Here is a 57,671-nt window from a genome sequence, read left to right on the forward strand (position 1 = left end):
GCATCGTGCCCGTCACGGAGGGGATTCCTCCCTGGACGGACTCGTTCTTTTCGCTGCTGATGGTGCTCGTCATCTTCCCGGTGACGTTCCACCAGTCACGCCTGTACGGCACCAACCGTTCCCGGACGAATACGGGCGAGGTGTTCGAGGTATTCAAGTCCACCATCACCGCGGCGCTCATCCTCGTGGCGGTGACGTACTTCGTGCGCGAGCGCTACTCGCGCCTCACGCTGGCCATCTTCATCGTCTATGCGTTCGCGCTGGTGACATGCAGCCGGCTGGTGACGCGCTATCTGGTGAGTGAAATCCGGCGCCGGGGCCACAACCTCAAGTCCATCCTCGTCATCGGAGCGGGGGACCTGGGGCAGCGGGTCATCGAGACGGTGGAGCACCACCGCGAGCTGGGCTTCCGGGTGATGGGCGTGCTGACGCTGCACCCGGAGAAGGTGGGCCAGTACGTGAATGACGTGCGCGTCATCGGGCTCGTGGACCAGGTGAACGAGGTGCTGGATTCGCACCCGGTGGACCAGGTCATCCTCGCGCTGCCGCTGGAGGGCCACGCCCACGTCAAGGCGCTGATGGACAAGCTGGCCCTGCGCACCGTGGACGTGCGCGTGGTGCCGGACCTGTACCAGTACATCACCCTCTATGGTGGCCTGGAGGAGTTCGGCGGGTTGCCCATCATCCGTCTCCAAGGCGACCCGATGGAGGGCTGGAGCCGGGTGGCCAAGCGGGCCTTCGACATCCTCTTCTCGTTGCTGGCCATCCTCATCACCGCGCCGCTCATGGCCGCCACCGCGCTGGCGGTGCGGCTCACCAGCCGTGGGCCCATGCTCTACCGCCAGGAGCGCATGGGCATGGATGGGCGCACCTTCCCCATACTCAAGTTCCGCACCATGTGCATCGACGCCGAGCACAGCGGCGCGATGATGGCCTGCCCGGACGACCCGCGGCGCACGGTGATTGGCACGTTCCTGCGGAAGTACTCCCTGGATGAGCTCCCTCAGTTTTTCAACGTCCTGCGCGGCGACATGAGCCTGGTGGGTCCGCGCCCGGAGCGCCCTGTCTTCATCGAGGAGTTCAAGCGGCAGATTCCGCGCTACCACCTGCGGCACAAGGTGAAGGCGGGCATCACCGGCTGGGCGCAAATCAACGGCCTGCGCGGCCAGACGTGCATCGAGAAGCGCATCGAGTACGACCTGTACTACATCGAGAACTGGTCGCTGCTGATGGACCTGAAGATTCTCGTGCGCACGGCGCTGGGCGGCTTCCTGTCGAAGAACGCCTACTGACGCCGCGAGCCCGGGCGGTGGCGCTCGCCACGGCCCGGGCCCGGGGGCTCAACGCTGCTGCGTGGTGACTACTGGATGCTCCACACCACGGTGCCGGTGCAGCTCCCGCTGGAGTAGCAGCCCGCGCGAATCTGCAGGGTGGTGGCCGTGGACGAGGTGTACGTCAGGCTGGAGCCACGGCCGCCGCACGCGTCGTCGTTGACCGCCGCCTGCGTGGCGCCGTTGAAGAGGCGCAGGTAGGTGTCGCCCGTGAAGGTCGCGCCCGTCACGCCGCAGGTGGCCACGGTGATGCTCTTGCCCGCGGCGATGGCGACGTCGCTGTTGGTGGTGTTCTGCTGCGCGCTGTTGGTGTTGCTGGCGCTGAAGTTGAAGCTCCCGCTGGTGGGGCTGCCGGAGCCGCCGGAGATTTCCCACACGACGCGGCCGGTGCAGCTCCCGGTGGAGTAGCAGCCGGCGCGAACCTCGTGGTTGCCGGCGGTGGTGGCGGTGAAGGTGATGCTGGAGCCACGGCCGCCGCAGGAGTCGTCGTTGGTGGCCACCTCGGTGCCGGCGGGGTTGCGCAGGCGCAGCCACGTGTCACCGGTGAACTGCGTCCCCGTGAGGCCACACGTCGCGACGGTGAGCGTCTGGCCCGCGGTCAGCGGGATGACGTGGTTGGTGGTGTTCTGCTGCGCGCTGTTGGTGTTGCTGGCGCTGTAGTCGAACGAGTTCTCCGGCGGCGGGGGCGGCGGCGGAGGAGGAGGCGGCGGCTCACCGTTGCCGCCGGGGTTGGGGCAGTCGGCGGCGGGCAGCGCGCACTGGGGCAGGCTGGTGCCCAGGTGGCTGATGACCGCTTCGATGGGCACGCCGCGGTTGGGGCAGTTGGCGCAGTGGTGCAGGGCCACCACCAGGTTGTCCGAATGGCCGATGACGGGCGAGCCGGAGGAGCCGCCCTGCGTGTCCGCGTAGTAGCCGATGTCGTTGGGGCCACCGGATTGGCAGGAGGCCTCGTTGCGGCTGTAGATCTCCGCGAAGCCGGACTCGTCCCGGGCATGCGTGGAGTGCACGGCGATCTTCTTGCCGTGGCCAGCCGGGTGCTGCGGCAGATAGATGCGCTCGTTCACCACGGCGCCGGACGAGCGCAGCTGGAGGTAGCCGTAGGTGTTCACCGGGTTCTGGGACAACTGGATGAGCGCGTAGTCACGCGGCGCGTCCACCTTCACCAGCGTGCCGCCCGGGATGACGTTGCCCGGACAGCCGAACCAGCTCGCGCAGTTCGTCGAACAGCTCGCGCCTTCCGCCATGAACTCGTACTGGGTGTTCTGCGCTTCGCTCGCCGTACCGACGCAGTGCTGGTTGGTCATCAGGTGGCCCTGGCTGCCCACGAGCCAGCCCGTGCACGCACCGGAGCCGTTGATGAGCAGGCGCGCCACTGGACGAGCGCGGCCGTAGAGGGTGGGGTCGCTGGAGGCATAGCAGGGCGCCCACTGCGTGTCGTCCGGGCCGCACAGCGCCTTGTCGTTCGACACGCCCATCTCCTCGTTGGTGTAGCCCCGGGCATACCGGTCGATGGAGTAGCCGTGCTTGTTGAGGATGCCGCGGCGGTTGACTCCGTCGCGGCTGTGCAGCTCGATGATGGCCGTCTCACCGGCAATGTGGATGGCCCAGAAGCCACTGCGCGCACCCGGGTGCGAGTTGTCGTAGCGCCACGACCGGGAGTTGTCCGGCGAGCGCACCACGACGAAGTCGCCATCCTCCAGGTCGAGCCGCTCGAAGTGAGGCGCGATGTACGCCGCGCCAGCGTGGGTGATGACGTCCGTGTGGATGGGGCCGTCGGAGGCGCGAATCTGCGTGGTGGCGTAGGGGTGGGTCGTCTCGAAGCGACGGAAGACGTCCTCGCCCACCTTCGTGAGCCGCTGTGACGAAGAGGAAACTTCTTCCTGCTGGCAGACCTCATCGGAGGCCAGCGCCGCCGGCGCCCCCGTGACCAGCGCCGTGACAAGACATGCGAGTCGGATGCGTTTCATCGATTCTCCTCGGAGTGAAGCCTTGGCGGGTTTGACTGCACTCCCAGTTATATCCCGAGAAACTGGCAATTCCGTGTGATTGCCATGGGTTCTGTGGCTGGAACGGTGTGGTTGGAGATTTTCCGCTTCACGGTGAGTATTGGTTTTCCGTTGCGGCGAGGGGTTTGGAGCCGGGCCTTGGTTTCACTCGGCGCAGGTGCCTGTGGCGCCGGTCGTGCGGCCTGGCTGGCATGCAGCGGCCATGCGGTGGGAGGGGCGTCTCAGTCGCTGAGAAGGCGTCTAGAATCGGCCGGACATGGCCGAAAAGCTCGGAGCGATCCTGGTCCGCAAGGGCCTCATCACGCAGGCGCAGCTCGACGAAGCCCTCCGGGCCCAGCTCATCTACGGTGGAAGGTTGGGCTCCAACCTTGTCGAGCTGGACATCCTCGACATCGACACCCTGGCCATGGTGCTGGGGGAGATGTGCCGCTACCCGGTGGCGCAGGAAGCGGACTTCGTGGCGGCACCGGACGCGGTGCTGCAACTGCTTCCCGCGGCGATGGCGGAGAAGCACCAGGCCTTCCCGCTGGAGCAGGAAGGCCGGCGGCTGAAGGTGGCCATGGCCAGCCCGCTGGAAATCGAGCACGCGGATGCGCTGGGGTTCATCACCGGTCTGCGCATCGTTCCGTACGTCACGCCGGAGCTGCGGCTGTTCCAGTTCCAGGAGCTTCGCTACGGCATCAAGCGCGAGACGCGTTTCATCCAGATGGCCTCGACGAAGCGTCCGAATCGGACCGCGGCCGTGACGCTCCCTTCGATGCCCGCCGCGCTGAGCATGACGCCTCCGCCTCCCGCGCCCGTGAGAGCGGAGCCCGAGGCGGAAGGGATGTTCGGTGGGCTCGCGCCCGGGCAGTACTTGAGCGGCGATGACCCGGACACGGAGCCCGAGGATTCCGGCTCGGGCCGGTGGGCGCCGGCCGTGTCGGGGAGCTCGCATCCGTTGGACCCGCTGCCGTCGTCCGCGCCTCCGGTGGCGAGGATTGATTTCGGGGAGGACGGCGGGATGCGGGCGGTGACGCCCGAGGTGCCCGTGCCTCCGACGCTGACGCCAGTGGGGGGCGGAGCGCGGCCTGCCTCGCCGCCGCGACTCACGCCGACGGAGACGCCGCGTGCCGTCGCGCCGCCTCCGTTCGCGCTGGAGCAGGCGCCCGCGGAGGAGATTGACCTCCTGGAGGAAGGGGAGGTGCTGGAGGAGGGCGAGGTCGTCGAGGACGTGGCGGCTGTGCCCGAGGACTTCGATGGGGGTGTTCCCGCGCCAGGCGTTGCTGTGGCCTCGGCCATGCCGGTGGCTCCGCAGGGGGGCGGTGGAGGGACGCAGCCGCCTGGGTTGGCGTCGCGGCAGGGTGTGCCGACTCGGCCTCCGTTTCCTCCGATGGGCGCCGCTTCTTCTTCGCCCGGGGCGTCGGCTCAGGGGGCTTCGGGGGCGGGCGAGGGGATGGGTGTTCCTCCTGGGATGCTCTCGCGGCCATCGGCGCATCCGGGCGCTCCGGTGCCTCCGGGGATGGTGGGGGCTCGGCCTCCGTCGTCTCCTGGGCTTCAGGCGGTGGCGGGACCGCCGGGCATGGTGGGCGCGCCGTCTGGGCCGGGGGCGTCGATGCCGCAGCAGGGGGCCGGGGTTCGGTCGCCCTCCGCGACGGGACTGCCTGCGGTGCATGGCGCGCCGGGCGTGGGGACTGCTGGCCCGCAGGTTCCTCCGGGGATGCTGGGCGCATCGCCGTCGTCCGCGCCCGGAGGGATGGCTGTTCCACCAGGGATGATGGCGGTACGTCCGCCGTCCGCGACGGGACTGCCCGCGGTTCCTGGGCCACACGGTCGGGTGCCGCCAGGCATGGCGGGCGCACGGCCTCCGTCCATGACGGGTGTACCGGCAGTGCCGGGGCCTCATGGGCCGGTGCCTCCGGGGACGATGGGCGCACCGCCTCCGGCGACGGTTGGGGCGGGGGCCCCGGTGCCTCCAGGAGTGATGGGGAATCGGCCTCCGTCCGCGACGGGACTGCCTGCGGTGTCGGGACCTCCTGGCATGGCGGGTGGCGCGTCCGGTCCTGCTGGGCCAGTTCCTCCCGGGATGATGGGACATCGCCCGAAGTCCGCGACGGGCTTGCCCTCAGTACCGGGGCCTCATGGGCCGGTGCCTCCGGGAACGATGGGCGCACGGCCTCCTCCCTCGCCCGGGCCACAAGGGCCGGTCCCTCCCGGGATGATGGGCCATCGTCCGCCGTCCGCGACGGGCCTGCCCGCGGTGCCGGGGCCTCATGGACCGGTGTCTCCGGGAATGGTGGGAGCACGCCCCTCATCGTCGGGCCTGCCTGCGATGCCCGGGCCTCATGGGGGGCCGGTGCCGCCGGGAATGATGGGAGCACGGCCTTCGCCCTCGCCCGGATTGCCAGGGTCGCATCGGCCGGTGCCTGCGGGGATGGGAGCACGGCCGCCACCTGCGCCGGGCCTGCCTGTGCCTCACGGGTCGGTACCTCCGGGGATGATGGGCGCGCGACCGCCGTCGTCGCCGGGACTGCCTGCAGTGCGGGGGGCTCGCGGGGCGATGCCACCGGGAATGACGGGCGCGCCGCCTTCGTCCGTGCACAGGGGGCCCCAAGCTCCCGGGCCTCACGGGACGATGCCACCGGGAATGACGGGTGCATCGCCTGCGACTGCGCACAGGGGGCCCCAGGCTCCTGGGTCTCACGGGGCGATGCCACCGGGGATGACGGGCGCACTGCCTGCGGCTGCGCACGCGGGGCCCCAGGCTCCTGGGCTTCACGGGGCGATGCCACCGGGGATGGCGGGCGCACTGCCTGCGTCCGTGCACGGGGGGCCCGATGCCCCCGTGCCTCCCGGGGCGGTGCCACCGGGAATGACGGGCGCTCCGCCTGCGACTGCGCACGCGGGGCCCCATGCTTCTGGGCCTCACGGGGCGATGCCGCCGGGAATGACGGGCGCACCGCCTGCGGCTGCTCACGGGGTGCCCGATGCCCCCGTGCCTCCCGGAGCACTGCCTCCGGAGATGACTGCTGGGGCTCGGGCCGTCGCCGGGCCGGGGATGCCCCGGCCTCATTCGCCTCACGGACAGACGCCTCCGGGCACATTGCCCGTACCTACGGCCGCAGGTGGCGCGCCTGTGGCCGTGCAGGGTGCGCCCACGCCGGGAATGGCGCGGGGCCCGTCGAGCGGACCGCCCGCGCAGGAGTCCCCGACGCCGCCTTCAGGCGTGGTCGCTGCGCATCCAGCGGGCATGCCGTCGCAGCTCCCCACGGGGATGACGCCTCCCGGAGCGATGTCGCCTCCCGCGTCACTGGGGGATGCACAGCCCGTGGACGCGGACATGCCAGTCCCTGGCAATGCCGCTGCGGAAGCTCCAAGGACCGATGCGCCAGCCGAGACTCCTCCAGCGGAAGCTCGCGCTGCCCCGTCCTCGGCTGCCGCGGATGGAACGGAACCTCCGTTCCACTTCGAGCATGACCTGGGGGCTTCGGTGCCGAGCGGTGTTCCCTCGGCGCCGGACTTCGATTCAAGCCGGATGCCGGTTCCTCCCGGAATGTCACCCGCGGTTCATCGTGGGCACGGCGTCTCGCCTGCTCCCTTCGCGACTGAAGGACGAGAGTCCCCCGACGAGCGCGGCGCGGTGCCTCAACGGGTTGGCATCCCTGCTGAGGTGCCGGCTCAAGAGCACGTGCCGTCTGCTGTCGACGCGAGTGGGGCTCCCGAGCAGGCGTTGCCCACGGACTCTGACGTGGTGTTCGACGTCGAAGCCGTTGCCGTCACGGCTCCCGACATCGTGTCGGCGACCCCTGTCGCGACCGAAGGTGCGTCGTCGGTGGACGCGGAGGTGCCTCCCGAAACGCCAGACCGCACGGATGCCACGGTCGTCGTTGAGCCGGTCCTTGCCACCGACGCCGCAGTTGGGTCGCAGGCAGTAGACGAAGCCGCTGGGGTGACGGCAGTGGGCGCCGGTGCGGCATCGGGTGGCGTCGCAAGCGAAGCCGTTGGAGTGACGGCAGCGGACGTCCGTGTGGAATCGCGTGAGGAGCCGTCGGCCAGCCCCATTCACGACGAACCGAACGCAGATGTTGAGGCATCGGCCGCAGGCGCGGCTACCGCTGAGTCGGAAGCAGCCCGTGTGGCAAGTCCGGACGTTGAAGCTGGAGCCGCCTCCGCTGTGTTGGACGCGGCCAATGTCGCCACCTCAAGCGTTGATGACCTGGCGGCGGGGGCATCTTCCTCCGCGCAGGATGTTGCTGGTGATGCGAATGCGGCCTTGGCTGAATCGGCGGCCGGTGCCGTTTTGGCACAGCCGGACGACTCCGTGGGGCCAGATGCGAACGTTGATGCATCGACCGCAAGCGTCGTTACTGCCCAGCCGAATGACTCCGGCGTGGCAAGCGCGAGCGTTGATACTCCCGCCGCAACCACCGAGGCCAACTCGACCTCGGATGCACATGCTGCCGCAGCTGCCGCGCCGGATGTCTCCGGTGGTTCGAGTGGCATTCGTTCGGTTGACGCCGAGCCGCATGCTGCCGGTGTGAACGATGCGGCGCCCGAAGCGTCCGCCCTTGGCGAGTCGTCGACGGCATTGGGGCCTCAGAGAGCCGTGGAAACGGCAGCTGCGGCGCTCGACCGTGAGCACGCTCCGTCGCCCACGAATCTGGCCCTGGGACACGCAGCAAGCCAGGCCGCGACGGTCTCGTCTGACACGGAGATTGCTGCCGACGCTGTCCTCGCGTCGTCCACGAAGGTGGAAGGTTCAGCGGTTCCTTTGCCGGGCGTTGACGCTCGTCCGGCCGCAGAAGTGGCGTCGACCGCCGAGCTGACGGATGTGTCAGCTCCAGGGCCAGATGCTGGGACCTCACAGCACGCGACCGCCTCTACAGCTGAGTCGCCGAACGCTGACGCTTTGAGCGTGGCGGGCTCGACGTCGCCCGATGGTGTCGCGTCCGCGGATTCGATTCCCGAACCGGAAGGGACTGAGCAACCTCCCCGTGTGGAAGCTCCGCCGGAGGCCCCGCAGGCCCACTCCGGTCCAGTCCTCGCGGGAGAATGCGCGGAGGCCGCGTCGTCGTTGGCTTCCACGACGCCCGCCGAAGCGCAGCGTCCAGCCGAGCCCGTCATCGGGGCCGATGCCGTTGGTCATTCCACGGCGCCATCCGCTGCAACCGAAACCGCTGCGGCGCACTCGGAGCTCACGAGCGATTCATCCTCACCGGCTACGCAGGAGCCAGTCGCGGTCAACCCGTCTGCGGAGACGACGCCGACTGCCACCGGAGACGCCCCAACCGCCGTAACACCGAGCGATGCGCCTGACGGCTTCGCGGAGGCGGCTGCGGCAACCACAGAGACCGAGCCAACTCCGTCCATCGAGTCTGCTCCCGGCGCCATGCCGTCCACGGACGAACGGGCCGCGCTGCCCTTCGGCGAGGTGACGCAGCCATTCGGCCTCAAGTTGGACCTGGCGGCCATCGCCAGCGAGTCCGACCCGACGGCGGAGGATGCTTCAGCAGGCCAGCACGCGGATGCGCCAACGCAGGACACCCCGACGCCGCGCAAGGCACGCGGCTTCGTCGTCGCGGAGCATGGCGAGCTGCTCACGACCCCTGCTGCCCCCGTGGCCAGCCTCGACGCCCCGGAGCCCGCCGCGCATGGCGGCGCTCCCGCGCCCTCTGTCGAGACACCCGAATTCACGACTCGACCCGTCGCCCCCTCGCCCCGGGCGCCCATTGAACTGGATGACCTGTCCGGTGCATCCGACGAGCCGATGCAGCTCGCCTCGACGTGGGAGTTCGTGGGCTGGCAGGGCGGCGATGACACGGGCCCCATTGGCCACGTCCCGGAGACGACCTGGGCGGACCGGGGTGTGGACCTCGACGGCCCGGCCCTATCGCCCGCGGCGACCGAAGTGCCTCTGGCCTCGGCGTGGGACTTCATCCAGCAGCCCTGGCAGCCCACGGCGGCGGAGCCTTCGGACGTCATCACCACGCTCCTGGCCGCGGCGGCCAGCGCGGCCACGGAAGGGCCCATGGGTGGCCCTTCCGTGACGGCGGAGCACGTGTTGTCGGCGCTCGACGTCGTGAATACCCAGGGGGTGCTCGGCAGGGTGGTGCTGGCGTACTGCGCGGGCCGCTTCCAGCGCGCCTTCCTCCTGGGCGAAAGCCTCGGCCTCGCGCGGGTGGGGCATGCCTGGGGCCCGGGCAGCGACAGCGCGGCGGTCGCCCAACTCAAGGTCGACCTCGAAGCACCGTCCCTGCTGCACACCGCGATGACGTCCGCGGGTGCCAGCGTCTTCGCCGCACCAGCCTGTCCCCAGGACGAGGCCATCTTCGCCGCGCTGGGCGGGGAGGGCGCTTCGCACCTGGCCGTCATCGCCATCCGGAGCCGGGGCCAGGCGGTGGCGTTCATCATCGCGGACCACGGCGCGGAGCCCATCGCCGCGCCCGCGCTCGATGAACTCACCCTCGTCGCGCAGAAGGCCTCCGAGGCCTTCTCCCGTCTCCCCACCCGGAGCGCCTGAGCGCGAGCCGGAGGAGGGGAGACAAAAGAAGGGCTCCGGAGCCAGGTGCTCCGGAGCCCGCTTCACTTCAAGAACGGCGCGTCGCGCTCAACTGCAGCCGCTGGTCGCGCCGCAGTTGCTGCATTTGTAGCAGGCACCGCTGCGCACCATGATGGCGCCGCAGGTGTGGCACGGCGGAGCATCCGCCTGATTCAGCCAGGTGGACCGCTTGGAGGCGTTGGCGTCGGACCGCTGCACCGAAGCCGTCTGCGCGGGCAGGGCTTCCCGCTTCGGCTGCACGTCCACCCGGTCCAGCACCGCGTCCTCTTCCTCGCTCGGCAGGAACTTCAGCTCCAGCCAGCGGAAGATGTAGTCGGTGATGGACTTGGCGATGGGGATGTCCGGGTTGCCGGTGAAGCCGCTGGGCTCGAATCGGGTGTGGCTGAGCTTGTCGACCAGCACCTTCAACGGCACGCCGTACTGGAGCGCCAGCGACACGCTGGTGGCGAAGCTGTCCATCAGCCCGCTCACCACCGAGCCTTCCTTCGCCATGACGATGAACAGCTCGCCCGGCAGGCCGTCCTCGTACATGCCCACCGTCAGGTAGCCCTCGTGGCCGCCGATGGAGAACTTGTGCGTGATGGAGCGGCGCTCGTCCGGCAGGCGCCGGCGGACCGCGCGGGGCTCCGGCTGGATGGCGGGGACGGGCTCGGGGGCCATGGGAGCCTTGGCGGCGCGCGTGTCCTTCACCGTCTCCTTCGACGTGTTCAGCGGCTGCGTCCGCTTGCACCCGTCGCGGTACACGGCGATGGCCTTGAGGCCGCGCTTCCACGCCTCCATGTACGCCTTCTCGATGTCCTCCACCGTCGCGTCCGACGGCATGTTCACCGTCTTGGAGATGGCACCGGAGAGGAACGGCTGGCAGGCCTCCATCATCTGGATGTGGCCCATCCAGTGGATGCTGCGCTCGCCCTGGGCCGGCTTGAAGGCGCAGTCGAACACCGGGAGGTGCTCGGGCTTCAGGTGCGGCGCGCCCTCGATGGTGTCCTGCTTATCCAGGTAGCTGATGATGTCCTGGGACTGCGTCTGCGGGTAACCCAGCTTCTCCAGCGCCAGCGGCACCGTCTGGTTGACGATCTTCAGCATGCCGCCGCCCACCAGCTTCTTGTACTTGATGAGCGCGATGTCCGGCTCGATGCCGGTGGTGTCGCAGTCCATCATGAAGCCAATGGTCCCCGTGGGGGCCAGCACCGTCACCTGGCTGTTGCGGAAGCCGTGCTCCTCACCCAGCGCGAGCGCGCGGTCCCACGCGTCCTTCTGCGCGGCGAACAGGCCCTGGCTCACACCCTCCGGGGCGATGTGGTACGCGGCCTTGCGGTGCTTGCGGATGACGCCCAGCATCGGCTCCGCGTTCTTCGCGTAGCCAGCGAAGGGGCCCTGCTTCTCCGCCAGGCGGGCGCTCATCGCGTAGGCCTCGCCGCACATCAGCGAGGTAATCGCGCCCGCGTAGTTGCGGCCCGCGGGCGAGTCATACGGCAGGCCGGACGCCATCAGCAGCGCGCCCAGGTTGGCGTAGCCCAGGCCCAGCGGCCGGTAGTCGTGGCTGTTCTTCTCGATGCGCTCGGTGGGGTAGCGCGAGTTGCCGACGATGATCTCCTGCGCCATCAGCAGGATGTCGACCGCGTGGCGGAACGCCGTCACGTCGAAGTCGCCGTCGATGGTGCGGAAGTGCATCAGGTTCAGGGACGCCAGGTTGCAGGCCGAGTCGTCCAGGAACATGTACTCCGAGCACGGATTGGACGCGTTGATGCGCGCCGTCGTCGAACACGTGTGCCAGCTGTTCACCGTGGTGTCGAACTGCATGCCCGGGTCGCCGCACAGGTGCGCGGCCTCGGAGATCTCCCGGAACAGCTCACGCGCCTGGTAGGTGTCCAGCGGCTGGCCATCGCGCACCGACCGCGTCGTCCAGGTGGCGTCATCCACCACCGCCTTCATGAAATCGTCGGTGACGCGTACCGAATTGTTCGAGTTCTGGAAGAACACCGACGAGTACGCCTCGCCGTTGAAGGACGGGTCGTAGCCGGCCTCGATGAGCGCCCAGGCCTTCTTCTCCTCGCTCGACTTGCAGCGGATGAACTCGAGGATGTCCGGGTGCTCGGCGTTGAGGATGACCATCTTCGCCGCGCGGCGCGTCTTGCCGCCGCTCTTGATGACACCGGCGAAGGCGTCGAAGCCGCGCATGAACGACACCGGGCCGGAAGCGGTGCCACCGCCCGCCAGCAGCTCCTTGCTGCCGCGGATGGTGGACAGGTTGCTGCCCGTGCCGCTGCCGTACTTGAAGAGCATCCCCTCCGTGCGCGCCAGCGTGAGGATGGAGTCCATGTTGTCCTCCACGCTGTTGATGAAACACGCGGAGCACTGGGGCTGCGCCTCCACGCCAACGTTGAACCACACGGGCGAGTTGAAGGACGCCTTCTGGCGCAGCAGCAGATGGGTCAGCTCCGCGTGGAAGGCCTCGCGGTCCACGTCCCGCGTGAAGTAGCCACCTTCCACACCCCACTGGGTGAGGGTGTCCACCACACGCGCCACCAGCTTGCGCACGCTCGTCTCACGCTCCGGCGTGCCCGGCGTGCCGCGGAAGTACTTCGACGCCACGACGTTCGTCGCCAGCATCGACCAGGACTTCGGCACCTCGATGTTCTTCTGCTCGAAGACGGCCTTGCCATCCTCGCCGGTGATGCTGGCGCTGCGGTATTCCCACGCCAGCTCATCCGCGGGATCCACGCCCGGTGTCGTGAAGAAGCGCTCCACCGTCAAGCCCGTCGCCGCCACGCGCGCCTTGCGCCCGCCGCGCCGCTCCTTCCCGTTCACCGTGGACTTCGAGCTCAGCTCTTTATCCATGTCGCCACCCTCCGCGAGTTCACTGTGAGTTCTGATGCAAAATTTGCAAAACGCTAACGTCGCGAGATCCCGATGGATCTGATGGATCAGCCCGACGTGAAACGCGGGTGACATCAGAGCGGATTCGCGACGACGAAGCAGGGGCGCGCCCGGCCCCTCGGCTGTTCTTGGGAGATGCCCGCCAGACTGCCGGACGAGGCCATGGATAGACGCCTGTAGCACCTCCGTCAAAGATTCTATCGATACAACAAATGGTGTCCGTCAAAGTCATGCCCACCACGAATTGTGTACAGCCGTGAAGTGGGCGTCCGGTGTCTGCCTGCCTGCCCTGCTGCTACTGCGTTCAGCGCGGGCGCCCGATCTAGAGGGCTGCGCCTGCCCTGGCAACACATGCTTTGCAGTGCCTGAATCCAGATGGCGAGCCATGTATTGTCACTTCGAGCCAAGCGAGCGTGATCACTGGGAGACGTTTGCTGTGAGTCTGTGCACGACTCGGGTGGGTGCAACCGTGCTGATCCGCCCGGGGGGGTGGATCAGCCCCGCCGGCGGTCCGTTGGTGAACGCGGCCATCGATTTTGGCCCGGACGCGCGTTAGGAGGCGGACATGGCTCCTCCCTACCAGCGCCACGTCTTCGTCTGTACCAACCGCCGCCCGGACGGAAATCCCAAGGGGTGTTGCGCCTCCAAGGGAGCGGAGGAGGTCCGCGCCGCCTTCAAGGCGGAGCTCGACAAGCGGGGCCTCAAGGGGCGCATGCGCGCCAACGCGGCGGGATGCCTGGACACGTGCAGCTTCGGTGTCGCCGTCGTCGTCTACCCGGAAGGCACCTGGTATGGCGGCGTCAAGGTGGAGGACGTGAAGGACATCGTCGAGCAGCACCTGATGGAAGGCCGCCCCGTGGAGCGGCTGCTGATGCCCTTCTCCCGCAAGGCCGCCACTTCGGGCTAAAGCGAGCTTCCCGGTATTAACCCGAAATAGTCGACGCCTGCCTCTGTCTGCGTGAACCCGCAGACGAGCCGCGTGGAACCCTTGTCGAGAAGCCCGGAGCAGGCCTGCACCGGGCTTGGGCTCGGCATGTGTCCAGCGCGGCGAGGAGCACATGCATGCGTCGCAGTTGGTGGGCCTCTGGCCTGATCGCCACCGCCTTGTCCGTGGCTGGCTGTGATTCCGAAGTGCCGTCGTCTCACGGCCGGGACATGACGGCGTTCCAGGATGCGGCCCTGGCCGCGGAGTGGGTCGTGGGCGTCGCGTACTCCGTGGGAACGCGCGTCACCTATCAAGGGCGCCTCTATGAGTGTCGCCAGCCGCACACGTCCCAGGCGGACTGGACGCCGGTGGCGGTGGCCGCGCTGTGGTTGGACCTGGGGCCCGCGGGTGGTGGTGAGCCGGACGCGGGCAGCGGCGGAACGGACGCGGGCACGGGCGGGGACGTCACGGCGCCCACCGTGGGCTTGAGTGCCAGTGCCTCGCGCATCAGCGCGGCGGGGCCGCTGAGCCTGACGGCCACGGCGACCGACGACGTGGGCGTGACGCGGGTGGAGATTCTGGAGAACGGTGCCGTCGTCGCCACCGGCTCGCAGTTCAGCCGGGCCTTCAGCGGTTGGGAGCAGAACGGCACATATGTCTACGCGGTGCGCGCTTACGACGCCGCGGGCAACGTGGGGACCACCACTCACACCGTCGTCGTGGAGATTCCAGGTGGGCCGCCGCCAGGAGGGAAGCGCATCGTCGGCTACTTCACCGCGTGGGGCATCTACGCGCGGAACTACCACGTGTCCAACGTGCAGCCGTCCAAGCTCACGCACATCAACTACGCGTTCTCCAACATCTCCGGGGACGGACGCTGCATCCTCGGCGACCCGTTCGCGGACATCGACAAGAGCGGCGGCTGGCAGGGAGAGTGGGACCCTGGTCAGCTGCGCGGCAACTTCCGCGCGTTCAAGGAGATGAAGCGGCAGAACCCGCACCTGAAGCTGCTCATCTCCGTGGGCGGCTGGTCCTGGTCCACGCACTTCTCCACCGTGGCGTCCTCGCCTGCCTCGCGCGCGGCCTTCGTGAAGTCCTGTGTGGACCTCTACATCCGTGGCCAGTACCCCGGTGTGGACCCCGTCAACGGCGAGGGCGTGTTCGACGGCATCGACATCGACTGGGAGTACCCAGTCGGCGGCGGCCTGCCAGGCAACAGCAACAGCCCCGCTGACAAGCAGAACTACACGCTGCTGATGCAGGAGTTCCGCAGCCAGCTCAACGCCGTCACCACGCAGACGGGCAAGCCGTACCTGCTCACCATCGCCACGGGCGCGTCGCCGGACCTGCTGGAGAACAAGCAGGAGACGAAGAAGCTGTCCGACGTGCTCGATTGGATCAACGTGATGTCCTACGACTACCACGGGGCCTTCGAGAGCACGGTGAACTTCCACTCGGCGCTCCATCGCGTCACGGGTGACCCGGGCGCGGCCACGGGCTTCTACACGGATGGCTCGGTGTCGAAGATGCTGGCGCTGGGCGTGCCGCCCGCGAAGATTGTCGTCGGCGTGCCTTTCTACGGCCGGGGTTGGGGCAGCGTGCCCAACGTGAACAATGGCCTGTTCCAGAGCGGCGTGCCCACGCGCGGCACCTGGGATGACGGCTCGTCGGGCCTGACGGGTGTGTTCGACTTCAAGGACATCAAAGCCAACTACGAGCGCCCCGGTTCCGGTTACACGAAGTTCTTCCACCCGGAGGCGAAGGAGGCCTACGTCTACAACCCTGCCACGGGCATCTGGATTGGGTATGACGACGTGCAGAGCATCAACGCCAAGGCAGACTACATCCTGAACAAGAACCTGGGCGGCGCGATGTTCTGGGAGTTGAGCGGTGATGACGGCTCGCTGCTCGATGCGCTGGCACGGAAGCTGCGCTGACCCGGGTTGAGCCTTTGACAGGCATTGTCAGCGTGTCGTGAAGCCATACGCCGGGGGACTTCTGTTCCCCGGCGTCATGGCGTTAGGGTTTGCCGCATGTCCTTCGCGGCAGCCGTCCTGCTGGTGGCGCTCTCCAGCTCTTCCGTGGCCGCCGAGCCGTGGACCGCCGTCGTCCGGGTGGCGTCCGACGAGGACACCGCCTTGCTCGTGCGAGTGCGGGGACAGAGCAGCGATCTGCCCGTGCGTTTCGAGGTCTCGTCCGGAGCGCCGCTCGGAGAATTTCGCGAGGGCCCGTGGCTCGCGGCGGAACGGCTGGCCGGGCGCCACCAGGCCCGCGCTGTCCTCTGGTTCGTGCGAGAGGGCAGCGAGGTTCGCGTCCAGGTGGCCGAGTTCGACAGTCGGCGTCTGTTCTCCCGGGCCGCGCGGATGGGGCCGTCGCCAGGCTCCCTGGAATGGTCCACGGGGGCGGAGGCGCTGGCGCTGGCTGCTCGCTCCGCACTGCGCGCGGTGGAGGCCGGCGCGCCGCTGGGTGACGTGGTGGAGCTGGCGCTGCCGCGACATGCGTCGAACGGCGAGGGGACTGACGCCGTCGTGGGGCATCGCATCGAGGATGCGGCCTCCAGTGCTGGGGCCGCGCTGAGGACGCCCTCGTCCGAGGGAGCCGACGTTGCGCTCGCGGAGGAAGAGGGCTCGGCTTCCGCGCGGGAAGGCGTGACCTCACCTGGCGAGGGCCCGCGGCTGGCTTCTGCAGAGGAGCACCCAGCGCGCCAGACGTGGCTCACGTTGGGGGGCCATGCCGCGCTGGATGGGTACACGCGCACGGGCCATCAGGGGGTGGTGGTGGGCGTGGGATTGCAGCCAGGCCGGTGGCGGCTGCGAGCGCAAGTCCTGGCCAGTGTGCCGACCCGGCTTCGCGATGCCCGGACGGAGTTGACGCTGGGGCAGCATGCGGCGTCGGTGTGGGCGGGGCTGCCCTGGGCGGCGGCGGAGCGACTGGACGTGGAGGCGGGGCTGGGCGCGGGCGCGGTGGTCTTCACCCGCCGGACGCAAGCGCTGGCGGAGGAGGTGGAGGCTGCCCCTCCGGGCACGATGGTGGCCCTGCTCATGGGCCCCGAGCTCCGTGCCCGCTGGAGGATGGGGGCGCGTGTCGCCTTGGAGGCGAGCATGGCCGCGGAGTTCCTCCTGGGACGGCCCGAGCTTCGCTATGCCATCGACGGAAACTTCGTGTCACGCGGTGCGGGTTGGGCCGTCCGCCCCCGGCTGGGGTTGGCGGTGGTGGTTTTTCTGTGAGCGCCGATGACCCGATTGGCCCGGTGCCGTCCTCCATGGCGGCAATGAGGAGCTCGGGCTCACACGCAGCGGACCCACGTCGTGCGGCGGAAGACCCTCGCATCCACGCAGCCATCCAAGGCGAGCGAGAGGCAACCGGCGCTTTGTTGATGGAGCTGCTCCCCCGGGTTCGCAACCTCGTGCGCTACCTGGTGCGCGGGGATGTGGACGTGGAGGACATTGCCCAGGAGGCACTCATCGCCCTGGTGCGGGGGCTGCCGTCGTACCGCGCTGAAGGCCGCTTCCAGTCCTGGGCGGACCGGGTGGTGGCGCGGACGACGTTCGCATGGCTGAAGCGCTCCCGAGGCCGGGATGCCCAGCACGCGGATGCGCCGGTAGAGCTGGTCGCGGTTCCCTCCGAGGATGCCCTGCCGGACGAGTATGTTCATCGCCGTCACATGGTGACACTCCTGGATCGGCTTTCGAATGAGCAGCGGCATGCGCTGGTGTTGCATCACGTGCTGGAGTTGAGCGTGCCGGAGATTTCGACGGAGCTGGGCATTCCCTTCGAGACGGTGCGCAGCCGGCTCCGCTTGGGGCGGACGGCGCTGCGCTCGCTGGCGACCGCGGAGGGAGATGGAGGGGAGGAGCGGGGATGAGTGACTGCAGGGAAGAGGGGGATGACGCCCTGAACGCGCTGGTCCTGCGGTTGGACGAAGGCGCGGGGCCGGCCCGACGCATCTCCCGGGAACGGTCGGCGCGGATGGTGCTGACCGCGTTGGAGGCAGGCGCGTTGGTGGCGCCGCCCGCGCCTCGGCCACGCGGCAAGCGGCCTCCCGTGTGGTTGATGGCGGGAGTGCTCCTCGCCGCGGGTGCCGCCGCAGCCGCGGTCTGGAGCTTCACACGTCCGAGCCGGGCGTCGACGTCGCAGGTGGAATCGGCTCCGCTCACGGGGCCCCTGCGGTTGGGCACGGAGTCACGACGGAGCGGCAGCGGAGCGATTGACGCGGCCCCCTCGCGGTTGGATGCCGTGCCAGACGAGGCTCCTCCCGAAACGCCGGTGGTGCCTGCCGCGTCCATCGCTGAAGCCGAGGGAGTGGCCGAGCCGGTGCGTCCGCGCGCGCCACCGGCCTCCGTGAAGTCGGCTGCGCCGGAAGACATCTTGCTCAAGGCCAATGGGCTCCGTTCCGAGGGGCGGTGGAAGGAGGCCGAGGCGCTCTACCTACGGGTCATTCGCGCCGAGCCATCATCGCTCGCGTCATACGTCGCGCGCGTCGCCTCGGGCTCGCTTCGACTGGAGCACCTGGGGGACGCGCGAGGCGCCCTGCGTCAGTTCAAGGCGGCGCTACGCATCCAGCCGCATGGCGTGCTCGACCAGGAAGCGCAGCACGGCATCGCCGAAGCGCACCGTGTGCTCGGCAACCGGGACGCGGAGCGCAGCGCGCTGGAATCGTTCCTCTCCACCCATCCGGATTCACCGCTCGTGCCGTCGGCTCGCGCGCGCGTTCGGGAACTCACCGCGCCATGAACAGGCGATGGACGTTGGCGGTGCTACTGGCGGCGTCGATGGGAAGCTGCACCCGTGGGGACCTGGTGGCCACCGTCCAGTCGCCGGACGCAGGGCACGCGGGCTCCTCGTCGGATGCCGGTGGGCCCGATGGCGGCGAGCCGGCTGCCGACTGGGAGGCGTACTGCGCGGGGCGCGGGCCTCCCATCGTCGTGGGTGATGCCGAGACTGATTCGCAGGTGTGCAGTGGACGTCTGGCGGAGCGAACCTTTCGTCACGCGCTGTGCACCTGCGAGGGGCTTGCCCTGGGCGCGTCCCTCGAAACAGATGCCTTTCACGGCACCTCGGAGAGGTATCAGCCAGGAGGCGCGGGGGGCGATGTCGGGGTGAATGGCGCGCTGTCGGCCAATGACGCGGTGTCGGTGGGCGGCTCGCTGAGGATTGGCGGTGCGGGAGGCGCCCAGCTCGGGCAGACGTTCCGCGTGGGGGAGGCGTTGCACTGCGGTGGTCCGCTGACCGGCAACCCAGTCTCGGCCACCGTCGTGGGAGACGCCCGCATTCGCGGTGATGTCGCGTTGCCCGCCCTCCGCGTCGGTGGCGTGCTCATGGTTCCAGCGGGCCACGTACTGGGGCCGGTGGACGCGGCCGAGGTCCGCCGCGAGCCCGTGGACCCCGTCATTCCTTGTGCGTGTGATGCGGCGTCGCAGGTGGACGTCTCCGGCCTCATCGCCCGGCACGTGCTTGACAATGACAACGCGGCCATCGGCCTCGACGCCACGGCGATGGAGGACATCGAAGGCGAACGCGCGCTGGAGCTGCCGTGTGGCCGCTTCCACCTGACGCGCATCACTGGCACCGGCCGCGCCACGCTCACGATTCGCGCGCGCACGGCGCTCTTCGTCGAGGACGTCGTCGACCTGGGCGAAGGACTGTCCGTAGACGTTCAGGCGCCCGGAGCGCTGGACTTGTTCCTCGGGGGCGCTGTCGCGGTGGCGGGACCGCTCACGTTGGGGGCCACCGCTACGCCTTCTCGCGTGCGCGTGTACGTCGCGGGCTCGAATGTGCTGGCGCTGTCCGCAGGCAGCATCCTCGCGGGCAATCTCTATGCGCCCCACGCCGTACTCAGCCTGAGCGGGGGCGCCGAGGTCTTCGGTTCCGTGTTCGTCCGTCAAGTCGAGGCTTCCGGACCGCTCCGACTGCACTACGACGCGGACATCCGCGATGCGGGCGCCGAGTGCACAGGCGATTGAGGTGCACGCCACCGGCCCGGCGTATCCGTGCCAGACCTCCGTCGTTTGTGCGAAGGCCCTGAGCCCCGGAGTCCGGCGTCGCGAGCGCAGGGGCGGCGGCTCGATGAGCCTGTCCACCGCCATATCCGGCCTGGGCCCCACGGGGGGCTGGTGACGTGCGTGTAGGTCCCCAGCTTTGCGCGGCCGTTCGCGAAGGGGAGGCTGCACATGAAGCGGGAAGTGAAGGCCGGCATCGCCGGGCTGGTGTTCGGGTCCATGCTGGTCGGCTGCGGGGTGGCGCCGGAACAAGAAGAACTGGGCGGAGTGGAGGACGCGACGACGGAGGCGCCAGCGAGCGCCGAGGCCGGGCTCGATGAACACCGTGGCTACTGGACACCCGCCGCGGTGGCGCGTTACGGCCCCGCGGTCGCGTACGGCGACGGCAAGTACTTCGCCGTCTGGACCGACGTGCGGACCGGCGGCATCTACGGGACCCGAGTGAAACCCGACGGCACCGTGCTCGACCCCGCGGGCATCCGCATCAACATCGGCGACGAGAATGGATTGCGGCCGGCCATCGCTTTCAACGGGAAGTACTTCTTCGTCGTCTGGGAGACCCGCGATGGTGTCGACGGCGTGCGCGTGAAGCCGGATGGCACCGTGGTGGGCCCGGTGTTCCGCGCCATCCAGACGGGCGAGTCCTTCGGTCCGGTGCGAGTCGCCTGCTCTCCGAAAATCTGCCTGGTGACGTACACCATTTCCGGTGACTTCTCGGTCATCTACTTCACGCGGGTGACGAAGGATGGCGTCGTCCTCGATACGGACGACCGCACGCTCAGCGCCTTCCCCAACTTCGCATATGACGCGTCGTCGACCTGGAACAACAAAACGAAGGAGTTCCTGGTCGTCTGGTCCGACGAGCACGGCGAGGGCCCGGAGAACGCGGACATCTACGGCAACAGGGTGAAGGAAGACGGCACCATCCTCGACGGCAACGGCTTCCCCATCTCCCAGGCGGAGGGCGCCCAGTCGTCGCCCGATGTGGAGTGGACGCACAAGAACTACCAGGTGGTCTGGTCCGATGACCGGATTGGAAACCCGGACATCTACGGCACGCGCGTGAGCAAGACAGGCATGGTGAAGGACCCCGAAGGCATCCCCATCTCCACCGCCGCAGGCGCGCAGACCGTTCCGCGCATCGCCCACCACAACAACAAGTCCCTGGTCGTTTGGGACGACACGCGGTACGGCCCGCACAGCGTCTGGGGTGCGCGGTGGGACGAGGATGGGGATGTGTGGGACCCCTCGGGCTTCCCCATCTCCAGCGAGGGTCTGGCCCAGCAGTACCTGCCGGACGTTGCCTACGGGGCTGACAAGTTCTTCACCGTCTACGCCGCCCAGGCCGTCTACGACCCCTCCGAGCCGCACTTCATCCTGGGCACGCGGGTGACGCATCAGGCGGAGGTGAAGGACGTGCCCGCCTTGCCGCTCACGCGCCAGCGCTGAGCCGTTGAGGGAGAGGGCCTCGCCGCGTGCGAGGCGGCGTTCCCAGAGGCAAGGGCCGGCGCATGCACGCCGGTCCGGGCCGTGCGCGCGGGCTCAGGGCTTCAGGCCGAGCTCGCGGTTCTCCAACGACGTCAGCCGGGCGGAGTCGTACACGCCGCGGAAGGCGGGGTTGGAGGTGCGCTCCCCGAAGCGCATGGGGTCGATGGCAGGGGCGGTGGCTCAATGCGCCTGTCCTCCACCGTATCCGGCCTGCGCCCCACGGGTGGCTGGTGAGGCGCTCGGAGCCCCCCACTCTTGCGCCGGAGTTCGCGAAGGGGAGGCTGCACATGAAGCGGGAAGTGAAGGCCGGCATCGCCGGGCTGCTGTTCGGGTCCATGCTGGTCGGCTGCGGGGTGGCGCCGGAGCAGGAAGCGCAGAACGAAGTGGAGGCGATGACGGCGGAGGCGACATCGAGCGCCGAGGCCGGGCTCGATGAACACCGTGGCTCCTCGACGCCCGCCGCGGTGGCGCGTTACGGCCCCGCGGTCGCGTACGGTGACGGCAAGTACTTCGCCGTCTGGACCGACGTGCGGACCGGCGGCATCTACGGCACCCGGGTGAAGCCCGACGGCACCGTGCTCGACCCCACGGGCATCCGCATCAACATCGGTGACGAGAATGGGGTACGGCCCGCCATCGCCTTCAATGGGAAGTACTTCTTCGTCGTCTGGGAGACCCGCGATGGTGTCGACGGGGTGCGGGTGAAGCCGGACGGCACCGTGGTGGGGCCGGTGTTCCGCGCCATCCAGACGGACGAGTCCTTCGGCCCGGTGCGTGTGGCCTGCTCTCCGAAAATTTGCCTGGTGACGTACACCATCTCCGGTGACGACGAGACGGTCATCTTCTTCACGCGGGTGACGAAGGATGGCGTCGTCCTCGATACGGACGACCGCACGCTCAGCGCCTTCCCCAACTTCGCATATGACGCGTCGTCGACCTGGAACAACAAGACGAAGGAGTTCCTGGTCGTCTGGTCCGACGAGCACGGCGAGGGCCCGGAGAACGCGGACATCTACGGCAACAGGGTGAAGGAGGACGGCACCATCCTCGACGGCACCGGCTTCCCCATCTCGCAGGCGGAGGGCGCGCAGTCGACGCCTGACGTGGAGTGGACGCACAAGAACTACCAGGTGGTCTGGTCCGATGACCGGAATGGGAACCCAGACATCTACGGCACGCGTGTCAGCGGGCATGGCACGGTGAAGGACCCCGACGGCATCCCCATCTCCACCGCCGCAGGCGCGCAGACCGAACCGCGCATCGCCCACCACAACAACAAGTCCCTGGTCGTCTGGGACGACACCCGCAACGGCCCGCACAGCGTCTGGGGGGCGCGGTGGGGTGAGAACGGGGACGTGTGGGACCCCTCGGGCTTCCCCATCTCCAGCGAGGGTCTGGCCCAGCAGTACCTGCCGGACGTCGCCTACGGGGCTGACAAGTTCTTCACCGCCTACGCCGCCCAGGCCGTCTATGAACCCTCCGAGCCGCATTACATCGTGGGCACGCGGGTGACGCACCAGGCGCAGGTGAAGGACGTGCCCGCCTTGCCGCTCACTCGCCTGCGCTGAGCCGTTGAGGGAGAGGGCCTCGCTGCGTGCGAGGGGGCGTTCCTTGAGGCCCGGGCCGGCGCATGCACGCCGGGCCGGGCCTTGCGCGTGGGCTCAGGGGTTCGGGTCGAGCTCGCGGTTCTCCAGCGACGTCAGCCGGGCGGAGTCGTACACGCTGCGGAGGGCGGGGTTGGAGATGCGCTCCCCGAAGCGCATGGGGTCGATGGCAGGGGCGGTGACTCATTGAGCCTGTCCACCGCCTTATCCGGCCTGCGCCCCACGGGTGGCTGGTGATGTGCGTGTAGGTCCCCAGCTTTGCGTTGTTGTTCGCGAAGGGGAGGCTGCACATGAGGCGGGAAGTGAAGGCCGGCATTGCCGGGCTGGTGTTCGGGTCCATGCTGGTCGGCTGCGGGGTGGCGCCGGAACAAGAAGAGCTGGGCGGCGTGGAGGACGCGACGGCGGAGGCGGAGGCAGAGGCGCCAATGAGCGCCGAGACCGGGCTCGAGGAGAGCGGGGGCTACGTCCATCCCGCCCCGTTGGCGCGCTTCTGGCCAGCGGTTGCGTACGGTGGGGGCAAGTTCCTCACGGTCTGGACCGACGTGCGGACCGGCGGCATCTTCGGCACCCGGGTGAAGCCCGACGGCACCGTGCTCGACCCGACGGACATTCGCATCAACATCGGAGACGTCGAAGGATTCCGGCCCGGCATCGGTTTCAACGGGACGCACTTCTTCGTCGTCTGGGAGAGCGTGGATGGTATCGACGCTGTGCGCGTGAAGCCGGACGGCACCGTGGTGGGCCCGGTATTCAACGTCAAACAATCGGGCGAAACCGTCGGTCCGGCGCGAGTCGCCTGCTCCCCGAAAATCTGCCTGGTGACGTACACCGTCTCCGGTGACTTCTCGAACATCTTCTTCACGCGGGTGACGAAGGATGGCGTCGTCCTCGATACGGCTGACGAGTCGCTCAGCGCCTCCGACACCTTCGCGAATGACGCGTCGCCGACCTGGAACAACAAGACGAAGGAGTTCCTGGTCGTCTGGTCTGACGAACACGGCGAGGGCCCGGAGAACGCGGACATCTACGGCAACAGGGTGAAGGAGGACGGCACCATCCTCGACGGTGATGGCTTCCCCATCTCCCAGGCGGAGGGCGCCCAGACGACGCCTGACGTGGAGTGGACGCACAAGAACTACCAGGTGGTCTGGACCGATGACCGGAATGGGAACCCGGACATCTTCGGCGCGCGTGTGAGCAAGACGGGTTTGGTGAAGGACCCCGACGGCATCCCCATCTCCACCGCAGAGGGCGCGCAGGCCGAGCCGCGTCTTGCCCACCACAACGACAAGTCCCTGGTCGTCTGGGACGACAGGCGCGACGGTCCGCACGCCGTCTGGGGGGCACGGTGGGGCGAGAACGGGGACGTGTGGGACCCCTCGGGCTTCCCTATCTCCTCCGGGGACCAGCCACAGGAGTACCTGCCGGATGTCGCCTACGGGGGTGGCAAGTTCTTCGTTGTCTACTCGGGCCAGGAGACGTTCGATCCCCTCGAACCGCACTTCATCCTGGGCACGCGGGTGACGCACCAGGCGCAGGTGAAGGACGTGCCCGCCATTCCGCTCACGCGCCAGCACTGAGTCGTTGAGGGAGAGGCCGCTTCGCTGGCCGGCCACCACGCGGACTGCTGCTGAGGGTCCGCGTGCCTTGAGGTGCATCACCGCGTGCGAGGCGGCGTTCCCAGAAGAAAGGGCCGGCGCATGCACGCCGGCCCGAGCCCTGCGCGCGGGCTCAGTTGTTCAGGCCGAGCTCGCGGTTCTCCAGCGACGTCAGCCGGGCGGAGTCGTACACGCTGCGGAGGGCGGGGTTGGAGATGCTCTCCCCGAAGAGCTGGTGGAATGGAATGGCGTCCTGCGGATCATCCGGATTCTTCTTGAGCGCCTCCGTCACCCAGTTCTGGATCTGGTCGATGGTGAGGTTCTGCAGCTGGCCGAGCCCCGGGATGCTCGAGGTGGGGAGCAAGTCCTTGAGCTTGAAGATCAGCCCGGCCATTCCCTCGACGGCCTCGTTGCGCTTGTTCAGCTCCTCGACGGAGAGGAGGAAGCCTCCCTCGATGGCGCCAACGAGGCTGCCCATGGACCGTGCCAGGCGCTGCGCATCCTGCGACGGCGGATTGGCGTGTGCCTCCGCCTCCAACTGCGCCTGCATGTCACCCAGCTTCGAGGTGATGAACGAGTGGAACGCCTCCTGGCCCTCGAAGGACGGCTCGGTGAAGAGCGTCCGGGTGAAGAACTCGGACAGCTTGCCCGCGCCCGCGCTTCCAATGGAGCCCGAGGCGTCGCTCGCCGCGGCGAGAATCGCGTCCGCGTGCTGCGTGAAGAAGCGCGCCGCCGCCGCGCGGGATTCGGGGTTGTCTCCCAGGTGCCCGATGCTGTCCATGAACAGCTTGATGGACTCCGGCGTGGCGGGCTGGATGGCGCTGGCCGCGTCCAGCAGCTTTCCAAGCGCCTCCGTGCCGCCGCCGATGATGGGGTCGTTGATGTTCTTGAGGACGTGGCCCAGGGCGTCCGGGTTGTTCTTCAGGAACTCCTGAAGCTTGTCCGGCGGCAGGCCCGCCAGGGCCGTGGCGATGGCCACGGCGCGCGCCGGGTCCGCCGAGTTGCTGGCCGTCATGATTTCCAGCTCGCGCTGCGCGTAGGCGGTGATGAGCTCCGGGTTGCCCGTGCCGGCGATGATCTTCGCCAGCGTCTCGTGCGTCTCACCGCTTAAGGAGCCCGCGCCATGGGAACCGACGGCCGCCGTCAGTTCGTCGAGCGTGACGGCGCCCGACCGGTAGGCCGCGTCGAGGGCGGCCGAGAGCACCGGCAATTCCTCTTCGCTGGCCTTGTCGAGCAGCTGTCCCGCCGCGGGCCCGTATCGTTGGAAGAAGCGATCCATGAAGGCCGCTTGCTGCGCCGGGTCGGGATGGGCCTTCAGCCAGTTCGTGAGATACGACGGGTCCTGCCGGTTGGTGGCGTCCACCTGCGCCTGCTCCGCAGACGCCTCCTGCTCGGGCGTCAGTGCCTGGGCCGTCACCGCGTTCGTGTTGAGGGCCGCCACGGTGTTTCCGAAGGCAACCTGCGCGCGTCCACGCGGAGCGGCACCCTGGAAGGCATCCGCGTTGCGCTGCGTCTGGTATTTGACTGAGGACGTCGTCGCCGTGGGCGTACGGGCCTGGGTCGGCTCCGCGTCCTTCTGGAGATTCGAGCCGAGCTTCGAGGGAGCGCGCCGGTCGATTCGGGGGGACATACACACACCTTTCTCGGGAACGACATGAATGTCGGAGGCACCGGGATTGTCGGCCGTGACGCGAGCATGTTGCGTCAGGCGTTGTGACCTCCCGGTGCCTTCACTCCGAAACTGGATGCGTCGCGTCACCCGGTAGCTTCAGGGAATGCGCTCCCACGCGTCCTGCCAGTTCAAGCCCGTGCCCGGCGCGTAATGCAGCGCGGAGCCCTTGCACCAGCCGGAGTAGGGGAAGGGCTTGCAGCGATAGCGCAGTCCGTCGGTACCCCGCACCACGGTGCCCGCGGCATAGCCCTCAATCCCAGACGGGTAGACAGGCTCGCCACCGCCACCGGGCGGCGGCTTCATGATGTCGACCTGGAAGGTGTAGCCCGTCTCACGTGCATAGACGCGGTTGCCCAGCGCGTCCTGCACGGGATTCACGCGGCCCGCTGCGTCGAGCACGCCGACCTGGACGCGGCTGGACGCGCCGTTCACCCGCTGCGCCAGCGCATGAATCCACTGGGCCGCCGGCGTGGCCGTGGCCAGGGGATGCACATGGGATTCGGCGTCAGCGCCTTGCGCGTCGAACACGCGCAGCGTCACCGAGCTCCCCGCGGGCAGGTCTTCACGCGCCTGCACCTGGCCCAGCTCCTTCCACGACGAGGGCGGCGGCGGGGTGTTGCTGAACTTCACGTCGGTGCAGGCGTAGAAGGCCTCCGGGCTGTCCGAGCGCTGCCAGATGCCGTAGATGACATGCGCGCCCGTCTTCCCTTGAGGGAAGGGGCAGTTGAGCCGGTAGCGGTTGTTCTGGGCGGAGACGTGGGTGATGGAGCAGAAGGGATTCGCTTCCAGGTCCGACCACTTGAGCGGGAGCGCCGGGTTGTAGCCCTCGCGCGTGACGTAGAGGCGGAAGTAGCCGGTGGCGTGCACGGCGGTCGCGTGGAAGACGAACTCGAAGCGGCCCTGGGTGTCCGGAGTGATGAGCGTGGAGGGCCAGTCCGTGCGCGCGAGGTCCAGGCCCCGGTGGCTTTCATTCGCGGCGCTGCAGAGCTTGCCGTCTGGAATGATGTCGCGGTGCCTGTCGTTGGCGTTGCCCTGCCGCACGCCATTCCAGTCGTAGAGCGCCTGCGTGCCACCGGCCTGGATGAGCGCCTTGCACGCGTCGGACTTCGGCGTCTCCGGCCCTTCCTTGAAGCAGCTGTAGACGCGGCTGAGGGGTACTTCCATGGAGCCGTGCGCCAGGGCCACGCTGGCGCACAACATGGAGACAACGGCGAGCGACGCGCCGAGACACCGCTGCACTGCTGAGGTCATCCCTTCCTCCTGTGGTGTCAGGAGGGAGGGCGCGGCCCCTGAAATCGGGTCAACGGCCTAGAAGGCCTTCCACGCCATCAGGAGCTTGGAGGCGACTTCCGAGGTGATGAGGGGCAACACGCCGCCCCCGCCGACGATGTTGACGATTTCCGACATGGACCCGCGGCACACACCGCCCCACGCGGGCTGCCGCGCCAGGCCCACGGAGGCATAGGCGGAGTAGTCCACGAAGAAGGACGTGGGCAGCACGGTGCCGTTGGGCTCGCAGAGCAGGTGCTCCTCGGGCGGCGAGTCCACCACCTCCTGCACCACGAAGCCTCCGCCGGCCGTGTCCTCCGCCGTGCGCGCGCACAGCTCCGCCCACGTCATCGGCGCGCCATAGGCCGCCTGCACCCGCTCCGTGTAGGGGACGGTGCCCGCGGAGCGGCCCAGGAAGACGGCTCGGCCGCCATAGTCCCAGGCCCGCTTCAGCACGAAGCGCGCCGGCGTCGCGGCGACCAGGGCCACCAGGTCCTCCACGCGTTCGCCGTCGGGGCCCTGCGTCGGGCCGGGCTGGAACGTTCGCGTCCACGGCACGGACGCACGCACCGCCTCCAGCTCCTCGCCCGTGAGTCGCGCGGCTTCGGCCAGTGCGGGCTCGGCCAGGGCCTGCGACAGGCGGGCGAAGGTCAGCTTCACCTCCACCTGCGAGGCGGGGGGATTGAGGAACACCGCCTTCTTGCCGGGCACGGTGCCCAGGAAGTCCTCGACCCAGGGGGAGGGGGACTCCTCCAGGCGCCGGACGAAGAGGTGCCGGTACACCAGGTCGTACTTCTTGCCGTGGGCCACGAAGGCGTCATCACCGGACACCTCGTCCGGATGGACCAGGTCCGCGTCCGCGCCGAACTCGCGGAAGCGTTCGCACAGCCAGCGCAGCTCCGTGATTTGGGCGTCGTTGCGGCGGCACAGCAGGGCCACCGTGTCTGGCATCCGGCCGTTGCGCTCGGCCGCGTAGCCGTCCAGCAGCGCCCGGTACAACGCCAGCGCGTTGCTGCCGTTGAGCGACAGCAGGGCGTGCAGGGACTTCTCCGGATAGCGGAAGTAGCGGCCGACCACCTCGATGAAGGTGCGGGCCGCGATGTCGGAGTACCCCTGCATGGCGGGGATGGTGGCGTTGACCTCCAACGCCCACGGCGTGCCGCCCGCGACGAAGTAGTCCACTCGCGTGGTGGCCAGCCGGGTGGACTGGCGCCAGGTGCGCTCGGCGAGCACGCGCTCGAGAGGGGAGAGGGCGCCCAGCAGGGCCTCCGCGTCCGCGCCCTGGAGCTGCGCCTGCGCCATCTTCACCGTGGCGGAGGACAGGCGGGCGGACAGCTCCGAGCGGCGGCGAATCTCCGCGGCGTCCAGCACCACGGGCGTGGCGGTGATGGGGATGGGGTGGGTGGTCCCGTCCGGTCGCGTGACGGCGAGGCCCCGCTGGTAGGCGATTCGCGCCAGGTCGGGCGCGATGTGGCGTGCCTGGCTCCGGAGCGCGTCGATGAACTCTTGCACGAAGTCGTGACCTCGATGTTACGCCCGGGCGTCTTCCGGGCGGCGCGCACCCTACGCCTGGACGGGTCCACCGGTCCACGGGCCTGGTGCCTTCCGTCGGAGCAGGACACTCCCCCGGTGGCGTTTTGTCGCCCGCCGGGCCTGGGACCGGCCGCTCCGGGGCATACCCGGGAAGCGGCGCTGGAAAGGGGTCTTGGTTGCTTTTGTTTCTGGGTTGCTGTTGTTCGTTCGCCGGAGGTGCTGTTTCCTGGTGCGTGTTGCGTGAGACAGTCTGACTTGCGCGAACGGCCTGTCTGGCTTACAACCGTAGACGCCGTTCGACCGGGAATGCCCTGACGTGAGTCGCTCCACCTTTCACCAGCCCGTGAGTTCCGTCCGGTCGCGCCGTCTGGCGCTGCCGTTCGCGCTCGTGTGCGTGCTGGCGTACATGGGGAGCGTGATGCACTTCGCCCTGGTCCAGCACGCCACGTGCCTGGAGCATGGTGAGGTGATGCACGTGGAGGCCGGTGCCTCCCACGGCGCCGGTCACGTCGAGGCGTCCTTCGACGATGTGCGGCTCGCCTCCAAGAGCGCGAAGGCGGACTCCCACGGCTCCGACGCCCACTGTGTCCACGCCTTCTTCCGGCGGGAGGCTCCGCCTCCGCAGCAGGACACGCCGTCCCTCCTGGTCGCGCCCGCTCGCTCCGAGCCCGCGCTGGCGGTGTTCCGCTTCCACGCGGAGCCCGTCGCCCGTCTGCACCTGGCTCCCAAGGCGTCTCCGCCGCGCGCGTGAGGCCCGGGAGTTTGCTCGCTCAGGCGGCCTGTCGCGCCGTGTGAGGTGGCCCGTCCGCTAAAGCCAGACAGACTCCGTCCGCTCCGTGCGGACTGTGAGTCATTGCGGCTTTGCGCCCACGCTGGCTGAGTTGTCTCACGGCGCCCGTGTTTCGTGCTCCGCGCACGCCCCTTCCATTCCCACGCACCCGTGGCGGCCCCTCCATGTCCTGGCGGTGTCCGTTGCTGGCGCGCGGGCGTGGCACACCCGCAGTCCAATCCCGTGGAGTCGCACCATGACGAAGAAGCTCCTTGCCGCGTTCCTGCTGTCCACCGCGCTCGTCTCCGCCGGCTGCGGCGACGACCATCCCGAAGAAGAGGGCGTCGACGCCGAGGCGTGCGAGCACCTCCAGGAGGGGCCCGCCACCGCCGTCATCGCCAACATGGGGACCAACAACCCGCCCCCCGAGATTCGCGCTGACCACCGCCGCTACGACATCACCCTGATGAACGGCTCGGATGGGAATCAGGGCATGGTGGCCTTCGCCGCGAACGAGGCCGCCGACTACGTCATCTACACCAACGCGGACGTGCCCCTTTCCATCACCACCGCCAGCGGTGAGGTGGTGGAAATCGAGGAGAGCACCAGCAGCTCCAAGGGTTGCACCGACATCAAGGGCCGCCACGTCGTGCCGCTCACGGTGGGCACGCACTACCTGACCTTCGGCCCCACGTCCGCGGCGACTGTCGGCGTCCTCATCGAGGAGTCGCACGGCGACCACGGCCACGAGCACTGACGTTGTCCCCGGGCCCCTGGCCCGTTCACCCGGGGGCCGGTGCTCCACCCGTGCCGGCCCCTCGTTCCCCGAAGAGAGAAGACCATGGGTTCCTTCCAGCAGTTCCTGACGGACAAGAACATCCCCTCCGAGAAGCTCCTCCGCCTGTCGCGCCAGCTCGAGTCCTACGGCTCCGAGGGCCGCACCCTCCTGAAGAAGCGGAGCGCCCGTCGCCGTGACAAGGACGCGCAGGGAAAGAGCTACGAGTCGCTGTCCATCGGCAAGCCGAAGAGTGGCCGGGGCGTCAGCGCCCAGCAGCTCCAGGCCGCGCTGGGAGACCTGCCACTGACGGCCAGCGTGCGCGGGAAGCTGGTGCGCGCCGTCAACGCGGTGCTGGGCAAGCAGGGCGGAAGCCCGGTGGACGCGCCCGCGCTCTTCGGCGCCAGCCCCGTGCGCCGCGGCGCCACGGCGAAGAAGTCCGCGAGCTGAGAGGAGCGCGCGCCCATGTCCGGCCATGCCATGTCCACCGTGCTTCCCTGTGAGCTGCGACGCGATGGAGACCGGCTGTTCGACGTCTCCATGTGGTGCCTCGGGCGGGATGTCCTCTGCCCGGAGGGGAACCTCCTCGTTCGACGAGGGCTCGTGCGTCACGCGCGCCCCGAAGGCGCGGAGGGGCAGAGTCCCTACACGGTGGGCCTTCCGGATGGTGGGCGCCTGACGCTGTGGGGCTTCGGCGCGCTGTGTGAGTGCGGCGAAGCCATCTTCGTCCCTCGGGCGGGCTTCGCGCCCGTCCTGCTGGAGGAGGTGCCGGGCCGTCTGCCGTTTCGCGCGGAGGAGCTGGGTCCGGCGCGCTCGCCGACCACGGGGCACGAGCGGCGGGCGCTGCGCGCGGGGCTCGCCTCGCTGGCGGGGTGGCTGGCCGAGCACGAGGATTGGATTTCCTCCGAGATGGGGCCGTCCTGGCGCCGTGAGTGCTTCGGGGCACGCCGCAAAGCGGCGCCTGTCGCGGCGGACGGACTGGCCTTGGCGTGGCGGCGCTTCGCCTCCCGCGTTCGTTCCCTGGATTCTGGATTCAATGTCTGCACCGCCCCGGTCGCCGGGGCTTGAGGAGGCCATCATGTTGGCGCGACTGCTCCGAGCCGATGAACCTTCCGTCCATGCCCGCGCGCCGTGGGAGGATGTCGCGGATGACGCGCTCCCCACGCCGCTCCTGCGCGAGGGACTGGGTAACGCACATCTGGGCGTCACCACCGCCAGGCCCCAGGCCCAGGCGTGGTTCGACCAGGGCCTGCGGCTGTTGCACCTGGGGTGGGGCGGGGAAGCCCGCCGCGCCTTCGCGCAGGCCACGCGCGAGGATTCGTCGCTGGCCATGGCCTGGTGGGGGCTCGCCCTCACGCGAGGCTCCGGTGCCCGCTTCGCCGCCGCCCGCGCGGAGGCCATGGGCCGTGCGCTGGCCCTGAGCGAGGGCACGACGGACCGCGAGCAGCGCTACATCGTCGCGGGCAGTCTGCTGGCGGAGAAGGGGCCGGCCCATGGGCGCCACGCCTTCGTGCGTGACATGGAGTGCCTCATCGACCGCTATCCCGAGGACGGCGACGCGCGGCTGCTGCTCGCGGGCTTTCTCCTGGACGGCTACGAGCCGGATGGCAGGCCCGGGCAGGGGCAGCCGTATGCGCAGGCCCTGCTGCGCGAGCTGCTGCGCTCACACCCGGACCACGCGGGCGTCCACCATGCATGGGTGCAGGCCATGCTGAACAGCGGCCGGCCCGAGGCTGCCCGTGACAGTGCTCACCGCCTGGTGACGCTGGCGCCTCGTGCCAGCCCCGCGCTGCTCTCCGCGGGGCGCCTGCTTCAGCGGGTCGGGCTGGTGGCGGAGGCCCGGCGCGTGCTGGAGGCCACGGTGGCCGCGGACGATGCGTACCTGTCCGAGGAAGGACTGCGCACCGCCGACGCGCCGAGTGCCGAGGCGGCCATGCGGCTGCTCAGCCAGGGCTGCGCCGAAGCGGGCCAGTACGGCGAGTCCCAGGCGTGGGCCCGTCGCCTGCGGCAGCGGGTGGAAGGGGCTGGCGGCGACGATCAGGCGCTGCTGTTCGCCGCCGCCACGATGGTGTCCGCGCACCTGCGCTTCGGCTTCTGGCGTGCGGCGGCGGACGTGCCCATGGAGCTGTCTGATACGGCCAGCCCGGCGGAGCGGGCGCTGCGGGACGGGATTCGTCAGTACACGAGAGGACTCAGCCTGCTCGAGGCCGCGCGGCTGGGCGAGGTGGAGCGGGTATGCAATTCACTGGATGCGCAACATGCGCTCCTGGCGGAGGCTCGCCGCTCGGAGGACCTGTCCCTGTGTCCACGAGATGTGGCGCGGGTGGTGGAGGTGGCCGCTCATGAGCTGCGTGGCGCACTGGAGGCCCGCAGGGGCGAGGTGGGCCGCGCCGAGGCCACGCTGACGCGTGCGTGGCGGCTGGAGCGGCGGCTTCGGGCAGCAGGGCCCGCGGCCTTCTCCCGGCCCGCGCGCGAGGCGCTGGTCCGGTTGCGTCTGCGCACGGAGCGCGAGGACAAGGCGGTGGGGCTGGCGAAGACGCTGGTGGCGGAGCGGCCTGGGTGCGGGCACTTGCGACTGCTGTCCGCGGAGTCCCAGGTGGCGCTCGGCGCTTGGAGCAGCGCGGTGGAGGACTTCGCCGCGTTCCTCGACTGCTGGCGTGACGCGGACCCGCATCAGCCGGAGCTTCGCCGCGCTCGGGCCTTCATCGCCGGGCGGGGGCGCCTGCTGCGGCTCGTGCGCCCGCCGGAGCTCCTCGCCCTGCGGGAGACCGGGGCCCCGGCCCTCGCGGCGCAGGGGACGGTGTCCTGCTGAGCGGTGCCCGAGTGGCACGGGGGCTGCCGCCTGTTCACGGTCCATCAGGCGCCCATCAAACGTGCGCCCCACCTTCGGGGCTCATTGCCCGCGCGTCGCGGGTTGACTGTCACCCGCTGGAAGTCCTCGCCGTGCGGGCGTCCACCGGCCGCGCTGGCGGCTCCCGCCGCTTGACGGAGCCTCGCCGTTCGCGCGAGGAGGGGGCATGCCCACCTTCCGCCTCAAGCAGGACCAGGCCGCGTTGCTCGTCGTGGACATCCAGGAGCGACTGTGCGCCGCCATGGACCGGGACGCGCTGGACCGGATGCTCAGCCGCACCACCGCCGCCATCGAGGGCGCTCGCGCGCTGGGGCTCCCCATCCTCCTCACCGAGCAGTACCCCCAGGGCCTGGGGCCCACGCATTCGCTGCTGCGGATGCGGGTGCTGAAGGACGTCAAGGCGGTGGAGAAGCTGGAGTTCAGCGCCGCCGTGCCAGACGTGCTGGCCTCGCTCGGCGGGCGCACGCAGGTGCTGGTGGCGGGCATGGAGACGCACATCTGCGTCTTCCAGACGGTGCGCGACCTGGCCGAACGCGGCCTGTCCCCGTTCCTGCTCACGGACGCCGTGCTGTCCCGCGCGCAGGAGGACCGGCAGGTGGGCCTCCAGTTGTGCCGTGACGCGGGCGCGCACGTCGTCACGGTGGAGGCCGCGCTGTTCGACCTGCTCGGGCGCGCCGGCACGCCCGAGTTCAAGCAGGTCTCCGCAGCGGTCCGCTGACCCTCAGCGCGCCTTCTGTACCGCGTGGACGAGCATCCGGAGGACGGTCGCCACGGCCACCATGGCCGCGGCGAACACCGTCTGCGAGCCGCCCACGGGGAAGTCGTAGAAGAACGCGAAAAGATAGCCACCCACGCCCGCGATGGCGCCGAAGAGCGTGGCGACGAAGAAGGTCCACGGTAGCCGCAGCTCCAACATCAGCGCGGCGATGGCGGACAGCGTGGAGAAGGCGAACACCGGCAGCGCGCCCAGCGCCCGGGCGCACACGCCCACCATGACGCCGATGCTGACCATCAGCACGCCGTCCAGCAGGCGCACCGGCAGCCCCTGCACCAGCGCTCCCGTCCGGTCGAAGCTGGCGAAGGTGATGCCCCGGTACCACCACAGGTGGATGAACATGACGCCACCGCCAGCGATGGCCACCGTGTAGAGCTGCTCGGGCGTCACCAGCACCGCCGTGCCGAAGAGGATGCCCTGGATGTCGTGCGCCTCTTGCGCGATGCGGTCTCCCACGAGCACCGCGGCGCCGCCCGCCAGCGCATACGCCAGGCCCAGCAGGCTCTCCCGTGTGAGGCGCAGCTTCGCTGGCTCCGTCATCAGCAACAGGGTGGCCAACAGCGCCAGGGTGGTGGCCCCCAGCACGGGCTCCACGTGCGTGCCCAGGTGGATGGCCGCGTAGAAGGCCAGCGCCACGCCCAGGCCCGCGGATTGGGCCACCGCGGCGCTGACGAACACCATGCGCCGCAGCACCACATACACGCTCAGGAAGCCCAGCACGCCGCCCGCGATGAGCGCGCACAGCAGCGGGTCCCTGAACAAATCGAACGCCAGGTGGAACTGCTCCCACTTGGACGGTTCAGCGAGCGTCGTTTCCACGGTGAGGTCCCAGGGGCGCGCGTTGGCAGTACTCGTCGCCGTACTGGCGGCGGAAGGCGGGGTGACAGAAGACGGTGCGGGCATCGCCCATGACGAAGGCGGACGTCTCGCGGTCCACGAAGACGAGCACGTCCGCGTGCTCGGCGGCGACCTCCAGGTCGTGGCACACCACCACCACGCCCAGGCCCCGCTCACGCGACAGCGTGCACAGTCGCTGCATCGTTTCGTGCTCGGCGACGGCGTCCATGGCGGCGGTGGGCTCGTCCAGGAGCACCAGGTCCGCCTCGGTGGCCACCAGCCGCGCCAGCAGCGTGCGCTGCTTCTGGCCCTCGGACAGCTCGCGGTAGGGCCGCGAGGCGAAGGCCTTCGCGCCGGCCGTCTCCAGCGCGCTCTGCACGGCCTGCCGGTCCGCCTTCCGGGCGAAGGGCCACAGGAAGCTCCAGCCGCGCAGGCGCCCCCACGCCGTCAGCTCGCCCGCGCGCAGTGGCAGCAGCGAGTCGATGGCGGACGTCTGCGGCACATAGGCACTGCGCACCTGAGCGGAGGCGCGGGAGATGGTGCCCGACACCGGCGGCTGCATGCCCAGCAGCGTTCGGAACCAGGTACTCTTGCCGGAGCCGTTGCGGCCCACCACCGCCACGAACTGGCCGCGGCGAATGGTCAGGTCGATGGGCGGCAGGATGGCCTTGCCGTCGTAACCGATGACGAGCTTCTCGCAGGTGAGCAACGCGTCACCCGGCGCGAAGGTGGCGGGCACCGCGTGCGCGCCGTCCGTGGGCTCAACGGTCTTCACGTCGGACCTCCGCCTGGGGCTCCAAGGCCGCCAGTGCTTCCACCATCGCGGTCCGGATGGCGGCGTTCTCGGGGGCGTTCAGGTCCACCACGCCGTCAGGACCCGGCGTGGTGGCCGCCCAGTCCAGCGAGTCGAACAGCGTGGGCGCCAGCGCCAGGCGCAGGGCGAGCTTCACGCGCGGCTTGTTCTCGCGGTCCGCGGGGATGTCCACCGTGCCGCGCAGCACCATCAGCGGCGTGGCCTCCTCCGCCGCCGCCAACGCGAGCCGGAAGCGGCGCTCATCGTTGAAGCGGGGCGTGGCGCGGCTGTCGCGTACCGCGCCTTCCAGGTTTACCGACGACACGTCCCACTGGTAGCGGCTGACGTGGGTTCGGCCCAGCTCGCAGGACGGCTCACAGCCGGGCGACAGCGTCTGGTCCGCCAGCAGGTCCAGGTCCGCGTCCACGTGCAGGCTGGCCACCGTGGCCTCCGCGCCGCCGCCACCGCCATCCAGCTCCGCCTGGATGTCCTCGTAGTCCACCAGCGAGCCATCGTCGTGGTGGCAGTGGCCGTTGTGGCAGTTGGTGTAGCCCGGCGGCGGGTTGGCGGGGTCGAAGGTTGTGGGGCCGCGGGTGCCGCCGCCGCCCACCAGGTCGATGTGGTCCACGCCCAGCGCGGCGCCGTCCAGGCGAAGCTCGAAGTCGGAGGCGAGCCGCTGGAAGCCGTTGCCTGCGTCGCGCCCGGCCACCGGCGTGTAGTCCGCGCGGACGGCGGGCTCCAGCACCGCGAAGCTCTCTCCGGGCTCCAGCGCGCAGCCGGACAGGAAGAGCAGGGAAAGGAGGAGACGGGTCCGCATGGCTCAGGTCCCCTTGCCAGCGAGCCCCTTCTCCAGGCGCTCGACCATTTCGTTGATGTGCTGGAGGTACGTCTCCTTCGCCTTGAAGTCCGTGCCGCCGTGCAGGGTGACGAGCGGCGCGGGAATCTTCGAGGCCACCAGCCGCGCGGTGGTGTCCGGGTAGTAGCTCTCCATCAGCACCATGCGCGCCTTTCGCTGACGGCCCTGGGCCAGGACGCTCGCGACGTGCGACGGGTTGGGCGGGATGCCGGGCTTGGGCTCCAGGTAGGCGATGGTGTCGAAGCCCAGCCAGTCCGCCAGGTACGCCATGGTCCGGTGGTAGGCGATGACGGGCTGGCCACGCAGCGCCGCCAGCCGCTTCTCCCAGTCCGCGCGCGACTTCTCCAACTCGGTGGTGAAGGTGGCGAGGTTGTCGCGGTAGGCCTGCGCGTTCTTCGGATCCAACTGCGCCAGCCGGTCGGTGATGGCGCGCGCCACGGACAGCGCCTGGCGCGGGTCATAGAAGAAGTGCGGGTTGCCGCCCGGGTGGACGTCGCCCTGGCCCCGGTCCACCTGCGCCGTGGGGACCTCCAGCAGCTTCACGAACTGCGAGGCCACCAGGTAGCCCGGGTTGCCCACGAGGATTTTCGGGTTGCGCGCGCCCACCTGGAGCGTGGGCAGCCAGCCGACTTCCAGGTCCAGGCCCACCGCGATGAGCAGGTCCGCGCGGTTGAGCGCCAGGGCGAGGTTCGGCTTGGCATCCACGAAGTGCGGGTCCTGGCTGGACAGCGCCAGGGCCTGCACTTTGACGTGGTCGCCGCCCACGGCCTTCGTCAACGCGGCCAGGTCCGGCAGGGTGGTGACGACGTTGAGGTCCGCGCGAGCGGGGGACGCGACGAAGAGGGTGAAGGCGGCGCACACGGCCGCGAACAGACGGGAGAGACGCATGGTCATGGCTCCTTCGAAAGGGGTTTAGAACGCGTGGGCGCCGTGGGCGCCGGTCACCAGCTCGAGCGCGAGCATCAGGGAATAGCCGGGCTCATCCCGCCACCCGGCATGGTCCCTGGCGCCCTGGAGGCGCAGCCGGGAGAACTCGGTGGGCCAGAAGGTGACGTTGGCGGACACGCGGTTGCGTGACTCCGTCCAGTCCGGGTCCAACGGGTCGGTGACGCGCGCTCCGTCTTCGCCTCGCGCCGCCGTTCCCAGCTCGTAGCGCAGCGCGGTGGCCCACCGCGGCGAGAAGCGCCACGCGGCCTGCGCGTAGGTGTTGAAGTCCGTCAGCACGTCCCCGGGCACCTGGCGGCGGCGGTAGAAGGCCTCCGCCTGGAGCGTGATGAGCGTGGTGTTGTGGGCCTGGGTGATGGGCCGGTAGCGCAGGTACAGGTCCGTGCCGAAGACGTCCGTGCGGTTGCGGTAGCCGGTGGGATTGGGACCGGTGGCGGTGGACAAGCCCCACATGAGGGACAGGTCATCCGACAGCGGGAAGAACTGCTTCACCGCGCCGGTGAGCTGCAAGTCGAACGGAGACCGCACCCGTTCGCTGGTGGCGCCCAGGAAGCTGCGCGCGGTGGCCTCGCCGGTGGCGTCGGTGGTGCTGCCAATCACCTCCACGTACCAGGGCAGGGGAGCCAGCCAGGACACCTCGGCGCCCAGTCCGCGGTTGCTTTCGCCTCCGAAGATGCGGCCCACGGCGAAGGGCTGGTCCACGAAGTCCCACGAATGCGGGTGCGTGGGGTTGATGCGGCCGAAGCGCGTGAGGAACTGACCGGCGCGCACCTGGAGGTTGTAGGGCAGCGCCAGCGTGGTGCCGTAGGCCTCTTCGATTTCCACGCCGAACTGGCTGAAGACGATGTTGGCGTCGAACCGGAAGTAGGGGTCCACCACCGAGCCGATGGACAGCTCCAACTGCTGCAGGTTGAAGCCGTTGCGCGTGGGGTCGTGCGCGCCGCTCTGCAGGGGCTCCTTGTCCGTGAAGGCCGCGGCGGCCACGTCCAGGATGAAGCTCAGGTCCAGGAAGTTCGCGCCCGTGTTGGGATTGTTCACCCCGGGGATGGAGAGCGCGGAGCCCCCGCCAGGAATGGAGGCCGGCGGCGCCGCGGTACCGGTGGGCGCGTTCTGCTGCGCGGACGCGGCATCGCTGCCAAGCGCCTTCTCAATCTCCTCCAACTCCTCGGGTGTGAGGGCGGGCGCGGCGTCTTCCCGCGGCTCCTGCACGGGGGCGTCCGCCGGAGGCGCGGAGGCGTCCTGGGCGCTGGCGCCGCTGGCGAACAGCAAGGGCGTGAGTGAAACGACGATGAGAGCGCCGTGAGCACGGCGCGAACGGGTTGCCACCTGGAACGCTCCTCGAACAGGGCGCCCGCGAAGCGGTCACGCCCACCAATGACCTGAAAGACCTCGGACGACGCACGTCACGCGTGCGCGGGAGGCGAGGCCTTGGGGGCGGTATCGAGGATGGAGAGGGGGGCCTGGACGCGAGGCGGCGCGGTGGCCGGACGGCTCACGGCGAGCAGCGTCAGCACCAGTGTCGTCCGGTAGGGCGTCAGGAGCTCCGGGCGGGAGCCAGACGTCACCAGCGGACATTCCTCGTGGGGGAGGGCGGCCGAGTCCGTGACGGCTTCGGGCAGGGCGGACAGCTGCGGACTCTGCTCGAAGGCGAGCCGGGACAGCCGCGCGCCCGTGCCGAGCGCCGTCTCCTCGAACGTCTGATGCTGTGGACAGAACCGGTGCGCGTGCTCGTCCCTCGCGTGCATCAGCGCGCTCAGCGGCTGACACAGCCACAGCGCGACGAGCAGCGTCGCGGTGCAGCGGGCGAAGGTGTGGGCTCGCTGATTCATCGGAAGGGACGGTTGCCCGGGTGCTCTAATGACGCGGCACGGCGGGTGTCAAGGGACGGTATCACGCTCTGTTTCGTCCGGGTGGGGATGTGTCGGCCCCGGCCGGGCGTTGGGGAACATCAGGATGAACGGACAGCTGGACGGAGGATTCATTCCAGTGGCGACGCTGGACGCGCTCGACGCGCGGGGCCGCGCGGTGGTGCAGGTGGACGGTGTCGCGGTGGCCCTCTTCCGCGTGAATGGGGAGCTCCATGCGGTGGCGGACGCATGCCCCCACCGGGCCGGGCCCCTGTCCGAGGGGGACCTGGTGGGATACGTGGTGCATTGTCCATTGCACACCTGGCCGTTCGACGTCCGGACGGGGCAGTGCCCGCGACATCCGGGGGTGCAGGTCCGCACCTATGCGGTGCGTGTGCAGGGACAGCACATCCTCGTGTCCGCATCAGGTAGGGTCCACGCCCCCTGAGTGCCGGCCCCTTCCAGGAGCGATTCCACTGTGACTTCGTCCCGAGCCCGCCGCAAAGCCCCCGCCGCTGCCGCCCCCGCCGCCGTCCCCGATACCTCGGCCATGGCGCGTGCCGTGGCGGACTTCCTGCGCGCCGCCGGTCTGAACCTCCAGGACGTCCACCTGACGGACACCCCCACGCGCGTGGCCGAGGCCTGGACGGCCGAGTTCCTCGACGGCTACAGCCGCACCCCGGAGCAGGCGCTGGGGGAGACGTTCCCCGCGCCGCCGGGTTCCTCCGGCGAGCTGGTGGTGGTGACGGACCTGCGCTTCCACTCCATGTGTCCGCACCACCTGCTGCCGCTCACCGGGCGGGCCCACGTGGCCTATGTGCCGGGCAAGCGGGTGGTGGGCTTTGGCCGGCTGTCATCGCTGGTGGACTGCTTCGCGCACCGGCTCATCCTCCAGGAAGACATGGCGCGGGAAGTGGCGCGTTCCCTGGCGCAGGTGCTGGGCAGCCCCGCCACCGCATGCATCATCGAAGCGGAGCAGGCGTGCCTGCGCCTGCGCGGAGACAAGCAGCGCGACGCCGTCACCCACGCGGAGGCCTATGAAGGCACCCTGCGGCGCGACGGCCCCCTGCGCCGTGAGCTGTGGGCCCGGTTGGGGGCCCGGCGATGAGCGCGCCCCCGCCGCGAGTGGAGCCCGGGCGCGTGGCCCGCGTGCGCGAGGCGCTGGCCACCGTTCTGGCTCCGGAGCAGCTGCGCGTGGATGACGCCGCGCTGGCTGCCTACGCCCGTGACGAGTCCGACAGTGGCGTCCATGCGCCCGACCTCGTCGTCTTCCCCGCGGACACGCGGCAGGTGTCGCAGGTCTTCAAGGCGTGCGCGGTGCACGGCGTGCCCTTCACCCCCTGTGGCGCGCGCAGCGGCAAGAGCGGCGGCTCGCTGCCCTTGCATGGTGGGGTGGCGGTGAGCCTGGAGCGGATGAACCGAATCCTCTCCATCTCCCCCGAGGATCTCACCGCGGTGGTGCAGCCCGGCGTCATCACCGGCGACCTGATGAAGGCCGTGGAAGCGGTAGGGCTCTTCTATCCACCAGACCCGAACTCCTGGGAGGTGTGCACGTTGGGCGGCAACGTGGCGGAGAACGCCGGCGGGCCTCGGGCACTCAAATACGGTGTCACGCGCGACTACGTCATTGGACTGGAGTGGGTGCTCCCGGACGGCGAGGTGGTGCGGGTGGGCCGGCGCACCATCAAGGGCGTGGCGGGTTATGACCTGGTGGGCCTCTTCGTCGGCTCGGAGGGCACGCTGGGCGTCGCCACCGAAATCACCGTCCAGCTCATCCCGCTGCCGCGCGAGGTGCTGACGGCCCTGGTGGTGTTTCCGTCCGTGTTGCACGCCGCGCGCGCGGTGTCCGCCGTGCTGGCCGCGGGCATCCTCCCGCGTTGCCTGGAACTCATCGATGACGTGGCCCTGCGGGCGGTGAACGGCCGCGGCTTCCAGTTCCCTCCGGGCGCGGGCTCCGCTGTCATCGTGGAGGTGGACGGCAACGGCCGCGAGGGCTTGCTCGCTGAGCTGTCTCAATTGGGTGACATCTGTACCAGCCAGGGCGCCACCGAGACGCTGGTGGCCCAGGATGCTTCCCAGCGCGAGAAGCTCTGGGCCGCGCGCAGGGTGATTTCCCCGGCCCTCCGGGCCCTCAAGCCTCACAAGATTTCCGAGGACATCGTCGTGCCCCGCTCGAAGATTCCGGAGGTCATCGAGCGCTTGAAGGCCATGGGCGCGGAGCTGGGGCTCACCGTGGCCACGTATGGCCATGCGGGCGACGGGAACCTGCACGCCAACATCCTCTACGAGGGCGCCCACCAACGGCCGCTGGTGGATGAGGCCCTGCGGCGCATGCTGGTGATGACCGTGGAACTGGGCGGAACCATCACAGGCGAGCACGGTGTGGGGCACGCGAAGCGGGAATATCTTTCGCTGGAGCAGTCCCCCGCGCTCATCGACCTGCAGCGCAGGCTCAAGGCCTTCTTCGATCCATCAGGGTTGCTCAACCCGTCGAAAATCTTCCCCGCGCTCATGCGTTCTTGATTCGTGGCCGACGCGGCTCGTTTTTGTCCCGGCGTCGAGCGGCTTACCGTCCAAAGCGTGGGAAGGGCTGGGAATGTCGCGCGAAATGCCTAATCGGACCTGGAATGAGAAACCCTTTCGCTCGTTGCGCGTCTTAGTTCCAGGTGGACGCGAGGCGGCGGGGGGAGAGCGCGTCCGGCATCGAACGGAGGACGGGAAATCATGGCCAATTCGACGAAGTACGCAGCCGAAGGCCTGTCGCACTACCTTCGGAACCTGGGCGGGCACCAGCAGCTGACGCGTGAGCAGGAGTACGAGCTTGCGCGCCGCGCCCGCAAGGGTGACGAGTCCGCGCGGCAGACGCTTGCCAGCTCCAATCTGGCCTTCGTTGTCGCCGTGGCGAAGAAGTTCGCCAATCGCGGCGCGCGACTGGATGACCTCATCCAGGAGGGCAACGTCGGTCTCATGAAGGCGATCGAGCACTTCGATCCCAAGAAGAACGTGCGCTTCGCCACCTACGCGGTGTGGTGGATTCGCGCCTACATCACCCGGTACCTGAAGGACAACCGCAGCCAGGTGCGCGGTGGTGAGGCCGAGCGCGGCAGCATGGTGGACTTCTCGCTGGACGCCACCATCGACGAGGACGGCGAGACGACCTTCCTCGACCGGCTGGAGGACAACAGCCCTTCGCCTCAGCAGGTGTTCCTGGCGCACGAGCAGGACACGGAGATTCAGGAGGCGCTCGCCAAGGTGCGCAAGCGCATTGGTGACCTGGGCTGGGACATCCTCACGGAGCGGCTGACGCAGGACAAGCCGCTGACGCTGGAGGAGCTGGGCCAGCGGTGGGGCGTGTCGCGCGAGCGCGTGCGTCAGGTGGAGCTGAAGACGAAGAACTTCCTGGAGCGCTACCTGCAGGCGTTCAACGAGAACGAAGAGCACCTGGGCGAGCAGGCCGCCGACGCGGCGTGAGCGGCCATCCAGGGCCCTTCCCACCTGGGAAGGCGCGTCATCGGGGCGGGACGGACCGGGTCATTCCGGGCCGCTCCCGCCTCTTGTCGTTTGGCGGATGTTTGACCGCCGATGGTTTGCTACCGGGCAAAAGTGCGTGCTAAGCCCGGCGCTTATGCGCTTGATTTCATTTGCTTTGAGCCTCCTCCTGAGCCTGCCTGCCTGGGGGGCTGAGGCCTCCCTGTTGTCGGAGCTTGACGCGCTGTACGCGAAGCGCGGCGAGTCCGGTGGGGAGAAGGCCTACGAGGGGGCCTTGAAGACGGCGCTGGACGCCGCGCCGGAGGACTACGAGCTGGTCTGGCGCAAGGCGCGCATCCTTCAGTGGCAGGCGGACGGGGCGGCCAATGAGAAGCTCAAGAAGGTGCTGGGCCGCCAGACGTGGGATTGGGGTGAGAAGGCGGTGAAGCTCAACCCCGCCCGGGTGGAGGGCCACTACTACGCGGCCACCGGCATCGGCGCCTACTCCCAGGCCGTGGGCATCATGAAGGCGCTGGGCGAGGGGCTCGAGGGCAAGTTCAACGAGCGGCTGGACAAGGCCATCCAGATTGACCCGGGCTACGACCGGGGCGCGCCGCTGCTGGCCAAGGGCCGCTACTACTACGAGCTGCCCTGGCCCAAGCGCGACCTGGCGAAGTCCGCCAGCCTCTACGAAAAGTCCATCGCGAAGCACCCGCAGATGCTGCGCGCCTACTACTTCCTGGCGGAGACGCTCCTCAAGGACGGCAAGGCCGCGAAGGCGCGCGAGGCCATTCAAAAGGTGAAGCAAGGCAGCATCGCGTACGACCCCGCGGAAGGGCGGCGCGTGCAGGAGTGGTCCAGGAAAGTCGAAGCCGATATCGAGAAGGAGCTCAGATGAGGGCAGAGAATCAGGTAGCGGCTCCCGCTACCGCGGGGGGGGATGCGACGCTCGTCCAACTGCTCATTCAGCGCGCGAAGAACGCGTCGACGGTGGGCGCAAGCCACAAGAAGGACGGCCGCTGGCAGGACGTCACCTTCGCCCAGTTCCTGGACGAGGTGAAAGCGCTCTCCGCGGGCCTGGTTGCCCAGGGGGTGAAGCCCGGGGACCGAGTGGCGATTTTCGCGAACACCAGTCTGCAGTGGCTCATCTGCGATGTGGCCATCAGCGCCGCGCAGGCCATCACCGTCCCCATCTATGCGTCCAACACGCCGGATGAGTGCCGGTACATCCTCAACCACTCCGAGACGACGCTCGTCTTCGTGGACAACGACGAGAAGGACGCCCGGCAGGCGGGCCGGCTCACGCGCCTGCGCCAGAAGCTGGCGGAGTGTCCGACGCTCCGCCGCATCGTCGCCTTCGAGGGCCCCGTCGCCGGTGGCACCGAGCTGTCACTCGCCGACGTCGTCGCCCAGGGCCGCACCGAGCACGCCGCCCGTCCGGACGACTTCGAGGCGCGGGTGGCGGGCGTGTCCATGGAGGACACCGCCTCCATCATCTACACCTCCGGCACGACGGGGGACCCCAAGGGCGTCATCCTCACGCACCGCAACTGGGCCTTCGAGGCGAAGGCCGCCCAGTCGGTGGGGATGATGGTGCCCTCTGACTCGGTGATGCTGTTCCTGCCGCTGGCACACGTCTTCGCGCAGGTGGTGAAGGCCGCCTGGCTGAGCATGGGTTACCGGCTCGTCGTCGCGGAGTCGGTGGACAAGCTGCTCGCCAACCTGGTGGAGACGCGTCCCTCGGTGCTGCCGTCGGTGCCGCGCGTCTTCGAGAAGGTCTACAACAACGTGGTGGCCAACGGCTCGGCAGCCCCAGGGCTCAAGGGCCGGCTCTTCCGCTGGGCCTTCAAGCTGTTCGACGAGTACGTCGAGGCGCGCAGCCAGGGGCGCGAGTACGCCACCCTGGGCTTCGCGTTGGCGAAGAAGCTGGTGTTCTCCAAGGTGCACGCGGCCATCAGCGAGAAGCTGGGCGGCAACATGCGCGTGTTCATCTCCGGCGGCGCGCCCCTGTCTCCGAAGATCGGCTACTTCTTCGACCTGCTGGGCCTCAAGGTGCTGGAGGGCTACGGCCTGACGGAGACGTGCGCCGGCACCACCGTCAATCGCGAGCACAACATCAAGATTGGCAGCGTGGGCGCGCCCGTGCCGGGCATGGAGGTGATGATTGCCTCCGACGGCGAAATCCTCATCCGCGGCCCGGCCGTCATGAAGGGGTACTACAAGAACCCCGAGGCCACGGCGGAGGCCATCGACGCGGAGCACTGGTTCCACACCGGTGACATCGGCGAGCTGGACGCGGACAACTACCTGCGCATCACCGACCGCAAGAAGGACCTCATCGTCACCGCGGGCGGGAAGAACGTGGCGCCGCAGAACCTTGAGAACGCCCTCAAGACGCACGCCATCATCAGTCAGGCCATGGTGTACGGCGACAAGCGGCCGTACTTGGTGGTGCTCATCACCGTGTCGGAGGAGGGCGCGCGCAAGCTCCTCCAGGACCAGGGCGCCCCCGTGGGCAGTTACGCGGACAATGCCCGTCGCCCAGAGGTCCAGGCGGCGGTGAAGGCCGCGGTGGATCAGGTCAACACGCAGCAGCCACCCTACGCCACGCTCAAGCGCTTCACCGTGCTGGAGAACGACTTCAGCCAGGAGACGGAGGAGCTGACGCCCAAGCTCAGCGTGAAGCGGAAGGTCTGCATCCAGAAGTACAAGGCGCAGCTCGACCGGATGTACGAAGGCACCACCGTGGTCGACTGAGGCCTACGCCACGCACAGGGCAAATGCGAACGCCCGGCCCACCCCGTGTTCCAGGGGGCGGCTCGGGCGTTGCGCGTTTCAGGGCACTGCTCACGTCCTGCCGGGAGGCACGCCACCCGGCGGCGGCTCAGACGTGGCCGCTGGGCGTCTGGCTCTTGGTGACGTCGTTCTGCACGCCGGTGCTGCTGGAGAGCGTCCCGGCGCCCTTCTTGTCCCCAGGGGCCGCCGCGTCCTCGCCCTCACCGCCAAAGCCGCGCTTGAAGTTGCGGATCGCACTTCCCAGCGAAGAGCCCAGCTGTGGCAGGCGCGACGCTCCGAACAGGAGCAGCAGCACCCCCATGATCAGCAGGATTTCCATTCCCTTCAAACCCATCACTCGGCTCCTTCGCGAAGACGCCAAGGAGCATACCGATGGGCGCCGCCGACCGCCAGCAAGACCAGCGGGCGATTCAAGCCTGCATGGTTGCTGGAGAACCGAGCGCCGCGGCGGGGGCCTGGGCCAGGGTGAGGAAGAGGGTGCTGCCACCTCGGTCCGACTCGACGCCCACGCTGCCCCCGTGGGCCTCCACCTCCTGCCGGGCCAGGTAGACGCGCAAGGGGTCCTCCAGCCGCTTCTCCCGGAAGGCGCGCTCCTCGCGCTGGAAGACGGCGGCGGCGTCCTCATCCGTCAGGGGTGCCCCGTCCCGGCGGACCTCCACGCGCACCCGGGGTGCGAAGTCGCGGATGCCCAGGCGGATGACCTCACCCGGTTGGGCGCGGGCCAATTGGTACTGAATGAAAGACTCCACGGCGTGTTGGATGCGGGCCCCGTCCACGATGACCTCGGGCACCGCCTGCGCCGGATTCAGGCCCAACACGAGCGCCACCTGGGCCGCCGAGGCCGCGGCGCGCTGCCGCTCCACCGCCGCGTCCAGCAGGGGCAGCAGGGATTGGCGCTCCTGCTCGCAGGGCAGGGAGCCCAGGTCCGCCCGGCTGGCGTCGAAGAAGTCCTGGGAGAAGGCCAGCGAGCGGTCCGCGTTGCGGAGGATGGTCTCCAGGCCGCGCTGCACCTTGGCCTCCAGGGGCACGCGGCCGTTGAGCAGCAGGGCCGCGTATGAGCGCACGTTGGCCAGTGAGCCGCGCAGGTCATGCGACGCCATGGACAGGTAGCGCACGCGCCGCCGCACCCCGGCCTCGTCCCACACCAGGGGCGACGTCCACAGCAGCAGCGCGCCGTCCTCCAGCGTCTCCTCGCCCGCCATCAGCACCTGGCCGTCCCGCTCCCAGAGGCTGCCGCTCCCAGGGCGCCGCTGGAAGCCCGCCACCGCCATGAGCTCCGGCAGGGAGTCCACGCGGCTGGGGAGCGCCTCCAGGCCGAGCTGCCTCAGCAGCGAGCGTCCGAGCAGGCGCGGGCTGCCTCCACGAGGCAGGAGTAGAAGCCCGGGTGCCGCCATGTCGCCTGCTTTCAGCTCCCCCTCGCTCGCCACGTTCCACACCCCCAGTCCGTCAGGTCACGGAAAGGGTGGGCAGTAACTGTCGGTTTTGCAACGTGGGCCCATGTCTGGCGGCGTGGGCGCATTTTCTTGCGCGGCCGTGTGGGAGGATGGTTGAAGAATCCCAGCGTCGCACCTCGGGAGACTGCTCTGACCTTGCACAATGCACAGCATGCGAGGGCCCCGGTGGTCCTGGTCGTCGATGATGACCCGGACATCCTGGAGGCCCTTTCAGAGATTCTGGAAGCCGAAGGCTTCGAAATCCGCCGGGCGCGGAACGGGAAGGAGGCGTTGGATCGGCTCGAGCCCGAACCGCCCAACCTCATCCTGTTGGACCTGATGATGCCGGTGATGGACGGCTGGGAGTTCGCCCAGCGGATGCGGCAGAAGCCGCCCGAGGTGGCGCGCATCCCCCTCATCGTCCTGAGCGCGGACCGCAATGTGGGCAGCAAGGCCGCCGACATTGGCGCGGTGGGGCATCTGGCCAAGCCGTTCGAACTCAACGATTTGTTGGACATGGTTCGCCGCTCGCTGAACCCCGCCGCCGCGTCCACCATCGCGTGACAGATGCCGCATCCGTGTCTTGACCTGTCAGGGGGGCGCCATTACGGTCCCCCCTGTCTTTGATTTTCAAATCAACGATCAGGCCAAGGAGTGTGTCGTGAGCGCGAAGGACATCATCGAGAACCAGATTCCGGAGACCCTCAAGGCGAAGCCGGAGCTGGCGAAGGAAATCAACGCCGTCATCGTCTTTGACGTGTCGGGTGAGGGCGGCGGGAAGTGGACGCTGGACGCCACCAAGTCCGAGGGCTGGGTGACGGAAGGTGCGGCCGACAACGCGAAGATGACCATCTCCGTGAGCAACGACGACTTCGTGAAGATCCGCGAGAAGAAGCTCAACGCGCAGATGGCGGCCATGCAGGGCAAGCTGAAGTTCAAGCCCATGGACATGGGCCTCGCGATGAAGCTCGCGAAGCTGCTCTAATTTCCGGCGGACTGGAGCTTTACGGGCGGACGCCGCCCGCTGGCTTCTGGCGCACGCGGCGCGTCTCCTTCACAGGGGCGCGCCGCAGTCGTTTCCACCTCCCCGTCGCTCGCTCCGAGGAATGCCCATGTCGTCGCTCCCGCTCACAGGCCTGCGCGTGCTGGACTTGTCGCGCCTGCTGCCCGGCCCCTACGCCACCCTGGTGCTGGCAGACCTGGGCGCCACCGTGGACAAGGTGGAGGAGCCGGAGGGCGGGGACTACATCCGCCAGATGCCCCCCCTGCGGGATGACGTCAGCGGCCTGTTCTACGGCCTCAATCGGAACAAGCGCTCCCTGACGCTGAACCTGAAGCAGCCCGAGGGCCGCGAGGCGCTGAAGCGGCTGGTGCGCCACTACGACGTGCTGGTGGAGAGCTTCCGGCCCGGCGTCATGGACAAGCTGGGCGTGGGCGAGTCCGTGCTGCGCGCGGAGAACCCCCGGCTCATCTACTGCGCCATCTCCGGCTACGGGCAGACGGGGCCGGATCGGCTGAAGGCGGGGCATGACTTGAACTACGCGGCCCGCGCCGGCCTGCTGGGCTACGGCGGTGAGGCCGGCGGCGCGCCCGCGTTTCCCGGCGTGCAGATGGGGGACATTGGCGGCGGCAGCCTCTTCGCGCTGGTGGGCATCCTGGCGGCGCTGCACGAGCGTGAGCGCACGGGGCAGGGGCGCTTCGTGGACGTGTCCATGACGGACGGCGCGCTGGCCTTCCTGCACATGCACCTGGCGTCGCGCCTCTTCATGGGGACGGAAGGCGCCGCCCTTCAGCGGGGCAAGGATGCGCTCAACGGGGGCTACGCGTGCTACGGCCTGTACCGCACGGCGGATGACCGGTGGCTCGCGGTGGGCGCGCTGGAGCCCAAGTTCTTCGCGGGCGTGTGTGAGCGGTTGGGGCGTCCGGAGCTGCTGGAGGACGCCTACGCCCCGGGCGAGCCCGGCGCGCGCGTGAAGGCGGAGCTGACGCGCCTGTTCGCCGAGCACCCACTGGCGTACTGGCAGGAGCGCTTCGCGGGCTCCGACCTCTGCATCGAGCCCGTGGCGGAAGGGGACGACGTGCTGAAGGACCCGCAGCTCCAGGCCCGGGGCCTCTTCGTGGAGACGGAGGACGCGGTGCTGGGCCGCAAGGTGACGCACCTGCTGACGCCGCTGCGCATGGGCGAGACGCCGCTGCGCGCGCCGCCCGCGCTGGGGCAGCACTCGCGGGAGATTCTGGAAGCGGCGGGCTTTACCGCGCAGGAGCTTGCGCGGCTGGGGCACTGACGGCGGGCGTCCGCCACAGGGCCTCGCCGCGCGCGGCGTGGCAGGTGTCGCCCAACAAGTCCAACGCGAGCTGCGGCTGCCGTTCGGCCAGCGCTGACCATCCGTCAAAGGCGCCACCGGCTTCCAGCCGGCGCACGGTGTGCTCCAGGGCCGTGCGCGCCCGCTCCACCGTCTGCTGCTGGGCCTTCGTGGGCCGCCACCGGGTGTCGTCGCGGTAGCGGCCGAGCGTCTCCAGCAGGTGGCCCTGGAACTTTAGCATCTGCACCAGCAGGGGCAGCCGGTGCGCGAACGGCGCGTCGGCCAGCGCCGCCTCGTACTGCCGGCCTTCCGAGTCCAGCCGGTACAGCAGCACGTCCACCTGCGCGTCCAGCCGCTTGCGCCACGCCTTGCGCACGGAGGCATGCCGGGCCCAGCCGGCCACGGCCTGGAAGTAGTGAAGCCCGCCGCACGGGTGGGCGTAGATGCCCTGCTTTCGCTTGGGGACCTGCGTCCGCCCCGCGCGCATCGCCGCGGACAGCTCGGCCTGGGCGGCTTCGAGCGTGGCGAGCGCGTCCCGCATCACCGCGTCGATGTGGACCGTCGTGCCCTCGCTGGTGCGGAACGTGGCGCCGGGCTCCATCGCCAGGGACAGGGCGTCCAGAGCCCAGGCACCCTCGGGATGGGCCACGAGCGAGGGGCGGAAGTCGAGCTGCAGCTGCTCCACCAGCGCCTGCACCATGACGGGGCCCCAGGACGCGTTGAAGCGGTGGCGCACCGGGTAGCCCGCGTGCAGCAGGCTCTTGAGCTGAAGGGCGGGGTGGGGCTCCACCGGCGTGCCGTTGGCGGTTCGGCTGTCGAAGAAGAGCCGCTGGGCGGCGGCGGGGGCGTGGGACGGGGGCGGCGTCCGGCGCAGGTAGCGCGCGATGATGGTGTCCGCAGCGGGCTGACCGTCGCGGGTGCGGAAGTCCCGGCCGTCCAGCGCCAGGCCATGGGCCAGCGCCCACGGGTTGTCAGGCGTGGCGGCCCACTGCCTGCACCGGGAGGCCAGCAGCGAGGACACGTCGGACGGAGGCGCCGCGCTCCCGGGGGCCCGCAGCTGGACGGTGGACGGCGCCACCGCGGGCCACGTCACCTCCGCACGCGCGCCAGCCGGGGCGGCGGCGCCCAGTCCCATGGTGAGGCTCACGAGGAGGATGGCGGTCATCGTCATGCGGTGGGCAGCCGGGGGGAGCTTATGCGCTCGGTCGCGCCAGCGACACCCGCGACGTCCTACGCGCGCCGACCCGAAGCATGGGCCGGCGCGCGTGAGGGTAAAGCTCAGCTCGCCTGGGAGTCGCCGCTGGCCGATTCCGCCTCGGCTGTCAGGCGCGCCAGCATCCGCTCCAGGATGCCGAACACCGCGTCGCGGTCCTCGGGACTCATCAGGCTCAGCACGCGCCGCAGGCTCGCGTCCATGCCCCGGTCGATGCGGGCGAAGACGCTGCTGCCCTGCTCGGTGAGGCGCACGACGACGGCGCGCCGGTCCTCCACGTCCCGGGTCCGCTCCACCAGACCCATGCTCTCCAGGCGGTCCACCACACCGGTGATGGTCTTCCGGGTGATGCCCACCCGCAGGGCCAGGACGCCCACCTGCACCGGACCGTCGTTGCCCAGCCACGACAGCGCATGCATCTGCGTGGGCGTGAGCTGGAGGTCCTCGCAGATGCCCGCCAGCGGGTTCTTCAGGGAGCGGTAGAGGCTGAACTCAATCAGCAACTCGTGAAGGCGCCGCGACTCGGGCGTGGAGGCCTCGACGTCTTCCTCCATCAGACCGTGGCTCTCCTCGGAGCCACCGTCCTCGGGAGGGTCCTGGCCCTCCGTGCCCGCGGCGCCGCGCCGATTCGCGAGCGCGGCCGGTTTGTCATCCGGCCGCCGCATCAGGCCGTCTCCACCCGGGCCGCCGCGGCCACGGAAGGCGATTCAGCGCCGTGCTTCGGACCCACCGCGTGCGGCGTACCGGAGGTCGCGTCCGGACCCTTGCGCCGCTTGAACTTCTCGGTGAGCTGGTCCATCAGCGAGTACACCACCGGCACCACGCCCAGGGTGAGGAACGTGGACGTCACCAGACCGCCGATGATGGTGATGGCCATGGGCGCGCGCGTCTCCGCGCCGTCACCCTTGGCGACCGCCACCGGAATCATGCCGGCGATCATCGCGATGGTCGTCATCAGGATGGGACGCAGACGCACGGGAGCGGCCTGGAGCAGGGCTTCCGTCGCCGTCTTGCCTTCCTCACGCAGCTGCAGCGTGAAGTCCACCAGGAGGATGCCGTTCTTCACCACCAGACCCATGAGCATGATGATGCCGATGAGGGCGAACATCGACATGGCCTGACCGGTGACGAGCAGACCGCCAATGGCGCCGATGAGGGCGAAGGGCAGCGACATCATGATGGTGAAGGGGTGGACGAAGCTCTCGAACTGCGCCGCGAGAATCATGTAGATGAGGATGATGCCCAGCAGCAGGGCGGAGCCGAAGGCCGCCACGGCCTTGCCCATCTCCTTCGCGTTACCCTCGAAGTCGTAGATGACCGACTTGGGCAGCTCCTTCTCCGCGTACGCGTTGAGGAAGTTGATGCCATCGCTCAGCGCGTAGCCCGAGGCCAGGTTCGCCAGCAGGGTGATCTGCCGCTTCTGCGACTCGCGGTCGATCTGCACCGGGCCGTCGGCGGGGGTGATGGTCGCGAAGTTGCGCAGCTCCACCAACTGGCCCGTCATGCTGCGCACGGTCAGCTTGCCCAGCGCGTCGGCGGAGGCCAGCGTCTGCGGCGGCAGGGCCACCTTGATTTCGTACGTCTCGCCACCCTCGCGGTAGTCGCCGAACTTGTCGCGGCCCAGGAAGGCACGCAGCGTGGCGCCCAGCGAGGCCGCCGGGATGCCCAGGCTGGCCGCGCGCTCGCGGTCCACCTTGACGTCGTACTGCGGCTTGCCGGAGCGGAACGTCATGTCCACGTCCACCAGGCCCGGATTCTGGCGCATGGCGCCCTGCACCTGCTCGGCGGCCTTCACCACCTCTTCCCAGTTGTCACCGCGGAGGTTGAACTGGATCTGCTGCGTGCGGGCGCCGCCGCCGCCCACGGCCGCGACGTCCTGCACCGTGACGGTGACGCCGCTGCGGGGGGTGATGGCGCCGCGCAGGTACGTCTTCAGTTCGCCCTGGTTGAAGGAGCGGTCCTTCAGCGGCACCAGGTTGATGAGCAGCTCGCCCTTGTGCACTTCCTCCTGCACGCCGCCACCGGCGGTGGCGAAGGTGGAGTCGATGCCGGGCAGGGCGCGGACCTGCGCGTCCAGCGCGTCCAGCTCCGCCTGCGTATCCTGCAGCGTGGAGCCGATGGGCAGCTCCACCGCCAGCTTGATGTTGCCGTTGTCCTGCTCCGGGATGAACGTGAACTTCAGGAAGCTGGCCATGAAGAGGGTGACGAAGAGCACCACCACGGCGATGACCAGGGTGATGGCCCGGTGCCGCAGGATGCTGGCCAGGATGTTCCGGTAGCCCGTCTCCGTGGCGACCAGCACCTTCTCCACCGCCGCGGAGATGCCCGTGGGGTTGCCATGGTGGCTCAGCATGCGCGCCGACAGCATGGGCGTGAGCGTCATGGACACGGCGTAGGAGATGAGCACCGCCACGGCCACCGTGACGCCGAACTGGTAGAAGAACATGCCCATCGTCCCGTCCATGAAGGCCACGGGGATGAACACGGCGACGATGGCGAGCGTCACGGCGAACACCGCGAGCGCGATCTGGCTGGCGCCCTCGAGCGCCGCCTGCATGGGCGTCTTTCCCTCTTCCAGGTGACGGACGATGTTCTCGATGACCACGATGGCGTCGTCGATGAGCAGACCGATGGACAGCGTCAGCGCCAGCATCGTGATGACGTTGAACGTGAAGCCCAGGGCCGCCATGACGGCGAAGGTACCGACGACGGACACCGGCAGCGCGATGGCGGCCACCAGCGTGGAGTTCAGGTTGCGCAGGAACACCAGCACGATGAGCACCGCGAGGAAGCCACCGAGCACCAGGTCGAACTGCACCGCGGCGATGGACGAGCGGATGAACCGCGAGTTGTCCGTCACCATCTCCGTGCGCACGCCCTCGGGCAGCAGGCTGTTGACCTCACCCAGGGACTCCTTGATGGACTCGGCCACCTGCACCGTGTTGGAGCCGGACTGCTTGCGCACCACCAGCGCCACGGCGCTGCGGTCACCGCTCTTGGCGCTGGAGCGCGCCTCTTCCGGACCGTCCACCACGTCGGCCACGTCACGCACGCGCACCGGCGCGCCGTTGGGGCTGGCGATGATGATGTTGCGCAGCTCGTCCACGCTCTTGGCCTCGGACGTCAGGCGCACCACGCGCTCACGGCCGCTGTCCATGGTGCGGCCACCCGGGACGTCCAGGTTCTGCGCCTGCACGGCCTGGCTCACGTCGCTGACGGCCAGCCCGAAGCCCCGCAGCCGCTCCGGATCCACGACGATCTGGATTTCGCGCTCGCGGCCACCGACCACGTCGATGCTGCCCACGCCCGGCTGACGCTGGAGGGCGGGCTTCACGACGTCCTCGGCGACGCGCGTCATCTCTTCAATGGGGAGCGCGCCGGACAGCGACAGCGTCATGATGGGCGCCGCGCCGATGTCGAACTTCTCCACCACCGGCGTCTCGATTTCCGTCGGCAGCTTGCTCAGCGTGGCCTGGACGCGGTCCCGCACGTCCTGCGACGCCACGTCCACCTTGGTGTCCAGGGTGAAGCGGACGACGATCTGGGACACGCTCTCCAGGTTGATGGAGCGCAACTGCTCCACGCCGTTGAGGGTGTTGAGCGCCTCCTCCAGCGGGTCACTGACGTTCTTCTCCATCGACTCCGGGTCCGCGCCGGGCAGCACCGTGGTGACGGTGACGACGGGGAACTCGACGTCGGGGAACTGGTCCACGCCGATGCGTGGGTAGGCATTGATGCCAAAAACGACCACCGCGAGCATCAGCATCGCGGTGAACACAGGGCGGGTGATGAATGTCTTGAGCATTCAGGAGCTCCGAACTTGAGAGGGGAGGGCAGGCGTCACTGCACTACGCGGACGGCCGTGCCCTCCTTCACGTCCAGGGAGGAGTCGGCGAGCACGCGCTCGTCGGCGCCCAGTCCCTGGAGGATGCGGACGTAACCAGGCAGCACTCGCTCGACGCGCACATCCCGCTTGCGCACCGTGCCGTCCTGCACCACCCACACGAAGCCCTCCTGGCCCCGGGCGCTGACGGCCTGGGTGGGGAGGAAGAGGCCCTTGTCGTCGTCGGCCTGATTCACGGTCGAGAAGTCCAGCTCCACCAGGGCGCCGGGACGCAGCGCCGTGGACGGCTCACCGACCACGTCCGCCAGCACCTCCACCGTGCGGTTGGAGGCGTCCACCACCGCGCCCACGACGGCCACCTGCACGTCGAAGCGCGCGCCGCTGGGGCTCACCGTGCCCTGCGTCTTGCTGCCCACGCGGACCTTGTCCACCACGGACTCGGGGACCTGCGCGCGCACTTCCAGCCCCGTCGTATCGACGATGCTGAACACGGGCGTGGAGGGCGTCATCGCCACCGAGTCACCGACGTTCTTCGTGCGGGCCGTGATGACGCCGTCGAAGGGGGCGATGATGGAGTGGTCGCGCAGCATCTCCTCCGCCAGCCGCAACCCGGCGGCGGCCTGGGCGGCCTGGGCGGCGGCCTGCTTCTGGCCAATCACGGCCTGATCCAGCCCCGCGGCGGCCACGCCACCGGACTCCGCCACCTTCCGGGTGCGCTCCAGGGAGGACGTGGCCAGCTCCAGCGCCGCGTCCGCGGCCTGCTTCACCGCGCGCGCCTGCTCCACGCTGATGGCGACGTTGGAGGCGTCCAGCGACGCCAGCACCTGGCCCTTCTTCACCTTGTCGCCCACCCGGACATTCATCCTGGAGATGGTGCCAGTCGCCTGGGGCCCCAGGACCGCCTCGTTCTTCGAGCGGATCTGCCCCGTCACGCGGGTGACGTCAGCGCTCAACTCCGTGGCCGGAGTGATGGCGCGCACGCCCAATGCCGCGGGACCCGTCTGCTCGGGGAGGGCCGGCTTGTTGCTGGCCTTGCCACAGCCCGTCGTCACCACCGCTGCCACTGCCGCGGCCATCCACATGCGTCGAATCACGGTCGTCCTGCTCCTGCCGGTCACGGGGCACCTGTCCCCTGGGAGACACTTGCGAGCCGGCTTCTACATGGAAAGTCTGCGGCCCGGAAACTACAGCCTCTGAACTGTCTGTCAAGAGGATACTCCGTAGTGCGGACTATCTTTCCTCCGGCATGTCTAACGGCCGTCCGCCGAGCGGGCAGGAGAAAATGACACGACGCGGTGCATCCGTCCTCTGGCCTGAAGGAGGGGCGCTGTGTGCCGGGGAGGCGGTGCTTGTGGCACCTAGAGGCCCCTGTTATTGATTCAAGAATCAATCCTTTCGCGCCGAGGACACCCCATGCCCCACCCATTCACCGAGGAACACGAGGCCTTCCGCAACACGGTGCGCAGCTTCGTGGAGAAGGAGATGACCCCACACGGCCTCGAGTGGGACCGGGCGGGCATCTTCCCCAAGGAGCTGTTCCGCAAGGCGGGGGACCTGGGCTTCCTGGGCATCAACCACGACCCGAAGTACGGCGGTAGCGGGCTGGACTACTGGTACGTGACGGTGTTCGCGGAGGAGCTGAGCCGCAGCCTCAACGCGGGCGTGAACATGGCGCTGCTGGTGCAGAGCCAGATGGCCACGCCCATCATCAACGAGATTGGAACGGACGAGCAGAAGCGCGAGTTCCTGGAGCCGGCGCTCAAGGGCGAGAAGATCGCCGCGCTGGGGGTGAGCGAGCCGGGGTGCGGTTCGGACGTGGCCAGCATCAAGACGACGGCGCGCCGGGACGGGGATGACTACGTCATCAACGGCTCGAAGATGTGGATCACCAACGGCACGCGGGCGGACTTCATCACCCTGGCGGTGCGCACGGGCGAGGCCGGCTACGGCGGCATCTCCCTGGTGACGTTCCCCACGGACGTGAAGGGCTTTGGCGTCTCCAAGAAGCTGGACAAGGTGGGCAACCTGTCCTCGGACACCGCCGTCCTCTACTTCGAGGACTGCCGGATTCCGGCCCGCTATGTGCTGGGCGAGGAGAACGAAGGCTTCTACCACATCATGACCAACTTCCAGGGTGAGCGCCTGGTGGGCGCCATCACCACGGTGGCGGGCATGGAGCGGATGGTGGAGGACTCCATCCGCTACGGCAACGAGCGCGAGGCCTTCGGCCGGCCGCTGATGAAGTTCCAGGTGTGGCGCCACAAGTTCGTGGAGCACCTGACGGCCATCGAAGCGGCCAAGCGCCTGACGTACCACGCGGTGGACCTCTTCGACCGGAAGGAGAACCCGGTGAAGGAGGTCTCCATGGCGAAGCTGTTCGCGGGCGACCTGGCCCAGCGCGTGGCCTACGACTGCCAGCAGTTCTACGGCGGCATGGGCTACGTGGAGGAGACCTCCATCGCCCGCATGTGGCGCGACGTGCGCCTCATCACCATTGGCGGCGGGACCTCCGAGGTGATGAAGGAGATCATCTCGAAGATCTACGGCTTCTAGCGCCGCGCGCTCAGGTGCCGTGGCCCAGGCTCATCCCTTCCAGGGGCTTGGGCCCGCTGTCGAGCTCGGCGTGCATGACGGTGTCGTCACGCACGCCCTCCCACTTGGACACCACCAGCGTCGCCACCGTGTTGCCGATGACGTTGGTGATGGCCCGGGCCTCGGACATGAAGCGGTCCACGCCCAGCAGCAGGGCCACGCCTTCCACGGGCACCTTGCCGTTGAGCGCCGCCAGCGTGGCCATCAGCGTGATGAAGCCCGAACCCGTCACGCCCGCCGCGCCCTTCGACGTCAGCAGCAGCACGCCCAGCAAGGTGAGCTCCTCGCCCAGCGACAGGTCCACGTTCACCGCCTGGGCGATGAAGATGGCCGCCATCGTCAGGTAGATGCACGTCCCGTCCAGGTTGAACGAGTACCCGGTGGGCAGCACCAGCCCGACGGCGCCCCGGTCGCAGCCCAGCGTCTCCAGCCGCTTGAGCAGCCGGGGCAGCGCGGACTCCGATGACGACGTCCCCAGCACGAGCAACAGCTCGCTGCGCATGTAGCGCAGCAGCTTCCACAGCGAGAAGCCGGACAGCCGCGCCACCAGCCCCAGCACCAGGAACACGAAGAGGGCGCAGGTGACGTAGACGGCGATGAGCAGCCGGCCCAGGGAGCTGAGCGATTCGACACCGAACTTGCCCACGGTGAAGGCCATGGCGCCGAAGGCGCCCAGCGGCGCCAGCTTCATGATCATCCCGACGATGCCGAAGAAGACCTGCGCCAGGTCA

Annotated in this window: 45 protein-coding genes and 1 pseudogene (2 of these 46 cut by a window edge); 28 read left to right on the plus strand and 18 right to left on the minus strand. The window is 69.2% G+C overall.

What is annotated here, in order from left to right; translation table 11 throughout:
* A protein-coding gene (gene wbaP, locus BLU09_RS27750; protein ID WP_090492752.1) for an undecaprenyl-phosphate galactose phosphotransferase WbaP crosses the window boundary here: on the plus strand, positions 1 to 1,292 show its 3' portion. 103 nt of this gene lie to the left of the window's left edge; the window shows 1,292 of its 1,395 coding nt (coding positions 104-1,395); its start codon lies off the left edge, out of view; its stop codon occupies positions 1,290 to 1,292.
* Positions 1,293 to 1,360: 68 nt separating this feature from the next.
* On the opposite strand, the gene BLU09_RS27755 is transcribed toward wbaP, so the two are convergent.
* Positions 1,361 to 3,298, minus strand: coding sequence for a serine protease (locus BLU09_RS27755; protein ID WP_090492754.1), 1,938 nt, complete (start codon positions 3,296 to 3,298; stop codon positions 1,361 to 1,363).
* 295 nt (positions 3,299 to 3,593) lie between these two features.
* Here BLU09_RS27755 and BLU09_RS40195 point away from each other — a divergent pair.
* Positions 3,594 to 3,959: pseudogene (locus BLU09_RS40195) on the plus strand (GspE/PulE/PilB domain-containing protein); the annotation flags it as partial.
* A 4,746-nt stretch (positions 3,960 to 8,705) separates the two neighbouring features.
* Positions 8,706 to 9,836, plus strand: coding sequence for a general secretion pathway protein GspE (locus BLU09_RS39520; RefSeq protein WP_244172081.1), 1,131 nt, complete (start codon positions 8,706 to 8,708; stop codon positions 9,834 to 9,836).
* A gap of 87 nt (positions 9,837 to 9,923) precedes the next feature.
* On the opposite strand, the gene BLU09_RS27765 is transcribed toward BLU09_RS39520, so the two are convergent.
* Positions 9,924 to 12,716: a vitamin B12-dependent ribonucleotide reductase gene (locus BLU09_RS27765; RefSeq protein WP_090492758.1), complete on the minus strand. Its 2,793-nt coding sequence runs from the start codon at positions 12,714 to 12,716 to the stop codon at positions 9,924 to 9,926.
* Between the two features lie 604 nt (positions 12,717 to 13,320).
* On the opposite strand from BLU09_RS27765, the gene BLU09_RS27770 reads away from it, so the two are divergent.
* The 9 genes from BLU09_RS27770 to BLU09_RS27810 all read left to right on the plus strand — a co-directional run bounded on the left by BLU09_RS27770 (position 13,321) and on the right by BLU09_RS27810 (position 24,351).
* Positions 13,321 to 13,662 (plus strand): (2Fe-2S) ferredoxin domain-containing protein, encoded by a 342-nt coding sequence (locus BLU09_RS27770; protein WP_090492760.1) that lies wholly within the window; start codon positions 13,321 to 13,323, stop codon positions 13,660 to 13,662.
* Between the two features lie 155 nt (positions 13,663 to 13,817).
* Positions 13,818 to 15,617, plus strand: coding sequence for a glycosyl hydrolase family 18 protein (locus tag BLU09_RS27775; RefSeq protein WP_090492761.1), 1,800 nt, complete (start codon positions 13,818 to 13,820; stop codon positions 15,615 to 15,617).
* Positions 15,618 to 15,713: 96 nt separating this feature from the next.
* Positions 15,714 to 16,907 (plus strand): hypothetical protein, encoded by a 1,194-nt coding sequence (locus tag BLU09_RS27780; protein ID WP_090492762.1) that lies wholly within the window; start codon positions 15,714 to 15,716, stop codon positions 16,905 to 16,907.
* A 149-nt stretch (positions 16,908 to 17,056) separates the two neighbouring features.
* Complete coding sequence (locus tag BLU09_RS27785; protein ID WP_306440799.1) at positions 17,057 to 17,545, plus strand: RNA polymerase sigma factor; 489 nt, start codon at positions 17,057 to 17,059, stop codon at positions 17,543 to 17,545.
* Positions 17,542 to 18,414: a tetratricopeptide repeat protein gene (locus tag BLU09_RS27790; protein WP_090492763.1), complete on the plus strand. Its 873-nt coding sequence runs from the start codon at positions 17,542 to 17,544 to the stop codon at positions 18,412 to 18,414. Before BLU09_RS27785 ends, BLU09_RS27790 begins: the two co-directional genes overlap by 4 nt.
* The gene (locus BLU09_RS27795) at positions 18,411 to 19,643 is read left to right on the plus strand and encodes a DUF7305 domain-containing protein (RefSeq protein ID WP_090492764.1); all 1,233 of its coding nucleotides are present in this window, start codon (positions 18,411 to 18,413) and stop codon (positions 19,641 to 19,643) included. Before BLU09_RS27790 ends, BLU09_RS27795 begins: the two co-directional genes overlap by 4 nt.
* A 207-nt stretch (positions 19,644 to 19,850) precedes the next feature.
* Positions 19,851 to 21,128 (plus strand): hypothetical protein, encoded by a 1,278-nt coding sequence (locus tag BLU09_RS27800; protein WP_090492765.1) that lies wholly within the window; start codon positions 19,851 to 19,853, stop codon positions 21,126 to 21,128.
* A gap of 326 nt (positions 21,129 to 21,454) precedes the next feature.
* Positions 21,455 to 22,735, plus strand: a complete 1,281-nt coding sequence (locus tag BLU09_RS27805) for a hypothetical protein (protein WP_090492773.1) — start codon at positions 21,455 to 21,457, stop codon at positions 22,733 to 22,735.
* 326 nt (positions 22,736 to 23,061) lie between these two features.
* Positions 23,062 to 24,351: a hypothetical protein gene (locus tag BLU09_RS27810; protein WP_244172075.1), complete on the plus strand. Its 1,290-nt coding sequence runs from the start codon at positions 23,062 to 23,064 to the stop codon at positions 24,349 to 24,351.
* Between the two features lie 151 nt (positions 24,352 to 24,502).
* Here the strand turns inward: BLU09_RS27810 and BLU09_RS27815 are convergent, their stop codons facing one another.
* The 3 genes from BLU09_RS27815 to BLU09_RS27825 all read right to left on the minus strand — a co-directional run bounded on the left by BLU09_RS27815 (position 24,503) and on the right by BLU09_RS27825 (position 28,822).
* Complete coding sequence (locus BLU09_RS27815; RefSeq protein ID WP_090492775.1) at positions 24,503 to 25,999, minus strand: hypothetical protein; 1,497 nt, start codon at positions 25,997 to 25,999, stop codon at positions 24,503 to 24,505.
* Positions 26,000 to 26,137: 138 nt separating this feature from the next.
* Complete coding sequence (locus BLU09_RS27820) at positions 26,138 to 27,292, minus strand: lytic polysaccharide monooxygenase (RefSeq protein WP_090492777.1); 1,155 nt, start codon at positions 27,290 to 27,292, stop codon at positions 26,138 to 26,140.
* Between the two features lie 57 nt (positions 27,293 to 27,349).
* Entirely contained in the window at positions 27,350 to 28,822 is a 1,473-nt protein-coding gene (locus BLU09_RS27825) for a hypothetical protein (protein WP_090492779.1), read from the minus strand.
* 337 nt (positions 28,823 to 29,159) lie between these two features.
* On the opposite strand from BLU09_RS27825, the gene BLU09_RS27830 reads away from it, so the two are divergent.
* The 6 genes from BLU09_RS27830 to BLU09_RS27855 all read left to right on the plus strand — a co-directional run bounded on the left by BLU09_RS27830 (position 29,160) and on the right by BLU09_RS27855 (position 33,956).
* Positions 29,160 to 29,594, plus strand: a complete 435-nt coding sequence (locus BLU09_RS27830) for a hypothetical protein (protein WP_090492780.1) — start codon at positions 29,160 to 29,162, stop codon at positions 29,592 to 29,594.
* 274 nt (positions 29,595 to 29,868) lie between these two features.
* The gene (locus tag BLU09_RS27835) at positions 29,869 to 30,369 is read left to right on the plus strand and encodes a hypothetical protein (protein ID WP_090492782.1); all 501 of its coding nucleotides are present in this window, start codon (positions 29,869 to 29,871) and stop codon (positions 30,367 to 30,369) included.
* Positions 30,370 to 30,453: 84 nt separating this feature from the next.
* Positions 30,454 to 30,837, plus strand: a complete 384-nt coding sequence (locus tag BLU09_RS27840) for a hypothetical protein (RefSeq protein ID WP_090492784.1) — start codon at positions 30,454 to 30,456, stop codon at positions 30,835 to 30,837.
* 15 nt (positions 30,838 to 30,852) lie between these two features.
* Positions 30,853 to 31,455 (plus strand): hypothetical protein, encoded by a 603-nt coding sequence (locus tag BLU09_RS27845; protein WP_090492785.1) that lies wholly within the window; start codon positions 30,853 to 30,855, stop codon positions 31,453 to 31,455.
* A 10-nt stretch (positions 31,456 to 31,465) separates the two neighbouring features.
* The gene (locus BLU09_RS27850) at positions 31,466 to 33,199 is read left to right on the plus strand and encodes a hypothetical protein (RefSeq protein ID WP_090492786.1); all 1,734 of its coding nucleotides are present in this window, start codon (positions 31,466 to 31,468) and stop codon (positions 33,197 to 33,199) included.
* A gap of 205 nt (positions 33,200 to 33,404) precedes the next feature.
* On the plus strand, positions 33,405 to 33,956 hold the full coding sequence (locus tag BLU09_RS27855; protein WP_090492787.1) for an isochorismatase family protein: 552 nt from the start codon (positions 33,405 to 33,407) through the stop codon (positions 33,954 to 33,956).
* A 3-nt stretch (positions 33,957 to 33,959) separates the two neighbouring features.
* Here the strand turns inward: BLU09_RS27855 and BLU09_RS27860 are convergent, their stop codons facing one another.
* The 6 genes from BLU09_RS27860 to BLU09_RS27885 all read right to left on the minus strand — a co-directional run bounded on the left by BLU09_RS27860 (position 33,960) and on the right by BLU09_RS27885 (position 39,273).
* Positions 33,960 to 34,832, minus strand: a complete 873-nt coding sequence (locus tag BLU09_RS27860) for a metal ABC transporter permease (RefSeq protein ID WP_090492788.1) — start codon at positions 34,830 to 34,832, stop codon at positions 33,960 to 33,962.
* On the minus strand, positions 34,813 to 35,625 hold the full coding sequence (locus BLU09_RS27865) for a metal ABC transporter ATP-binding protein (RefSeq protein ID WP_090492794.1): 813 nt from the start codon (positions 35,623 to 35,625) through the stop codon (positions 34,813 to 34,815). Before BLU09_RS27865 ends, BLU09_RS27860 begins: the two co-directional genes overlap by 20 nt.
* Entirely contained in the window at positions 35,612 to 36,460 is an 849-nt protein-coding gene (locus BLU09_RS27870) for a hypothetical protein (RefSeq protein ID WP_090492797.1), read from the minus strand. Before BLU09_RS27870 ends, BLU09_RS27865 begins: the two co-directional genes overlap by 14 nt.
* A gap of 3 nt (positions 36,461 to 36,463) precedes the next feature.
* Entirely contained in the window at positions 36,464 to 37,393 is a 930-nt protein-coding gene (locus BLU09_RS27875) for a metal ABC transporter substrate-binding protein (RefSeq protein ID WP_090492799.1), read from the minus strand.
* 18 nt (positions 37,394 to 37,411) lie between these two features.
* Positions 37,412 to 38,770 (minus strand): zinc-regulated TonB-dependent outer membrane receptor, encoded by a 1,359-nt coding sequence (locus BLU09_RS27880; protein ID WP_090492800.1) that lies wholly within the window; start codon positions 38,768 to 38,770, stop codon positions 37,412 to 37,414.
* Positions 38,771 to 38,847: 77 nt separating this feature from the next.
* Positions 38,848 to 39,273 carry a hypothetical protein gene (locus BLU09_RS27885; RefSeq protein WP_090492801.1) on the minus strand — a complete coding sequence of 142 codons (426 nt, stop codon included), beginning with the start codon at positions 39,271 to 39,273 and terminating at the stop codon, positions 38,848 to 38,850.
* Between the two features lie 124 nt (positions 39,274 to 39,397).
* On the opposite strand from BLU09_RS27885, the gene BLU09_RS27890 reads away from it, so the two are divergent.
* From BLU09_RS27890 to BLU09_RS27915, 6 genes are all read left to right on the plus strand, one after another.
* Positions 39,398 to 39,739: a Rieske (2Fe-2S) protein gene (locus BLU09_RS27890; RefSeq protein ID WP_090492802.1), complete on the plus strand. Its 342-nt coding sequence runs from the start codon at positions 39,398 to 39,400 to the stop codon at positions 39,737 to 39,739.
* 102 nt (positions 39,740 to 39,841) lie between these two features.
* Positions 39,842 to 40,399, plus strand: a complete 558-nt coding sequence (folE, locus tag BLU09_RS27895; RefSeq protein WP_208610778.1) for a GTP cyclohydrolase I — start codon at positions 39,842 to 39,844, stop codon at positions 40,397 to 40,399.
* Complete coding sequence (locus tag BLU09_RS27900) at positions 40,396 to 41,814, plus strand: FAD-binding oxidoreductase (protein WP_090492804.1); 1,419 nt, start codon at positions 40,396 to 40,398, stop codon at positions 41,812 to 41,814. The genes folE and BLU09_RS27900 overlap by 4 nt, the downstream gene beginning before the upstream one ends.
* Positions 41,815 to 42,015: 201 nt before the next feature.
* Positions 42,016 to 42,762 carry a sigma-70 family RNA polymerase sigma factor gene (locus tag BLU09_RS27905; RefSeq protein WP_090492810.1) on the plus strand — a complete coding sequence of 249 codons (747 nt, stop codon included), beginning with the start codon at positions 42,016 to 42,018 and terminating at the stop codon, positions 42,760 to 42,762.
* Between the two features lie 97 nt (positions 42,763 to 42,859).
* A complete protein-coding gene (locus BLU09_RS27910) occupies positions 42,860 to 43,657 on the plus strand; it encodes a tetratricopeptide repeat protein (protein ID WP_090492812.1) in 798 nt (265 codons plus the stop codon).
* On the plus strand, positions 43,654 to 45,516 hold the full coding sequence (locus tag BLU09_RS27915) for an AMP-dependent synthetase/ligase (RefSeq protein ID WP_090492815.1): 1,863 nt from the start codon (positions 43,654 to 43,656) through the stop codon (positions 45,514 to 45,516). The genes BLU09_RS27910 and BLU09_RS27915 overlap by 4 nt, the downstream gene beginning before the upstream one ends.
* Positions 45,517 to 45,643: 127 nt before the next feature.
* On the opposite strand, the gene tatA is transcribed toward BLU09_RS27915, so the two are convergent.
* Both tatA and BLU09_RS27925 read right to left on the minus strand, forming a co-directional pair.
* Positions 45,644 to 45,889: a twin-arginine translocase TatA/TatE family subunit gene (gene tatA, locus BLU09_RS27920; RefSeq protein ID WP_090492817.1), complete on the minus strand. Its 246-nt coding sequence runs from the start codon at positions 45,887 to 45,889 to the stop codon at positions 45,644 to 45,646.
* Positions 45,890 to 45,965: 76 nt separating this feature from the next.
* Positions 45,966 to 46,991, minus strand: a complete 1,026-nt coding sequence (locus tag BLU09_RS27925) for a sensor histidine kinase (RefSeq protein WP_090492819.1) — start codon at positions 46,989 to 46,991, stop codon at positions 45,966 to 45,968.
* 183 nt (positions 46,992 to 47,174) lie between these two features.
* On the opposite strand from BLU09_RS27925, the gene BLU09_RS27930 reads away from it, so the two are divergent.
* The 3 genes from BLU09_RS27930 (at position 47,175) to BLU09_RS27940 (ending at position 49,273) form a co-directional block, all read left to right on the plus strand.
* Positions 47,175 to 47,552, plus strand: a complete 378-nt coding sequence (locus BLU09_RS27930; protein ID WP_011553018.1) for a response regulator — start codon at positions 47,175 to 47,177, stop codon at positions 47,550 to 47,552.
* A gap of 97 nt (positions 47,553 to 47,649) precedes the next feature.
* Positions 47,650 to 47,973, plus strand: coding sequence for an SCP2 sterol-binding domain-containing protein (locus BLU09_RS27935; RefSeq protein ID WP_090492821.1), 324 nt, complete (start codon positions 47,650 to 47,652; stop codon positions 47,971 to 47,973).
* Positions 47,974 to 48,100: 127 nt separating this feature from the next.
* Positions 48,101 to 49,273 carry a CaiB/BaiF CoA transferase family protein gene (locus BLU09_RS27940; protein ID WP_090492823.1) on the plus strand — a complete coding sequence of 391 codons (1,173 nt, stop codon included), beginning with the start codon at positions 48,101 to 48,103 and terminating at the stop codon, positions 49,271 to 49,273.
* On the opposite strand, the gene BLU09_RS27945 is transcribed toward BLU09_RS27940, so the two are convergent.
* From BLU09_RS27945 to BLU09_RS27960, 4 genes are all read right to left on the minus strand, one after another.
* On the minus strand, positions 49,239 to 50,462 hold the full coding sequence (locus tag BLU09_RS27945) for a hypothetical protein (protein ID WP_090492827.1): 1,224 nt from the start codon (positions 50,460 to 50,462) through the stop codon (positions 49,239 to 49,241). The two genes, BLU09_RS27940 and BLU09_RS27945, sit on opposite strands and share 35 nt — an antisense overlap.
* A 107-nt stretch (positions 50,463 to 50,569) precedes the next feature.
* Positions 50,570 to 51,169: a MarR family winged helix-turn-helix transcriptional regulator gene (locus BLU09_RS27950; protein ID WP_090492830.1), complete on the minus strand. Its 600-nt coding sequence runs from the start codon at positions 51,167 to 51,169 to the stop codon at positions 50,570 to 50,572.
* Positions 51,169 to 54,309 (minus strand): efflux RND transporter permease subunit, encoded by a 3,141-nt coding sequence (locus BLU09_RS27955; protein WP_090492832.1) that lies wholly within the window; start codon positions 54,307 to 54,309, stop codon positions 51,169 to 51,171. The genes BLU09_RS27950 and BLU09_RS27955 overlap by 1 nt, the downstream gene beginning before the upstream one ends.
* 35 nt (positions 54,310 to 54,344) lie before the next feature.
* Positions 54,345 to 55,466, minus strand: a complete 1,122-nt coding sequence (locus tag BLU09_RS27960; protein ID WP_090492833.1) for an efflux RND transporter periplasmic adaptor subunit — start codon at positions 55,464 to 55,466, stop codon at positions 54,345 to 54,347.
* Positions 55,467 to 55,761: 295 nt separating this feature from the next.
* Here BLU09_RS27960 and BLU09_RS27965 point away from each other — a divergent pair, with 295 nt between their 5' ends.
* Positions 55,762 to 56,901: an acyl-CoA dehydrogenase family protein gene (locus tag BLU09_RS27965; protein ID WP_011553025.1), complete on the plus strand. Its 1,140-nt coding sequence runs from the start codon at positions 55,762 to 55,764 to the stop codon at positions 56,899 to 56,901.
* A gap of 10 nt (positions 56,902 to 56,911) precedes the next feature.
* Here the strand turns inward: BLU09_RS27965 and dctA are convergent, their stop codons facing one another.
* On the minus strand, positions 56,912 to 57,671 hold the 3' portion of the coding sequence (dctA, locus tag BLU09_RS27970) for a C4-dicarboxylate transporter DctA (protein ID WP_186817845.1). Its footprint extends 530 nt past the window's final position; only the last 760 of its 1,290 coding nucleotides appear in the window; its start codon lies off the right edge, out of view; it ends in the stop codon at positions 56,912 to 56,914.

The organism is Myxococcus virescens (assembly GCF_900101905.1).
GTDB classification, from domain to species: domain Bacteria; phylum Myxococcota; class Myxococcia; order Myxococcales; family Myxococcaceae; genus Myxococcus; species Myxococcus virescens.

Excerpts from the sequence above, each read along its gene's own strand:
- BLU09_RS27755 (WP_090492754.1), bottom strand. The coding sequence starts at position 3,298 with ATGAAACGCATCCGACTCGCATGTCTTGTCACGGCGCTGGTCACGGGG.
- BLU09_RS39520 (WP_244172081.1), top strand. The coding sequence starts at position 8,706 with ATGCCGTCCACGGACGAACGGGCCGCGCTGCCCTTCGGCGAGGTGACG.
- BLU09_RS27765 (WP_090492758.1), bottom strand. The coding sequence starts at position 12,716 with ATGGATAAAGAGCTGAGCTCGAAGTCCACGGTGAACGGGAAGGAGCGG.
- BLU09_RS27770 (WP_090492760.1), top strand. The coding sequence starts at position 13,321 with ATGGCTCCTCCCTACCAGCGCCACGTCTTCGTCTGTACCAACCGCCGC.
- BLU09_RS27775 (WP_090492761.1), top strand. The coding sequence starts at position 13,818 with ATGCGTCGCAGTTGGTGGGCCTCTGGCCTGATCGCCACCGCCTTGTCC.
- BLU09_RS27780 (WP_090492762.1), top strand. The coding sequence starts at position 15,714 with ATGTCCTTCGCGGCAGCCGTCCTGCTGGTGGCGCTCTCCAGCTCTTCC.
- BLU09_RS27785 (WP_306440799.1), top strand. The coding sequence starts at position 17,057 with ATGGAGCTGCTCCCCCGGGTTCGCAACCTCGTGCGCTACCTGGTGCGC.
- BLU09_RS27790 (WP_090492763.1), top strand. The coding sequence starts at position 17,542 with ATGAGTGACTGCAGGGAAGAGGGGGATGACGCCCTGAACGCGCTGGTC.
- BLU09_RS27795 (WP_090492764.1), top strand. The coding sequence starts at position 18,411 with ATGAACAGGCGATGGACGTTGGCGGTGCTACTGGCGGCGTCGATGGGA.
- BLU09_RS27800 (WP_090492765.1), top strand. The coding sequence starts at position 19,851 with ATGAAGCGGGAAGTGAAGGCCGGCATCGCCGGGCTGGTGTTCGGGTCC.
- BLU09_RS27805 (WP_090492773.1), top strand. The coding sequence starts at position 21,455 with ATGAAGCGGGAAGTGAAGGCCGGCATCGCCGGGCTGCTGTTCGGGTCC.
- BLU09_RS27810 (WP_244172075.1), top strand. The coding sequence starts at position 23,062 with ATGAGGCGGGAAGTGAAGGCCGGCATTGCCGGGCTGGTGTTCGGGTCC.
- BLU09_RS27815 (WP_090492775.1), bottom strand. The coding sequence starts at position 25,999 with ATGTCCCCCCGAATCGACCGGCGCGCTCCCTCGAAGCTCGGCTCGAAT.
- BLU09_RS27820 (WP_090492777.1), bottom strand. The coding sequence starts at position 27,292 with ATGACCTCAGCAGTGCAGCGGTGTCTCGGCGCGTCGCTCGCCGTTGTC.
- BLU09_RS27835 (WP_090492782.1), top strand. The coding sequence starts at position 29,869 with ATGACGAAGAAGCTCCTTGCCGCGTTCCTGCTGTCCACCGCGCTCGTC.
- BLU09_RS27840 (WP_090492784.1), top strand. The coding sequence starts at position 30,454 with ATGGGTTCCTTCCAGCAGTTCCTGACGGACAAGAACATCCCCTCCGAG.
- BLU09_RS27845 (WP_090492785.1), top strand. The coding sequence starts at position 30,853 with ATGTCCGGCCATGCCATGTCCACCGTGCTTCCCTGTGAGCTGCGACGC.
- BLU09_RS27850 (WP_090492786.1), top strand. The coding sequence starts at position 31,466 with ATGTTGGCGCGACTGCTCCGAGCCGATGAACCTTCCGTCCATGCCCGC.
- BLU09_RS27855 (WP_090492787.1), top strand. The coding sequence starts at position 33,405 with ATGCCCACCTTCCGCCTCAAGCAGGACCAGGCCGCGTTGCTCGTCGTG.
- BLU09_RS27870 (WP_090492797.1), bottom strand. The coding sequence starts at position 36,460 with ATGCGGACCCGTCTCCTCCTTTCCCTGCTCTTCCTGTCCGGCTGCGCG.
- BLU09_RS27875 (WP_090492799.1), bottom strand. The coding sequence starts at position 37,393 with ATGACCATGCGTCTCTCCCGTCTGTTCGCGGCCGTGTGCGCCGCCTTC.
- BLU09_RS27885 (WP_090492801.1), bottom strand. The coding sequence starts at position 39,273 with ATGAATCAGCGAGCCCACACCTTCGCCCGCTGCACCGCGACGCTGCTC.
- BLU09_RS27890 (WP_090492802.1), top strand. The coding sequence starts at position 39,398 with ATGAACGGACAGCTGGACGGAGGATTCATTCCAGTGGCGACGCTGGAC.
- folE (WP_208610778.1), top strand. The coding sequence starts at position 39,842 with ATGGCGCGTGCCGTGGCGGACTTCCTGCGCGCCGCCGGTCTGAACCTC.
- BLU09_RS27900 (WP_090492804.1), top strand. The coding sequence starts at position 40,396 with ATGAGCGCGCCCCCGCCGCGAGTGGAGCCCGGGCGCGTGGCCCGCGTG.
- BLU09_RS27905 (WP_090492810.1), top strand. The coding sequence starts at position 42,016 with ATGGCCAATTCGACGAAGTACGCAGCCGAAGGCCTGTCGCACTACCTT.
- BLU09_RS27910 (WP_090492812.1), top strand. The coding sequence starts at position 42,860 with ATGTTTGACCGCCGATGGTTTGCTACCGGGCAAAAGTGCGTGCTAAGC.
- BLU09_RS27915 (WP_090492815.1), top strand. The coding sequence starts at position 43,654 with ATGAGGGCAGAGAATCAGGTAGCGGCTCCCGCTACCGCGGGGGGGGAT.
- tatA (WP_090492817.1), bottom strand. The coding sequence starts at position 45,889 with ATGGGTTTGAAGGGAATGGAAATCCTGCTGATCATGGGGGTGCTGCTG.
- BLU09_RS27940 (WP_090492823.1), top strand. The coding sequence starts at position 48,101 with ATGTCGTCGCTCCCGCTCACAGGCCTGCGCGTGCTGGACTTGTCGCGC.
- BLU09_RS27945 (WP_090492827.1), bottom strand. The coding sequence starts at position 50,462 with ATGACGATGACCGCCATCCTCCTCGTGAGCCTCACCATGGGACTGGGC.
- BLU09_RS27950 (WP_090492830.1), bottom strand. The coding sequence starts at position 51,169 with ATGCGGCGGCCGGATGACAAACCGGCCGCGCTCGCGAATCGGCGCGGC.
- BLU09_RS27955 (WP_090492832.1), bottom strand. The coding sequence starts at position 54,309 with ATGCTCAAGACATTCATCACCCGCCCTGTGTTCACCGCGATGCTGATG.
- BLU09_RS27965 (WP_011553025.1), top strand. The coding sequence starts at position 55,762 with ATGCCCCACCCATTCACCGAGGAACACGAGGCCTTCCGCAACACGGTG.